General features: G+C 68.8%; 52 protein-coding genes (1 of these 52 cut by a window edge). 15 read left to right on the plus strand and 37 right to left on the minus strand.

Translation table 11 applies throughout. The features are described 5' to 3' along the window. Positions 1-72 precede the first annotated feature (72 nt). The 4 genes from KHC24_RS24105 to mmsB all read left to right on the plus strand — a co-directional run bounded on the left by KHC24_RS24105 (position 73) and on the right by mmsB (position 5071). Positions 73-1002, plus strand: a complete 930-nt coding sequence (locus KHC24_RS24105) for a 2-dehydro-3-deoxygalactonokinase (RefSeq protein WP_213366844.1) — start codon at positions 73-75, stop codon at positions 1000-1002. Positions 1003-1159: 157 nt separating this feature from the next. After that, positions 1160-2224, plus strand: coding sequence for a multiple monosaccharide ABC transporter substrate-binding protein (chvE, locus tag KHC24_RS24110; protein ID WP_213366846.1), 1065 nt, complete (start codon positions 1160-1162; stop codon positions 2222-2224). A gap of 85 nt (positions 2225-2309) precedes the next feature. Beyond that, positions 2310-3887, plus strand: a complete 1578-nt coding sequence (gene mmsA, locus KHC24_RS24115; protein ID WP_213366848.1) for a multiple monosaccharide ABC transporter ATP-binding protein — start codon at positions 2310-2312, stop codon at positions 3885-3887. Next, positions 3884-5071, plus strand: coding sequence for a multiple monosaccharide ABC transporter permease (gene mmsB / locus KHC24_RS24120; protein WP_213366850.1), 1188 nt, complete (start codon positions 3884-3886; stop codon positions 5069-5071). Before mmsA ends, mmsB begins: the two co-directional genes overlap by 4 nt. A gap of 5 nt (positions 5072-5076) precedes the next feature. Here mmsB and KHC24_RS24125 read toward each other — a convergent pair whose 3' ends face one another. The 10 genes from KHC24_RS24125 to KHC24_RS24170 all read right to left on the minus strand — a co-directional run bounded on the left by KHC24_RS24125 (position 5077) and on the right by KHC24_RS24170 (position 15728). Then, on the minus strand, positions 5077-6228 hold the full coding sequence (locus KHC24_RS24125) for an alpha-hydroxy acid oxidase (RefSeq protein WP_213366852.1): 1152 nt from the start codon (positions 6226-6228) through the stop codon (positions 5077-5079). Positions 6229-6316: 88 nt separating this feature from the next. Then, positions 6317-7618 (minus strand): hypothetical protein, encoded by a 1302-nt coding sequence (locus KHC24_RS24130; protein WP_213366854.1) that lies wholly within the window; start codon positions 7616-7618, stop codon positions 6317-6319. Next, the gene (locus KHC24_RS24135) at positions 7615-8637 is read right to left on the minus strand and encodes a zinc-dependent alcohol dehydrogenase (RefSeq protein WP_213366856.1); all 1023 of its coding nucleotides are present in this window, start codon (positions 8635-8637) and stop codon (positions 7615-7617) included. The genes KHC24_RS24130 and KHC24_RS24135 overlap by 4 nt, the downstream gene beginning before the upstream one ends. A gap of 3 nt (positions 8638-8640) precedes the next feature. Further along, a complete protein-coding gene (gene hisD, locus KHC24_RS24140) occupies positions 8641-9966 on the minus strand; it encodes a histidinol dehydrogenase (protein WP_213366858.1) in 1326 nt (441 codons plus the stop codon). Positions 9967-10112: 146 nt separating this feature from the next. Next, positions 10113-10889, minus strand: a complete 777-nt coding sequence (locus tag KHC24_RS24145) for an SDR family NAD(P)-dependent oxidoreductase (protein WP_213366860.1) — start codon at positions 10887-10889, stop codon at positions 10113-10115. Positions 10890-10904: 15 nt separating this feature from the next. Then, positions 10905-11720, minus strand: coding sequence for an ABC transporter ATP-binding protein (locus tag KHC24_RS24150; protein ID WP_213367110.1), 816 nt, complete (start codon positions 11718-11720; stop codon positions 10905-10907). Positions 11721-11772: 52 nt separating this feature from the next. Continuing rightward, entirely contained in the window at positions 11773-12576 is an 804-nt protein-coding gene (locus tag KHC24_RS24155) for an ABC transporter permease (RefSeq protein WP_213366862.1), read from the minus strand. A gap of 72 nt (positions 12577-12648) precedes the next feature. After that, a complete protein-coding gene (locus KHC24_RS24160; RefSeq protein WP_246547630.1) occupies positions 12649-13635 on the minus strand; it encodes an ABC transporter substrate-binding protein in 987 nt (328 codons plus the stop codon). Between the two features lie 448 nt (positions 13636-14083). Next, a complete protein-coding gene (locus KHC24_RS24165; RefSeq protein WP_246547632.1) occupies positions 14084-15055 on the minus strand; it encodes a VOC family protein in 972 nt (323 codons plus the stop codon). A gap of 28 nt (positions 15056-15083) precedes the next feature. Next, positions 15084-15728, minus strand: coding sequence for a DsbA family protein (locus KHC24_RS24170; protein ID WP_213366866.1), 645 nt, complete (start codon positions 15726-15728; stop codon positions 15084-15086). A 262-nt stretch (positions 15729-15990) separates the two neighbouring features. Here KHC24_RS24170 and KHC24_RS24175 point away from each other — a divergent pair, with 262 nt between their 5' ends. From KHC24_RS24175 to KHC24_RS24185, 3 genes are all read left to right on the plus strand, one after another. Continuing rightward, on the plus strand, positions 15991-16383 hold the full coding sequence (locus tag KHC24_RS24175; RefSeq protein ID WP_246547634.1) for a RidA family protein: 393 nt from the start codon (positions 15991-15993) through the stop codon (positions 16381-16383). A gap of 110 nt (positions 16384-16493) precedes the next feature. Then, on the plus strand, positions 16494-17543 hold the full coding sequence (locus KHC24_RS24180) for a YeiH family protein (RefSeq protein ID WP_213366868.1): 1050 nt from the start codon (positions 16494-16496) through the stop codon (positions 17541-17543). 19 nt (positions 17544-17562) lie between these two features. Next, positions 17563-18453 carry a LysR family transcriptional regulator gene (locus tag KHC24_RS24185; RefSeq protein ID WP_213366871.1) on the plus strand — a complete coding sequence of 297 codons (891 nt, stop codon included), beginning with the start codon at positions 17563-17565 and terminating at the stop codon, positions 18451-18453. 27 nt (positions 18454-18480) lie between these two features. On the opposite strand, the gene KHC24_RS24190 is transcribed toward KHC24_RS24185, so the two are convergent. After that, positions 18481-18954: an Lrp/AsnC family transcriptional regulator gene (locus KHC24_RS24190; protein WP_213366873.1), complete on the minus strand. Its 474-nt coding sequence runs from the start codon at positions 18952-18954 to the stop codon at positions 18481-18483. 126 nt (positions 18955-19080) lie between these two features. Here KHC24_RS24190 and KHC24_RS24195 point away from each other — a divergent pair, with 126 nt between their 5' ends. Further along, the gene (locus KHC24_RS24195; RefSeq protein WP_246547636.1) at positions 19081-21516 is read left to right on the plus strand and encodes a transketolase; all 2436 of its coding nucleotides are present in this window, start codon (positions 19081-19083) and stop codon (positions 21514-21516) included. Positions 21517-21522: 6 nt separating this feature from the next. Here the strand turns inward: KHC24_RS24195 and KHC24_RS24200 are convergent, their stop codons facing one another. Continuing rightward, positions 21523-22461 (minus strand): DMT family transporter, encoded by a 939-nt coding sequence (locus KHC24_RS24200; RefSeq protein ID WP_213366875.1) that lies wholly within the window; start codon positions 22459-22461, stop codon positions 21523-21525. A gap of 396 nt (positions 22462-22857) precedes the next feature. On the opposite strand from KHC24_RS24200, the gene KHC24_RS24205 reads away from it, so the two are divergent. The 3 genes from KHC24_RS24205 (at position 22858) to KHC24_RS24215 (ending at position 25751) form a co-directional block, all read left to right on the plus strand. Then, positions 22858-24099: an MFS transporter gene (locus KHC24_RS24205; RefSeq protein ID WP_213366877.1), complete on the plus strand. Its 1242-nt coding sequence runs from the start codon at positions 22858-22860 to the stop codon at positions 24097-24099. A 260-nt stretch (positions 24100-24359) separates the two neighbouring features. Further along, entirely contained in the window at positions 24360-24842 is a 483-nt protein-coding gene (locus KHC24_RS24210; protein WP_213366879.1) for a hypothetical protein, read from the plus strand. Between the two features lie 483 nt (positions 24843-25325). Beyond that, positions 25326-25751: a DoxX family protein gene (locus KHC24_RS24215; RefSeq protein WP_213366881.1), complete on the plus strand. Its 426-nt coding sequence runs from the start codon at positions 25326-25328 to the stop codon at positions 25749-25751. Between the two features lie 82 nt (positions 25752-25833). Here the strand turns inward: KHC24_RS24215 and KHC24_RS24220 are convergent, their stop codons facing one another. The 18 genes from KHC24_RS24220 to KHC24_RS24305 all read right to left on the minus strand — a co-directional run bounded on the left by KHC24_RS24220 (position 25834) and on the right by KHC24_RS24305 (position 42366). After that, a complete protein-coding gene (locus tag KHC24_RS24220) occupies positions 25834-27618 on the minus strand; it encodes a tetratricopeptide repeat protein (protein ID WP_246547638.1) in 1785 nt (594 codons plus the stop codon). Positions 27619-27829: 211 nt separating this feature from the next. Continuing rightward, the gene (locus KHC24_RS24225; RefSeq protein ID WP_213366882.1) at positions 27830-28243 is read right to left on the minus strand and encodes a phage holin family protein; all 414 of its coding nucleotides are present in this window, start codon (positions 28241-28243) and stop codon (positions 27830-27832) included. Next, positions 28243-28590 carry a DUF883 family protein gene (locus KHC24_RS24230; RefSeq protein WP_213366884.1) on the minus strand — a complete coding sequence of 116 codons (348 nt, stop codon included), beginning with the start codon at positions 28588-28590 and terminating at the stop codon, positions 28243-28245. The genes KHC24_RS24225 and KHC24_RS24230 overlap by 1 nt, the downstream gene beginning before the upstream one ends. A 78-nt stretch (positions 28591-28668) precedes the next feature. After that, complete coding sequence (gene trmB, locus KHC24_RS24235; RefSeq protein ID WP_213366886.1) at positions 28669-29385, minus strand: tRNA (guanine(46)-N(7))-methyltransferase TrmB; 717 nt, start codon at positions 29383-29385, stop codon at positions 28669-28671. Between the two features lie 128 nt (positions 29386-29513). Then, positions 29514-30707, minus strand: a complete 1194-nt coding sequence (gene metK, locus KHC24_RS24240) for a methionine adenosyltransferase (protein ID WP_213366888.1) — start codon at positions 30705-30707, stop codon at positions 29514-29516. Positions 30708-30845: 138 nt separating this feature from the next. Continuing rightward, complete coding sequence (locus tag KHC24_RS24245; protein ID WP_213366890.1) at positions 30846-31256, minus strand: helix-turn-helix domain-containing protein; 411 nt, start codon at positions 31254-31256, stop codon at positions 30846-30848. A gap of 104 nt (positions 31257-31360) precedes the next feature. Next, the gene (gene lnt / locus KHC24_RS24250; RefSeq protein WP_213366892.1) at positions 31361-33058 is read right to left on the minus strand and encodes an apolipoprotein N-acyltransferase; all 1698 of its coding nucleotides are present in this window, start codon (positions 33056-33058) and stop codon (positions 31361-31363) included. Further along, entirely contained in the window at positions 33048-34265 is a 1218-nt protein-coding gene (locus KHC24_RS24255) for a hemolysin family protein (RefSeq protein WP_213366894.1), read from the minus strand. Before KHC24_RS24255 ends, lnt begins: the two co-directional genes overlap by 11 nt. A gap of 6 nt (positions 34266-34271) precedes the next feature. After that, positions 34272-34790: an rRNA maturation RNase YbeY gene (ybeY, locus tag KHC24_RS24260; protein ID WP_213366896.1), complete on the minus strand. Its 519-nt coding sequence runs from the start codon at positions 34788-34790 to the stop codon at positions 34272-34274. Beyond that, entirely contained in the window at positions 34787-35932 is a 1146-nt protein-coding gene (locus tag KHC24_RS24265; protein WP_213366898.1) for a PhoH family protein, read from the minus strand. The genes ybeY and KHC24_RS24265 overlap by 4 nt, the downstream gene beginning before the upstream one ends. Positions 35933-35970: 38 nt before the next feature. Continuing rightward, positions 35971-37464 carry a tRNA (N6-isopentenyl adenosine(37)-C2)-methylthiotransferase MiaB gene (miaB, locus tag KHC24_RS24270; RefSeq protein WP_213366900.1) on the minus strand — a complete coding sequence of 498 codons (1494 nt, stop codon included), beginning with the start codon at positions 37462-37464 and terminating at the stop codon, positions 35971-35973. A 229-nt stretch (positions 37465-37693) separates the two neighbouring features. Continuing rightward, on the minus strand, positions 37694-38458 hold the full coding sequence (gene olsA, locus KHC24_RS24275) for a lyso-ornithine lipid O-acyltransferase (RefSeq protein ID WP_213366902.1): 765 nt from the start codon (positions 38456-38458) through the stop codon (positions 37694-37696). 3 nt (positions 38459-38461) lie between these two features. Next, on the minus strand, positions 38462-38893 hold the full coding sequence (locus KHC24_RS24280; RefSeq protein WP_213366904.1) for a Fur family transcriptional regulator: 432 nt from the start codon (positions 38891-38893) through the stop codon (positions 38462-38464). 101 nt (positions 38894-38994) lie between these two features. Next, complete coding sequence (gene rimI / locus KHC24_RS24285) at positions 38995-39492, minus strand: ribosomal protein S18-alanine N-acetyltransferase (protein WP_213366905.1); 498 nt, start codon at positions 39490-39492, stop codon at positions 38995-38997. Between the two features lie 25 nt (positions 39493-39517). Next, entirely contained in the window at positions 39518-40201 is a 684-nt protein-coding gene (tsaB, locus tag KHC24_RS24290; protein ID WP_213366908.1) for a tRNA (adenosine(37)-N6)-threonylcarbamoyltransferase complex dimerization subunit type 1 TsaB, read from the minus strand. 165 nt (positions 40202-40366) lie between these two features. Further along, positions 40367-40921: a NifU family protein gene (locus tag KHC24_RS24295; protein WP_213366910.1), complete on the minus strand. Its 555-nt coding sequence runs from the start codon at positions 40919-40921 to the stop codon at positions 40367-40369. A 69-nt stretch (positions 40922-40990) separates the two neighbouring features. Continuing rightward, complete coding sequence (locus KHC24_RS24300) at positions 40991-41824, minus strand: hypothetical protein (RefSeq protein ID WP_213366912.1); 834 nt, start codon at positions 41822-41824, stop codon at positions 40991-40993. Between the two features lie 44 nt (positions 41825-41868). Further along, entirely contained in the window at positions 41869-42366 is a 498-nt protein-coding gene (locus tag KHC24_RS24305) for a universal stress protein (RefSeq protein WP_213366914.1), read from the minus strand. A gap of 290 nt (positions 42367-42656) precedes the next feature. On the opposite strand from KHC24_RS24305, the gene KHC24_RS24310 reads away from it, so the two are divergent. Together KHC24_RS24310 and KHC24_RS25580 are read left to right on the plus strand one after the other, a co-directional pair. After that, entirely contained in the window at positions 42657-43469 is an 813-nt protein-coding gene (locus KHC24_RS24310) for a CbbQ/NirQ/NorQ/GpvN family protein (protein WP_213366916.1), read from the plus strand. After that, the gene (locus KHC24_RS25580) at positions 43466-45751 is read left to right on the plus strand and encodes a nitric oxide reductase activation protein NorD (RefSeq protein WP_213366918.1); all 2286 of its coding nucleotides are present in this window, start codon (positions 43466-43468) and stop codon (positions 45749-45751) included. The genes KHC24_RS24310 and KHC24_RS25580 overlap by 4 nt, the downstream gene beginning before the upstream one ends. 60 nt (positions 45752-45811) lie before the next feature. Here KHC24_RS25580 and KHC24_RS24320 read toward each other — a convergent pair whose 3' ends face one another. From KHC24_RS24320 to KHC24_RS24330, 3 genes are all read right to left on the minus strand, one after another. Next, entirely contained in the window at positions 45812-46852 is a 1041-nt protein-coding gene (locus KHC24_RS24320) for an aliphatic amidase (protein ID WP_213366920.1), read from the minus strand. Between the two features lie 354 nt (positions 46853-47206). Continuing rightward, positions 47207-47854: an ANTAR domain-containing response regulator gene (locus KHC24_RS24325; RefSeq protein ID WP_213366922.1), complete on the minus strand. Its 648-nt coding sequence runs from the start codon at positions 47852-47854 to the stop codon at positions 47207-47209. 3 nt (positions 47855-47857) lie between these two features. Continuing rightward, a complete protein-coding gene (locus KHC24_RS24330) occupies positions 47858-49024 on the minus strand; it encodes a transporter substrate-binding domain-containing protein (protein WP_213366924.1) in 1167 nt (388 codons plus the stop codon). Between the two features lie 333 nt (positions 49025-49357). Between KHC24_RS24330 and KHC24_RS24335 the strand changes: the two genes are divergently transcribed. Both KHC24_RS24335 and KHC24_RS24340 read left to right on the plus strand, forming a co-directional pair. Further along, complete coding sequence (locus KHC24_RS24335; protein ID WP_213366926.1) at positions 49358-50431, plus strand: catalase family peroxidase; 1074 nt, start codon at positions 49358-49360, stop codon at positions 50429-50431. A gap of 24 nt (positions 50432-50455) precedes the next feature. After that, the gene (locus tag KHC24_RS24340) at positions 50456-51025 is read left to right on the plus strand and encodes a cytochrome b (protein ID WP_213366928.1); all 570 of its coding nucleotides are present in this window, start codon (positions 50456-50458) and stop codon (positions 51023-51025) included. Between the two features lie 545 nt (positions 51026-51570). Here KHC24_RS24340 and KHC24_RS24345 read toward each other — a convergent pair. From KHC24_RS24345 to KHC24_RS24360, 4 genes are all read right to left on the minus strand, one after another. Next, complete coding sequence (locus KHC24_RS24345; protein ID WP_213366930.1) at positions 51571-52164, minus strand: CarD family transcriptional regulator; 594 nt, start codon at positions 52162-52164, stop codon at positions 51571-51573. Between the two features lie 382 nt (positions 52165-52546). Continuing rightward, a complete protein-coding gene (gene fdxA / locus KHC24_RS24350) occupies positions 52547-52882 on the minus strand; it encodes a ferredoxin FdxA (protein WP_213366932.1) in 336 nt (111 codons plus the stop codon). Between the two features lie 402 nt (positions 52883-53284). Beyond that, on the minus strand, positions 53285-53590 hold the full coding sequence (locus KHC24_RS24355) for an RNA-binding S4 domain-containing protein (protein WP_213366934.1): 306 nt from the start codon (positions 53588-53590) through the stop codon (positions 53285-53287). Between the two features lie 11 nt (positions 53591-53601). Next, positions 53602-56421: the 3' portion of a helicase-related protein gene (locus tag KHC24_RS24360; RefSeq protein WP_213366936.1), read on the minus strand. It continues 774 nt past the right edge of the window; the window shows 2820 of its 3594 coding nt (coding positions 775-3594); its start codon lies beyond the right edge, outside the window; its stop codon occupies positions 53602-53604.

Genomic DNA, 56421 nt, shown 5'->3' on the forward strand with positions numbered 1-56421 from the left:
TGGCCAGACCTTCCTCATCGATATCGGCGCGCGCGGGCGGGCCGAGCCGCGCGTGCGGCTGGGAGGGCTGTGATGCACCGTCTCTCGCATGTCGTCGTCGATTGGGGCACGTCGAGCTTCCGCCTGTGGACACTGGACGCCGAGGGCGGCGTGCTCGCCGAGCGCCGCAGTGCCCAGGGGCTCAAGACCTCCGCCGCCGAGGGCTTCGAGGCGGTGCTGGAATCGCACCTCGCCGCGCTCGGCGTGCCGGAGGGCGTGCCGGTGATGATGTGCGGCATGGTCGGCTCGCGCGCCGGCTGGAAGGAGGCGGCCTATCTCGACGCGCCGGTGCGGCTTGACCGCCTCGCCGAACTCGCGACCGAGGTGCCCGCCGCCCGCCGCCCCGTGCGCATCCTGCCCGGCATCGCCCAGCGCGATGTCGAGCATCCCGATGTGATGCGTGGCGAGGAAACCCAGCTGCTGGCGCTGGCCAGCGATGGGTATGACGGCTTGGCCTGCCTGCCCGGTACCCATTCCAAATGGGTGCGGATGGAGGCCGGTGCCGTCGTCGGCTTCGCCACCTTCATGACCGGCGAACTGTTCCAGCTGATCCGCACCGCCTCGGTGGTGGCGCCGGCCGTAGAGGGCGCGGCGGTGGTCGATCCCGGCTCGCCGGCCTTTGCCGGCGGTGTTGCCGATGCGCTGGAGGCGCCGGCGGCGATTGGCAACCGCCTGTTCGAATTGCGCGCCGGCTGGCTGCTGGCCGATGCGCCGGCCGCCGATACGCTGGCGCGGCTGTCGGGCCTGCTGATCGGGCTGGAGATCACCGGCGCCTATGCGCGCATGGGCGCGCTCGACGGCACCGTTCTCGTCGCCTCGGGGCCTATTGCCGAGCTGTATCGCCACGCCTTCGCCATTGCCGGCCTCGCCGGCATCGGCCTGTGCGACGCCGAGACCTGCGTGCGCGACGGGCTGCACGAGGCGGCGCGCCTCGCCTTCGCGGCTGTGGAGACGAGGCGGTGAACGGCGCAATCGGCGTTCCGGCCCGAACGGGAGACAGCTTGCGCGCCTCGCGGTGAGGCGCGGCGGACGTCACGCGCGGCCAGGGACCCTCCGTCTCATGCGCCGCCAAGAACACGGCACGCGAAACGCGGCCATCCAACCCACTGGGAGAGAAATGATGAAACGCCTGCTGCCCACGCTTTCCGCCCTCGCGCTCGGCGCGATGATGTTCGCCGGCCCTGCCTCCGCCCAGGAGAAGGCCACTGTCGGCATCGCCATGCCCACCAAATCCTCCGCCCGCTGGATCGCCGACGGCGACAACATGGTGAAGGTGCTCAAGGAGCGCGGCTACAACACCGATCTGCAATATGCCGAGGACGACATTCCCAACCAGCTCTCGCAGATCGAGAACATGGTGACCAAGGGCGCCAAGGTTCTGGTGATCGCCTCCATCGACGGCACCACCCTGTCCGACGTGCTGAAGCAGGCCGCCGACAAGGGCATCAAGGTCATCGCCTATGACCGGCTGATCCGCGAGACGCCGAATGTCGACTACTACGCCACCTTCGACAATTTTCAGGTCGGGGTGCTGCAGGCGCAGTCGCTGCTGAAGGGGCTCGGCTATCCGGAGAACAAGGGACCGTTCAACATCGAGCTGTTCGGCGGCTCGCCGGACGACAACAACGCCTATTTCTTCTACGATGGCGCCATGTCGGTGCTGAAGCCGCTGATCGACAACGGCACGCTGAAGGTGGCGTCCGGCCAGATGGGCATGGACAAGGTGTCGACCCTGCGCTGGGACGGTGCCACCGCCCAGGCCCGCATGGATAATCTGCTCAGCGCCTATTATTCCGACAAGAAGCTCGACGGCGTGCTCTCGCCCTATGACGGGCTGTCGATCGGCATCCTGTCCTCGGTCAAGGGCGTCGGCTACGGCTCGGGCAACATGAAGATGCCGGTGGTCACTGGGCAGGACGCCGAGGTGCCGTCGGTAAAGTCGATGCTCGCCGGCGAACAGTATTCCTCGATCTTCAAGGACACCCGCGAGCTCGCCAAGGTGACCGCCGACATGGTCGATGCCTCGCTCTCCGGCAAGCAGGTCACGGTGAACGACACCAAGACCTACAATAACGGCGTCAAGGTCGTGCCGTCCTACCTGCTGAAGCCGGTTGTCGTCGACAAGGGCAACTGGGAGCAGGTGCTGGTCGGTTCGGGCTACTACAAGCAGAACCAGATCAACTGAAGCCGGTTCAACCAAACCAGGCCCTGCGCCGGCGGGAGGTTCGATCCCGGCCGGCGCAGGACGCTGCTTCGGAGCAAATGCGCTCATGCATGCCCTTCTGGAAATGCGCGACATCAGCAAGCACTTCACCGGGGTGAGGGCGCTGAGCGGTGTCGATCTCACGGTGGAACCCGGCGAGATTCACGCGCTCGTCGGCGAAAACGGCGCCGGCAAGTCGACCCTGATGAAGGTGCTGAGCGGGGTGCACCCGCATGGCTCCTATGAGGGCGCCATCCTGTTCGATGGCGAGGAGCGGCGCTTTCGCGACATCAACGATTCCGAGGCGCTCGGCATCATCATCATCCATCAGGAGCTTGCCCTGATCCCGCTGATGTCGATCGCCGAGAACATCTTCCTCACCGATCCGCCCTCCCGCTTCGGCGTCATCGACCGCAGCGCCGTGCATCGCCGGGCGAAGGAGCTGCTGGCCAAGGTCGGGCTCGACGAGGCCCCCGATACGCTGGTCACCAATATCGGTGTGGGCAAGCAGCAACTGGTGGAGATCGCCAAGGCGCTGTCGAAGAAGGTGCGCCTGCTCATTCTGGACGAGCCGACGGCCAGCCTGTCGGAGAAGGATAGCGCGGCGCTGCTGGAACTGCTGCTGGAGTTCAAGGCGCAGGGTATCGCCTCCATCCTCATCTCGCACAAGCTCAACGAGGTCTCCAAGGTCGCCGACCGCATCACCGTGCTACGCGACGGCCGCACCGTCGATACCATGGACTGCACCGCCGGCGCAGTGGAGGAGGACCGCATCATCCGCTCAATGGTCGACCGCGACCTCGAGCATCGCTACCCGAAGCGCGACCCGAAAGTGGGCGACACCATCTTCCGGGTGCGCGACTGGTCGGTCTTCCACCCGCTTCATGCCGACCGGCAGATGATCCGCAAAGTCGATTTCGAGGTGAAGCGTGGCGAGATCGTCGGCATTGCCGGGCTGATGGGCGCCGGGCGCACCGAATTCGCCATGAGCATCTTCGGCCGCTCCTATGGCCGCAAGATTTCCGGCCATGCCGAGATCGAGGGCCGCGAGGTCGACCTCTCCACCGTGCGCCGTGCGGTGGATGCCGGGCTCGCCTATGTCACCGAGGACCGCAAGCAGCTCGGCCTGCTGCTGGCCGACGACATCCGCAAGAACATCACCCTGGCGAACCTGTCCGCCGTCGCCTCGTCGAACGTGATCGACGACGTGAAGGAGCTGCGCGTCGCCGCCGATTATCGCGGCCGCATGCGCATCCGCAGCCACAGCGTCTATCAGGAGGCCGGCAAGCTGTCGGGCGGCAACCAGCAGAAGGTGGTGCTGTCGAAATGGCTGTTCACCGACCCGAAGGTGCTGATCCTCGACGAGCCGACCCGCGGCATCGATGTCGGTGCCAAATATGAAATCTATTGCATCATCAACGAGCTGGCCGATGCCGGTAAAGGCGTCATCGTCATTTCCTCGGAGATGCCGGAGCTGATCGGCATCTGCGACCGCATCTGCGTGATGAACGAGGGCGGCTTCGTCGGCGAGTTCCCCGGCGCCGAAGCCACGCAGGAGAAGATCATGCGCGCCATCATGCGCCAAGCCGTCATGCCCCAAGCCGACGTGCGCCAAGTCGATATGCGCAAGGGAGAACGTCCATGAGCGACGCCGCGCTGAAGGAAAAGCCCAGCCATGCCGGGTTCCTGAAGAACAACCTGCGCGAATACGGGATGATGCTCTCGCTGTTCGCCATCATGATCTTCTTCGAGGTGGTGACCAACGGCACGCTGCTGCGGCCGCTGAACCTCACCAATCTCGTGCTGCAAAACAGCTACATCGTCATCATGGCGCTGGGCATGCTGCTGGTGATCGTCACCGGCCACATCGACCTGTCGGTCGGCTCGGTGGCCGGCTTCGTCGGCGCGGTGGCGGCGGTGCTGATCGTCAAGCTGGGCGTGCCCTGGGTGCCTGCCACCCTGCTCTGCCTGGCGCTCGGCGGCGCCATCGGCGCCGCGCAGGGCTATTGGGTGGCGTATTTCAAGATTCCGTCCTTCATCGTCACGCTGGCCGGCATGCTGGTGTTCAAGGGGCTGGCGCTGGCCATCCTCGCCGGCCAGTCGGTCGGCCCGTTTCCGCCGGCGTTCCAGAAGTTGTCGTCCGGCTTCATCCCGGAGCTGTTTGCGGATGCCGGCACGCTCTACCCGACCTCGTTCGCCATCGGCGCGCTGCTGGCGCTGGCGCTGGTGTGGCAGAACTTCCGCAGCCGCGCCCGCCAGGAAAGCCACGGTATCGAGACCGAGCCCTATGGCTTCTTCCTCGCCAAGAACCTGGCGCTCTTCGCGGTGATCGCCTATTTCGCCTATCTCATCGCCTCGCATCGCGGCCTGCCCAATGTTCTGGTGATCATGACGGTGCTGGTGGCGCTCTATGCCTTCATGACCACCCGCACCGTGATCGGCCGGCAGATCTATGCGGTGGGCGGCAATGAGAAAGCGGCCAAGCTGTCCGGCATCAAGACCGAGCGGCTCACCTTCCTCACCTTCGTCAATATGGGCGTGTTGGCGGCACTGGCCGGCCTCATCTTCGCCGCCCGGCTCAACACCGCGACGCCCAAGGCCGGCCTCGGCTTCGAGCTCGACGTCATTGCCGCCTGCTTCATTGGCGGGGCCTCCGCCTATGGCGGCGTCGGCCGCGTCGGCGGCGCGGTGATCGGCGCGCTGATCATGGGGGTGATGAACAACGGCATGTCGATCCTCGGCATCGGCATCGACTACCAGCAGGTGATCAAGGGCCTGGTGCTGCTCGGCGCCGTCTGCCTCGACGTCTACAACCAGAAGCGGGCGTGAGGCGACTATACGGCGCGCGGCATCAGTGCCGCGCGCCCGCGCTGCTTCAATTCGTCGATCGAGGTCAGCCCCATCAGCGCGAGCGTCAGGCTCACCTCCTCGGCGAGATGGGCGAGCACGCGCGCCACCCCGGCCTCGCCGGCGGCGCCGAGCCCGTAGACATAGGCGCGACCCAGCAGCACGCCGGAGGCGCCGAGCGCCAGCGCCTTGACGATATCCGCCCCGCGCCGCACCCCGCCGTCGAACAGCACCTCCAGCGATCCGTCCAGCGCCTCGGCGATAGCCGGCAGCGCGGCGATGGTGGAGGACGCGCCGTCGAGCTGCCGCCCGCCATGGTTGGAGACGATGATGGCATCCGCCCCCGCCGCGCGCGCCGTCAGCGCATCCTCCGGCGCGAGGATGCCCTTAAGCACCAGCCGGCCCTTCCAGCGTCCGCGCAGCCAGTCGACATCCTTCCAGGACAGGCGGGTGTCGATGCGCCGCGACAGGTTGCTCGCCTGCTCCAGCACGCCCCGGCCGAATTCCGGCCGGTGCTTCACCGCGCCGACCTCGGGCGTCCCCGCGCGCAGCATGTCGAGGCACCACACCGGCCGCGTCGCCAGCCGCAGGGCGAGGCCGGGCGTGACCCGCGTCAGCGCCCGGAAACCGTTGCGCACGTCGCGCTCGCGTATGCCGGTGATGGCGGTATCGACCGTCAGATAGAGCGTATCGACGCCTGCCGCCTCGGCCTGGGCGAGGAGTTCGTCGCCGATCGCCCGGTCGCTCATCACATAGAGCTGGAAGTGCAGCGGCCCGGTGGTGGCGGCGCGCAGTTCGGCGAGCGAGGCGATGGAGAAGGTGGACAGGCACAGCGGCACCCCCGCCGCATGCGCCGCCTTTGCGGCGGCAATCTCGCCATGGCCGGCATAGAGGCCGAGAAAACCCACCGGGCCGGGCATGAAGGGCAGCGCATGCCGGGTACCGAGAAAGTCGGTCGCGAGGTCGCGTACGGAGATGTCGTTGAGTACCCGCTGCACCAGCGTCCAGCGCTGGAAGTCGGCACGGTTGGCCCTCAGCGTGTCCTCATTGAAGGAGCCGCCATCGACATAATCGAAGAAGATCTTCGGCAGCCGCCGCCGCGCCGCCGCGCGGGCATCCTCGACATTGACGATGGTCATTGGCTGCACTCCGGCGATCGTTGTTGTGCGTTCCTATAGGCCGCCGGCGCCCGGCCTGTCGCGATGAACCAAGGGCGAAGCCCGCGGTTCAGTCGCCCTCGGGAGTGATCGCATCGAGGAACCGCGTCATCACATCCTCTCCCGCCAATGGCGCAGAGCCCACCATCACCGCCACCGACAACCCGATCAGCGAGGAGACTGGCGTGTGCGAGCGGGTGCCGGCACGCAAATTCATCACCAGCGTCGGGCACAGGAACAGGCCGAGCCTGATCACCTCCCGCCAGTCGGCCGGCAGCAGGCCGCGGCGCTTCAGCTCGGTGAGCAGCGGCTGCCACACCTCCCGCGCCTTCACCTCCAGCAGTCCCTCGCGCACCGGTGAGAGCGTCCAGTCGGTCTCGACGATAAGCATCCCTGGCTCCAGCCGGGCCATGGCGGAAAAAAGCTGCGTGGCGTCCGCCGGGTCGTAGAGCCAGAACGGATGCGCGAAGACATTGTGGAAGGTCGCCTTCACCTCGGCGAGCAGCGCCGGCACCTTCGCGCCGGCAAAGGCGGGGTCGAAGAAGGAGAGATGCGCGCTCCCGCCCTCGCGGCCGAACCAGACATTGGCGTTGTGCGCGTCGCCATGGGCGACCACCCCGCCGGCATCGGCAAGGCGCTCCGGCCGCAGCCGCGCCTGCGCGGCGTCGAACAACGCGCCGAGCGGACGGGCATAGGTGACGCCGTTGATGGTGAAGCGCCGCGCCGCAAGGTCGTCCCACTCCAGCTCGACACCGGGAAAGGCGAAGCGCTTGCCGACATAGAAGTCGGCGAACCGCCCGCCCGGATAATGCTCCGGCAGGCCGGGGCTCCGGTCGATCAGCCGCTCATGGAACAAACGGTGGATCGGCTCGGTCGCCGCCTCTTCGGGGGTGATCGGGTGCAGGCTGGTGAGATAGGTCGCGGTCAGCCGCCGCGACAGCCCGCGTTCTGCTTGCAGGGCCACCGCCCGCTCCGCCGCGTCGTCGGCGAGGTCGAGCGCGCGCAGCACGTCGGAGAAGCGCGGCTCGTCACGGCGGCGATAGACCAGGATCTGCTCGCCCGGCTGCGTCGACACATGTACCGGCTGGTCGACCGGCAGCCCGGCGCGGGCAAGAATGTCGGCGCGATAATACTCGCCGGCCATCGCCTCCTCGCCTTCCTCCTGGTGGAACTTGAAGAAGAAGGCGCCCTCATCCGTCTCGAAGAAGCCGTTCAGCGAATTGAGGCTGTACTGGTCGAGATTGATGCGCACGCTCCGCGCTTCGAGCCCGAACAGGTCGGCCAGCAACGCGGCCAGCGGCGCCTCCGCCGCCTTCGCGTCGCGGGCGGCCAGCGCCCGCAGTTCGGCGGTCCGGCTGGTCGTACGGCTCATGCCGGCACACCGGCCGGGCGGAGGATGGTCTTCAGGCCGGTCGCCTCGCCACGGAGCAGCCGCTGATAGGCGTCCGGCACGGAGTCGAGCTCGATCTGCCGGTCGACCAGCCGTGCGAGCTCGGTCGCGAGCGCGGGCAGCCGCGCCGCCGCCTTGGGCAACTCGTCGGTGAAGGCGTGGCAGCCGATCATCGTCAGTTCGCGCTCGACCAGCTGGTTCGGATCGATATCGAGCCGGCCGTGGAAGATGCCGACCAGCGCCACGCGTCCGCCGCCCTCCAGCGCACCGACGAGATGGGCAAGCGCCGCGGTCGAGCCGGTGGCCTCGATGGCGGCCGTCGGCAGCGCGCCGCCGAGCGCGGTGCGAATTTCACCAGCGTCGAGCGCCACCGCCGTGCCGCCGGTCACCTGCGCCACCAGCGCGGCGCGGGCGGCGTTGCGGTCGGCCACCAGCAACGGTCCCGGGTGATCGCGTGCCAGCACCAGCGCCGCCAGTCCGCCGATCGGCCCGCAGCCGAGCACCAGCACCGGCTCGCCGGGCTGCGGTGCCAGCCGCTTCACCGCGTGCAAAGCGACCGCCAGCGGCTCGGCCATCGCCGCCACTGCCGGGTCCAGATCTGGCGAAACCGCGATCAGCAGCCGTGCCGGCAGCGTCACTTCTTCCGCGAAACCGCCGTCGCAGGCTTCGCCGACGAAGCCGAGCTTCTCGCACAGATGATGCCGTCCCGCGCGGCAGGCGGCGCAGTCGCCGCACCAGAAGCGCGAATCCGCCACCACCGCGTCACCGGCCTTGAAGCCGGAGACATCGGCGCCAACCTCCGCCACCACGCCGCTCAGTTCATGCCCGGCGATGGAGGGCGCGCGGGTTATCCACTGTCCGGTGCGGAAATTATGCAGGTCCGAGCCGCAAATGCCGGCCGCGCTCACCTTCAGCCGCACCCAGCCCGGCGCCGGCGTGCCGGGTGCCGGCACTTCCTCGACACGCAGATCGCCGGCACCATAGAGCCGTACCGCCTTCATGGCTCAGCCCTTCAGCAACTCGTCACGAATCTCGGAGACGGCGTTCTCGTGGCTTGAGAAACCTTCATAGCGCGCCAGCCGGCGGGCATGGCCGGCGAATTCGGGATAGGCCGAGGCCGTCACATAGCCGATGGAGGAGCGCTTGAGGAAATCCGTCACCGAGAGCGGCCCATAGGTGCGCGCCCAGCGGCTGGTCGGCAGCACCGCATTCGGCCCCAGCACGAAATTGGCGATGGTCACCGGCGTGTGCGGCCCCATCAGCACCTCAGCCGCCTCGGTGATGCGGCCGAGATGCGCGAACGGGTCGGTGGAGAGAATCTCCAGATGCTCCGGCGCGTAGGCATTGACGAAATCGATGCTCTCTTCCAGCGAGGAAGTCAGCACGATGCCGCCGCTCTTGCCGATGAGCACGGCTTTCGAAAAGCCGACGCGCTGCTCGGTCATCCGCGCCCAGTGCTGCGGCAGCGCCGCCAGCGCCGCCTCGGCGACCTCGCGCGAATGCGTCACCAGATAGGCCGAGGAATCCGGCCCGTGCTCGGCCTCGATGAGCAAATCGAGCGCCGCCACCGCGCCGTTCACCGTGCCGTCGGCAAAGATGATCGCCTCGGAGGGGCCGGCGGGAAGCCCGGTGTCGATGATGTCGGAGAGCAGCCGCTTGGCCGCCACCAGCCAGGGCGAGCCGGGGCCGACGATCTTGATCGCCTTGCCCACCGTCTGCGTGCCATAGGCGACCGCCGCCACCGCCTGGGCGCCGCCGCATTTGTAGACGGTTTCGACCCCGGCAAGCCTCGCCGCCACCAGCGTCGCGGCATCGACGCCGCCATCGGCCGTCGGCGGCGTGACGATGGCGATATTCGGCACCTTGGCGACGCTGGCCGGCACCGCCGTCATCATCGTCACCGAGGGAAACGCGCCCTTGCCGCGCGGCACATAGAGCGCCACCGAGGCGATCGGCGTCCAGCGGTCGCCGGCGAAGGCGCCGGGGCGCACCTCCTTCAGCCACATCGGCTCGGGCGCCTGCTCCTCGTGGAAGGTGCGGATGTTGGAGATGCCGAAGCGGATCGAAGAGATCACCTCCGGCTCCACCGCCTTGAAGGCGGCGTCGAATTCCGCCTCGGTCACCTTCAGCCGGTCGGGGGTGATCTCGGCCTTGTCAAGCTCGCGGCCGAAGCGGGCCAGCGCCACGTCGCCCTCCAGCCGCACCGCCTCGATGATCGGCCGCACCTTGTCGATGAAGCCGGAGAGATCGGTCTCCGAGCGCTTCAGCAGCGCCGCGCGGGCTTCCGCGTCGAGGGTGGCGAGTTCGTGGAAATTGCAGATGTCCGACATGATCAAACCTTCGACGTCGTGCCCGAGTGGCGCCTCAGCTCGGATGGAATATGTATAGCCATATTCAGCGCCGCGTGAGGCCAAACTTTTCGCGCCGCTGCCCGATTCCTGAGCGATTCCATCGGGGGAGGCTCCGCCGGGCGGTCTCAGATCGAGGCGAGGTAGCCGCCGTCCACCGGCAGGCACTGGCCGGTAACATAGGCCGAGGCCGGCGAGGCGAGGAAGATCGCCGCTCCGGCGAGGTCGCCGAGCTCACCGAAGCGCCCCTGCGGGATCTTGCCGAGCATGTTCGTCTGCCAGTCCTCGTCGGCATAGAACACATCGGTCATGTCGGTGCGGAAATAGCCGGGCGCGATGGCGTTCACCCGGATGCCGAGCGGCGCCCATTCCGCCGCCAACGCCCGCGTCATGCCGAGCAGGCCGGATTTCGACGAGCCATAGGGCACCGCGGTCGGCACTCCCACCTCGGAGGTCAGCGAGCACAGATTGATGATGGCGCCGCCATGTGGCCCGGCGGCCTTCATCGCCTTTGCCGCCGCCTGCGCGCAGAAGAAGGCGCCCTTGAGATTGGTGTCGAGAATGCGATCCCAGAGCTCTTCCTCGACGTCGAGCGAGGGGCAGACCTGCTCGATGCCGGCATTGTTGACGAGGATGTCGAGCCCGCCCAGTGCCGCGGCGGCCTCCGCGACGCCGGTACGGCAGCGCGCGGCATCGGTCACGTCGAGCTCGAGAACCACCGCGCGCCGGCCGATCGCCTCGATTTCGGCGGCGGTCTCGGCGAGCGAGGAGCGCGAGCGGGCGGTGATGGCGACATCAGCGCCGGCGGAGGCGAGCGCGACGGCGAGCATGCGGCCGATGCCGCGGCTGGCGCCGGTCACCAGCGCCTTGCGGCCGGTCAGCTCGAAGAGCGAAAGCCAGGTCATCGTGCTGCCCCGAGCCTAGTGCTCGTCGTCCTTGATCTCGTTCTTCAGCAGTTCGAGGATCTTGCGCTTCACCGCGATGAACTCCGGGTCCATCACCATGTCCAGCGAACGCGGGCGCGGGATGTCGACCACCACCTCTTCCTTGAGGCGGCCGGGACGGGCGGTCATCACATAGATGCGGTCGCCGAGCAGGATCGCCTCGTCGATGTCGTGGGTGACGAACAGCACTGTCTTCTTGTGCTGCTCCCACACCCGCAGCAGCAGCTTCTGCATCGAGTTGCGGGTCTGGCTGTCCAGCGCGCCGAACGGCTCGTCCATCAGGAGGATCTTCGGGTCGTTGGCGAGTGCGCGGGCGATGGCGACGCGCTGCATCATGCCGCCGGAGAGCTGCTTGGGGTAGGCGTCGTGGAAGGCGGCGAGGCCGGTCTCGTTGAGGTAGCGGTTGACGATCTCGTCGCGCTCGGCCTGCGGCAACTTGCGGCGCTTGAGCCCGAACTCGACATTCTCCCGCACGGTGAGCCAGGGGAACAGCGTGTAGCTCTGGAACACCATGCCGCGATCGGGGCCCGGGCCGTCGACCTCCTCATTGCCGAGCAGGATGCGCCCGGAGGTCGGCTCGTTGAGGCCGGCGACGAGGTAGAGCAGGCTCGACTTGCCGCAGCCCGACGGGCCGACGATCACCGCGAACTGGTTGTCGGGCACGTCGATCGAGATATCGTCGATGGCGAGGACGGTCTTGCCCTGCCGCGTGGTGTATTCGAGCCGCACATCCTCGATGCGCAGCCGCGGGGCAACCGGCGTGGCCGAGGCGATGGGGTCGGCGGCTGGCATCCCGCGCAGGGCTGTCACGGCAGTCATGTCCGGCTCCTTCAATTCGCCGAGCCTAGCTGGCCCAGGCCACCAGCCGCATGCGCAGCAGCCGGAACACGAGGTCGGTGAGCAGGCCCAGCAGGCCGATCACCGCGATGGCGAGGAAGATCACGTCGACCTGGAAGCCACGCATCGCCTTCATCGAGATGTAGCCGAGGCCCGAGGAGGCGGCGACCAGTTCCGCCACCACCAGATAGGTCCAGGCCCAGCCCATGGTGACGCGCAGCGTATCGAGCACGCCGGGCATGGCGGCCGGCGCCAGCACGTGCAGCACCGCGTCCCGCCGGGTGGCGCCGAGTGTATACGAGGCGTTGATCAGGTCCTTCTGCACCCCGCGCGACACGTCGGCGATCATCACCAGCTGCTGGAAGAAGGTGCCGAAGAAGATCACCATGATCCGCTGCTCGATGCCGATGCCGATCCACAGGATGAACAGCGGCACGAAGGAGGTCACCGGCAAGTAGCGGATGAAGTTCACCAGCGGCTCGAGGCCCGCCTGCACCACGCGGAAGGTGCCCATCAGCAGGCCGAGCGGTACGGCGATGATCGAGGAGATCACGAAGCCGATCACCACCACCTGCACGCTGGCCCAGATGTGCTGGCCGAGCGTGCCATCCTCGAACAGGCGGAAGAAGGCGGCGATGACGGCGGTCGGCGACGGCAGGAAGATCTCCTGCATGAAGCCACCATAGGTGGCGAGCGACCAGGCGCCGATGACCAGCAGCCACATCAGCGTCGATACCGCGAAGCGCAGGCCGGTCGGAATCTCGGCTTTCGGCGTCAGGCAGAGGTCGACGATGGAACGCTTGCGGGCCATGCGGTGTCACCGGTCTCGGGGCAGGGACGGGACGCGGCGCACCGCGTCCCGCAGGGAATCACAGCGAGCCGTTCACTGGGTGAAGCTGGCGTCGATGACGTCCTTGTATTCGATCGGCTTCTTGATCTTGCCGAGGTCGGTCCAGATCTCGTTGCCGAGCGCGATCACCTCGGTCACCTTGCCGGGCTTGTCCGGGGTGCCGAGATAGTCGATCGTCATCGCCTTGTCGTAGAACTTCACGCCGGACGCGGCGTCGGCGAAGTCCTTCGGCTCCTTCAGGTAGCCGCCCACGCCCTTGGCCATGATCTCATAGGCCTTGTCGGGATTGGTCTTGATGTAGTCGACCGCCTTCTGCAGGCCGGCGACGAAGCCCTTCACGTCGGCCGGCCGGTCCTTCAGCACCGAGCAGGAGATTTCCAGCACGTCGACGATGACGCCCGGCGTGGCGGCGCTGTCGGTCAGCACCTTGCCGACATTCTTGGTCTTGACCAGGGTAAGGTTCGGCTCCCAGGTCACCGCCACCGGCACCTGGCCGGCGATGAAGGCGGCGGCGGCGGCGTCGGCGCTCATGTTGAGCACCTCGACGTCCTTCAGCGGGATGCCTTGCTTCTTCAAGAGGTAGGAGAACCAGAATTGCGAGGTCGAGCCCTCGTTGAGCGCGACGGTCTTGCCCTTCAGGTCGGCGAGAGAGTTGATCTCCTTCAGCGACACCATGCCGTCGCCGCCATGGCTCTCGTCGAACAGCGCCACCGCCTTGAAGCAGAAACTGTCGGAGCGATACTTAAGGATCTCGTCCAGCGTGGTGGCGGTGCCGTCGAGCTTGCCGGCGGCCTGGGCGGCCATGGCGAGCGCGGAATCGTCCACCACCTGGAAGTCGACGTCGACGCCGTTCTCCTTGAAGAAGCCGAGCTCCTTGGCGAGGTAGAGTGGGCCGTAGCCGACCCAGATGGTGTGTCCGATGGAGATCTTGCCGGCGGCGGCGGGCTGTGCCGCGGCCGCCGTCAGAACCGCTCCGGTGAGCGCGCCGGCGAGGCACCGGCGGAAGAGTTTGGTCATCATGCTGCGACTCCCTGCGACGCCGCCGGTCGGCCCGGCGCATCGTCCTACCGTGCCTTCGCCGCGTCGGTTTGCGCGGGCGAAGCGTGGTGATGATGGGGCTGTGCCCCTCTGGAAAGTGTCTATGTTTAGTACCGCGAAATTGCCTTTGTGACAGACAGTTAGCGCCGCACGCCGGTCTTCCGGCACCGATCGGAGACCTGGAAAAACGCTATACAAATTCGAAATGTCAGGCACGCCTGTTTTTTGAGCAGGCGTCGCCCTTTTCTTGGGTTGCGACCTGGGGTGGCGGCAGCCCTTCGGAGCGCTGCGTCCATTCGCTTTTCTGTCGCGCCGCCGGCGGTTGCGGTCGCCTCGCTGGCGCGGCGGATGCACGTATTCAGCGCAGCCGCTTCGATGGGCGGCTGCCGTTTCCCCAAGGGCAGGTTGTCGTGCCGTGCAGTGTCGCGGCTCAGGCCGGCCGCAGCCGCACCGTGGTGCCCCACGGGTCGCGTGCCTCGATGCCGCCGGCGGTCTCGGTTACCGTCCCGAGGCCTGTCAGCCGCGCCCGCTGGCCGGAATAGAGCCGGAAATCGCCGACCTTCATCGCGAACCAGTCGAGGCCGAGTTCTCCCGGCCGGCGCATCGGCGCGCCCAGGCTCTGCCAGCTGTTCACCGCCACATGGTGGTGATAGCCGCCGGAGGACAGGAAGGCGGCGTCCGGACGCTCCGGTCGTGTCGCGTCCAGGCCCAGCGCCGTCTGGTAGAAACCGCGGGCGGCCTCCACCTCGCCGACCCGCAAATGCACATGGCCGATGCGCAGCCCGGCCGGTGCGGCGCGGTAGCTGTCCACCGATCGGTCGGTCAGCGCCACGATGGCGTCGACGTCGAGCGCCTGCGTGCCCATGGTGACGAGGCCGTCCCGCCACCGCCAGCTGGCGCGCGGCCGGTCGGCATAGACCTCGATGCCGTTGCCCTCGGGGTCGGAGAGATAGATCGCCTCGCTGACATTGTGGTCGGCGAGGCCGTCCACCGGCACGTCGATGCGGGCGGCATGCACCAGCCAGCGGGCGAGATCCTCGCGGCTCGGCATCAGATAGGCGACATGGAACAGCCCGGCCGATCCCGGCTCCGGCCCCGGCGCGGCGGGGGCGTGGATGAGGTGCAGCAGCGGCACCCCACCGGCGCCGAGCACCTCGCCATCGGCGGTGCGGGCGAGGATTTCCAGCCCCAGCACCTGCCGGTAATAGGCGCTCACCGTGGCGAGGTCGCGCACCCGGAGAGCGGCGGCGTCGATATGGGCGGGAGTGGTCAGCGCGAAGGGCAGGGCGACGGCGGCCGGTGGCGGCGTGCCGGTCGTCTCGCCTGCCGCCAGTGCCCCTTCCATCCGCAACGCGCCTTCGAGCGCGGCGGCGGCTCCGGCGATGCCCGCGAGTTTCAGCATTCCGCGTCGCGTGATCATGGAGGAGCCCTCATGCGGCCGTCAGTGTCGTCAGCAGGGTCGACAGGTCGTGGAACAGGGCGGCCGCCGGCAGCAGGCGGCGTTGGTCGCCTTCCCCGAGCATGAGCGCCGGCACGCCGGCGACGCCGAAGCCGTGCATCTGCTGCCGGGCCGCGGCGATGCGGGCCTGGGTCGCGGCGAGGAGGTCGTCGTCCGGGCACGCCAGTCGCCCGGCTGCCGCCCGAAAGCCGGCGCCGTCGAGCAGAGCGGCGAGCACCGCCGCATCGGTGATGTCGCGCCCGTCGACATAGCGGGCGTGCTGGATCGCCTTGAGCGCGGCCCGCTCGCCTTCCGGTGCGGTCAGGTGCACGGCGGTGAGCGCCAGCGTCGCCGGGCCGGAATCGAAGCGGCGCTGCCGGTCGGCGAGCACCTTGTCGCGATAGGCGGCGGTGAAGCGCTGTCCGGTCAGCTTTTCGATGCGCTGGTCGTTCGCCCAGGCATAGGCGGCAAAGCCACCGTCCATCGGCCGGGCGCCGGCCCCGGCGAACAGCCCGGTCGGCGCCAGTTCGAGCGAAAAGGCCGGGTCGGCGGCCAGCATGTCGAGCGCGGGCCCGGCGCCGTAGCACCAGCCGCACAGCGGGTCGAACAGATAGGTGATGGTTGTCCTGTCGGTCATGCCGGTCTCCCCGCTGCCTCATGCCATGGAACATCGCGGGGCAGAAAGCCGAAGCGGCGGCGAAAGCGCCGGTTCGGGGGCACAAAGTTTCGTGAGGCCAGGCACTTGGCGGTAACTAACGGCTGTGGGCGTGCGTGACGCACGCCTCGGCCTCCGGGCCGATGAAGGACATGGCGCCGGCCCCGTGCTTGCATGGGCGCAGCTCCCGCCGGGCTGCAGTCTCGGTCGGGTCTCGGTGCCTTTCCTTCTGGAGTTTCCTTGCATGTCCGCTCTGTTCCACATGATCGCCGGCGGCCCGAAGCCGGTCGCGCCGTTCAGCCATGCCGTCGAGTGCGACGGCTTCGTCTTCGTCACCGGCCAGATGCCGGACACCCCGGCGGCACCGGGCGTGCTGCCGGAAGGCGTCGAGGCGCAGACGCGCAACGTCATGGAGAATTTGCGCCTCGTGCTCGCCGGGCTCGGTCTCGGCTTCGAGCATGTGGTTTGCACCCGCGCCTTCCTCACCGAGTTTCATGAGGACTACGCCGTCTTCAACGAGACTTATCGCAGCTATTTCCCACAGGGGCGGCTGCCGGCGCGCACCTGCGTCGGCGTCACCGGGCTGGCCTATGGCGCGCGGGTCGAGATCGACTTCATCGCCCATCGCGACGCCTGATCGTTCGTTTCTATCGAACGGAACGATCTAAACAATGCGTTGGATCGATTGATCCATAGCTGCGATCAACGACCCATGCCGAGCATAGCCGGCTGAGGGGAGATCCGGTCATGGCCGCTCGTTCGCACGCCTCAAAGGCACTTGTGCCTGCCGCGTTGTCGCTTCCTTCGAGGGCGGCAGCGCTCTGGCCCGGCCTCGCGCTCACCTCCGCCATCGCCGCCGCCGCCTTCGGCCTGCGCCAGCTGCCCTATATGGGCGGCCTCAGCCCGATGATCCTCGCCATCGTCATCGGCATGATGATGCGCAACACTTTCGGCACACCGGCGCGGTCCCATGCCGGCGTCGTCTTCGCCATGCGCCGCATCCTGCGCTTTGCCATCGTCCTGCTCGGCCTGCAACTCACCGCCGCGCAGGTGGTGGAGGTCGGCGGCACCGGCCTTGCGGTGATCGCGCTGACATTGGTCGCCACCTTCGTCTTCACCACCTGGCTCGGCCGGCTGATCGGCGTTGAGCGCGGCCTCGCCGAGCTGATCGCCGCCGGCACCTCGATCTGTGGTGCCTCGGCGGTGATCGCCACCAACACCGTCACCCGCGCGCCGGACGAGGATGTCGCCTATGCGGTGGCCTGCGTCACCGTGTTCGGCTCCATCGCCATGCTGGTCTATCCGCTGCTGGTCGGGGTGCTCGCGCTTTCGCCGCATGCCTATGGCCTGTGGGCCGGCGCTTCGATCCACGAGATCGCGCAGGTGGTTGCCGCCGCCTATCAGGACGGCGCCGCCGCCGGCGAGTTCGGCACCATCGCCAAGCTGTCGCGGGTGATGCTGCTGGCGCCGGTGGTGCTTGCCCTCGGGCTTATCGCCGCCCGCCGCACCAGCTGGGAGGGCGGGGAGGCCAGCGGCGCTCGCCCGCCGATGCCGTGGTTCGTGCTCGGCTTCCTGGCGCTGGTGGCCTTCAACAGCGCCGTCGCCCTACCGGCTGACCTGAAATCGAGCATGGTGACGCTCACCGCCTTCCTGCTCTCCATGGCGCTGGCGGCGATGGGGCTGGAGACCAGCTTCGTCAAACTGAAGGCCAAGGGCGTCCGTCCCCTGGCGCTGGGCTTCGCCGCCTTTGCCTTCATCGCCGGTTTCAGTCTTATGCTGGTGAAACTCACCGCATGAGCATCGGCGACGGCCCGGAATGACCCTTGAACAGCTGCGCATCTTCGTCGCCGTCGCCGCGCGCCAGCATGTCACCAAGGGGGCGGCGGACCTCAATCTCACCCAGTCGGCCACCAGCGCCGCCATCGCGGCGCTGGAAGCGCGCTACGCGACGCGACTGTTCGATCGTATCGGCCGCCGCATCGAGCTCACCGAGGCGGGAAGGCTGTTCCTGGTCGAGGCGAAGGCGGTGCTGGCGCAGGCGGCCGCCGCCGAGAAGGTGCTGGTCGATCTCGCCGGCCTCGCCCATGGCTCGCTGGCGCTGGTCGCCAGCCAGACCATCGCCGGCTACTGGCTGCCGCGGCAGGTGCAGCGTTTCCGCGCCCGCCATCCCGGCATTTCGGTCGCCATCGCCGTCGGCAACACCGATTTCGTCGCCGGGCAGGTACGGCTCGGCGAGGCCGACCTCGGCTTTGCCGAGGGCGAGGTCGATGAGCCGGCGCTGGCGGTGCTGCCGGTGGCGCGGGACGAGATGGTGCTGGTGACCCCGGTCACCCATTCCTGGGCCTGGCGCCCGCCGGCCGCACCGGAGCAACTGCTCGCCGGCCCATGGGTGCTGCGCGAGCCGGGATCGGGCACCCGCGCGGTGCTGGAGGCCCATCTCGCCAGCCTAGGCCTGTCGGCGGAGCGGCTGAACGTGGCGCTGGAATATCCCTCCAATGAGGCGGTGCGGGCGGCGGTGGAGGCCGGCAGCGGCGTCACCGTGCTTTCGCGCCGGGTGGCGGCGAGCGCCATCCGCGCCGGCACGCTTGCCGAGATCGCCTTCCCGCTGCCGACGCGCCGCTTTCTGGCCTTGCGCCACAAGGAGCGCTACCGCACGCGGGCGGCGCAGGCCTTCCTCGATCTGGTCGCCGAGACCGACGGCGACTAGAACCTCCGCGACTGGAACCTCCGCGGCTCACGCGCCGACCGGCAGCCCCTGCGCATGCTTCACCTGCCCGAGGGCGAAGCTCGATTCGATCGAGGCGACACCCTCGAGCCGGGTCAGCGTCCGCTTGAGGAAGGCTTCATAGGCTGGCAGGTCCTTGACCACGATGCGCAGCAGATAGTCGCGCTGCCCGGTCATCAGGTAGCACTCGACGATCTCCGGCCACCGCATGATCGCCTTGGCGAAGCGGTCGAGCTCCTCCTCGCGCTGGCGCTCCAGCTTGATCGAGGCGAAGACGCTGATCGGCAGCCCGACCTTGTCCTGGTCGAGCACCGCGACATAGCGCTGGATCACCCCGGCCGCCTCCAGCTGCCGCACCCGGCGGGCGCAGGGCGAGGGCGAAAGCCCGACCAATGCGCTGAGTTGCTCCATGGTGGCATGGGCGTCCGCCTGTAGCGCGGCGAGGAGCTTGCGGTCGATGGCATCGAGGACGATTTCGGTCATGTTCGGCCACGTTAAGCGCCAAAATTGGTTCTTCCAGCCAATATGACGCGCTTTCATGCTTGAGAATAGCTGCAACCGTGCCTTGGGCGGGCGTAATCTTCTCCATCTGCATGCCGGAGAGAGAACATGGCCGCGCAACGGATGGAAGGCCGGGATCATCCCCAGAGACCGGCGGAAGACGAACTGGCGGAACTTGAGAAAAAGCTGCTGTGGCTGGCGACGTGGACCATCCATAACGCCAACCATGTCCGCCCGAATATCGACGGGCTGAAGGTGGGCGGCCATCAGGCCTCCTCCGCCTCGCTCGCCACCGTGATGGCGGCGCTTTACCTCAAGGCGCTGCGTCCCGAGGACCGGGTGGCGGTGAAGCCGCATGCCAGCCCGGTGTTCCATTCCATCCAGTATCTGTTCGGCAACCAGAGCCGGGAGAAGCTGGAGAATTTCCGCGGCTATAAGGGCGCGCAGTCCTATCCCTCGCGCACCAAGGATGTCGACGACGTCGATTTCTCCACCGGCTCGGTCGGCCTCGGCGTCGCCCAGACGCTGTTCGCCTCGCTGGTGCAGGATTTCTTGCGGGCGAAAGACCTCGGCCATGGCCCGGAAGGCAGCCGCCCGGAAGGCAAGATGGTCGCGCTGGTCGGCGATGCCGAAATGGACGAAGGCAACATCTTCGAGGCGCTGCTCGAAGGCTGGAAGCATGGCCTGCGCAATTGCTGGTGGATCGTCGACTATAACCGCCAGAGCCTCGACGCCGTGGTGCGCGAGGGCCTGTGGGAACGCGTCGAATCGATCTTCCGCAATTTCGGCTGGGATGTGGTGATCCTGAAATATGGCCGGCTGCTGGAGGCCGCCTTCGCCGAGCCGGGCGGCGAGGCCTTGCGCCGCTTCATCGATACCTGCCCCAACCAGCTCTATTCCGCCCTCACCTTCCAGGGCGGCAAGGCCTGGCGCAAGCGCCTCAACGACGACATCGGCGACCAGGGGCCGGTGACGGCGTTGATCGAGCGCCGCTCCGACGAGGAGCTGGCGCGGCTGATGAGCAATCTCGGCGGCCATGATCTGCCCTCGCTTACCGAGGCGTTCGAGGCGGCGCGCAAGCATGACCGCCCGGTCTGCTTCATCGCCTACACCGTCAAGGGCTATGGCCTGCCGCTCGCCGGCCACAAGGACAACCACGCCGGGCTGATGACCCCGGCGCAGATGGAAGACCTGCGCAGGCGCCACGCCATCCGCCCGGGCCATGAATGGGAGCCGTTCGAGGGGCTCGCCCTGCCGGCCGAGCGGCTCCAGGCCTTTCTCGATGCCGCGCCGTTCAATGCCAGGGGAACCCGCCGCCATGAGGCGCCGGCGCTCGCCCTCCCGGCCAGGCTCGACGTCGCGCTTCAGCCGGCGATGTCGACCCAGCAGGGCTTCGGCCTTCTCATGCACGAGATCGCCAAGCGCGACGACGATTTCGCCGCCCGCGTCGTCACCACCTCGCCGGATGTCACCGTCTCCACCAATCTCGGTGCCTTCGTGAACCGGCGCGGCCTGTTCGCCCGCGAATCCCTGGCCGACACCTTCAAGCGCGAGCGCATCCCCTCGACCTTCAACTGGGAGTTCTCGCCCAAGGGCCAGCACATGGAGCTCGGCATCGCTGAGATGAACCTGTTCCTCATGCTCTCGGCGCTCGGCCTGTCGCATTCGCTGTTTGGCGAGCGGCTGCTGCCGGTCGGCACGCTCTACGACCCGTTCATCGAGCGCGGCCTCGATGCGCTGAACTATGCCTGCTACCAGGATGCCCGCTTCCTCATCGCCGCCACGCCCTCCGGCGTGACGCTGGCGCCGGAGGGCGGTGCCCACCAGTCGATCGCCACGCCGTTGATCGGCATGGCGCAGGACGGGCTGGCCAGTTTCGAGCCGGCCTTCGTCGACGAGCTGGCGGTGATCATGCGCTTCGCCTTCGACTACATGCAGCGCTCCGGCCCGGCCGAGCACGATGCTAACGGCCTGTCCGATGCGCATGGGGGCGCCGCCTATCTGCGCCTGTCGACGCGCTCCATCGAGCAGCCGCGCCGCGCCATGGACGCCGCGCTCGCCGCCGACATCGTCGCCGGCGGCTACTGGCTGCGCCGGCCGGGGCCGAACGCGCAGGTGGTGGTGGCCTATACCGGCGCGCTGGCGCCGGAGGCCATCGAGGCGGTCGGCCTGATCGCCGAGGACCGCCGCGATGTCGGCCTGCTCGCCGTTACCTCCGCCGACCGGCTGCATGCCGGCTGGACCGGCGCCCAGCGCCTGCGCGAGCGGGGCGAGGTGGGGGAGGCGCATGTCGAGCGGCTGCTGGCCGAGGTGCCCGGCCAAAGCGCCCTCGTCACCGTCATCGACGGCCATCCGGCGACGCTGGGCTGGCTCGGAGCGGTGCAGGGTCATCGGGTGCGGGCGCTCGGGGTGGAGCGCTTCGGCCAGACCGGCACGCTGGCCGATCTCTACCGCCATTACGGCATCGACGCGCAGGGTATCGCCCGCGCCGCGCAATCGATGACCCCCGGCCGACCGATCCGCCATTTGCGCGCGGTGGGATGACGCGGTTCAGCGTCGCCCGCTGAGCACGATGGCGATGCTGGCGAGCACGATGCCGAGGCCGAGCAGCGAAACCGGCGCGATCTCCTCGCCCAGCAACACCCAGCCGAGCAGGACGCCGATGATCGGGTTCACATAGGCGAAGGTCGAGGCGATCACCGGGCTGAAGGCGCCGATGACGCGGATATAGGACGTCAGCCCGATCACCGAGGCGAAGACGATCAGGAAGCCGAAGGCCAGCCATTGCCGAGTGCTCGGCATGTCCGGCAGCGGCGCGTGCTCGCCGGCCGCTACGACGGTGAGCACCAGCGCGGCGGTGAGCAGTTGCAGCGTCGCCGCCCATTCCGGCCGCATCCGCTTCATCAGCGGCCGCTGCACGATGGTGCCGAGCGACCAGCTGAGCCCGGCGCCGACGAGGAAAAGAACGGTGAGGCCGGCATAGCCCGGCTCGATGATCGCCGTGCCGGTGCCGATCAGCGTCGGCGCCACCACCAGGAACAGCCCGGCGAGGCCGAGCACCAGTCCCAGCACCACCCGCCGGGCCGGCAGGGCGCGGGCGATGAGAAGTTCGAGCAGGCAGCTCCACAGCGGGATCGCGCCCATCGCCATGACGATGAAGCTCGACGTGGCATGGCGCGAGGCGAGGGTGGCCAGCCCGTTGCCGCCGACCCACATCAGCAGCCCGGTGGCGGCGCATAGCGCGATATCGCGCCGGGTCAGGTGCGGCACCCGCCGGGTGCGGGCCAGTGCCACCGCGCCGATCAGCAGCGCCGCCCCCCACATGCGCGTTGATTGCAATTGCGGCACGGTGATCGCCGCCGGGCCGGAGATGCAGATCTTCACCGCCAGATAGGCTCCGCCCCAGACGACATAGATGATGAGGAGATGGGCATAGGCGGAGAATGGAATGGCGGGAGTGCCGGAACGGTCGGCGGCAGTGGGGGCCATGATTCGGAAGCAGCCTGTGGGGTGTGGCTTTGGGGCGATGCGAGGAGAAGATCGCGGTGCCGCGGTCATCGGCGGGGTGCGCCGGCACCGCTGCGAGGGTGACGCCGGCCGGACGGATTCCGGCCGGCGCCAGCCATCCCACACCTCGGCGGTCCCGGCAATGAAGCCCTTTGGTTGACGTAGCGTCCCTGCCGATGCGGCACCCATCGCGCGGCCGGGCACCCGCTGGCAGCCGTCGGCCCTGCCCGGATGAGCGGCGGTTCGGTACATGGCAACGGCCATGCGAAGCGGCCGGATCCATCTATTAAGCTGATGACCGACCGGAAAATTATTCGTTTCTATCGCCCGCGACAGGGCTGTAGTTTGCCGCCTTCAGCTCATCGCCGGGATGATCGCATGTCCGCCGCCTCCCCCTCCTCCGCTTCCGGCATGGCGCGGCGCGCCCCGCTCATCATCGTGCTGTGCGGCTGCCTCATCGCCATGCTCACCTTCGGGCCGCGGGCGTCCTCCGGTATCTTCCTGCTGCCGATGACCGCCGAATATGGCTGGGGACGCGATACGTTCGGCCTCGCCATCGCCATCCAGAACCTGCTCTGGGGCCTCGGCACCCCGTTTGCCGGCGCCATTGCCGATCGCTACGGCGTCGCCCGCGTGCTGTGCGCCGGCGCTGTGCTCTATGCCGCCGGCCTCGCCCTGATGGCGTATGCCTCGACGCCCGGCCTGCTGCATCTCTCGGCCGGCGTCATCGTCGGCTTCGGCCTGTCGGGCTGCTCCTTCAACATCGTGCTCGCCGCCTTCGGCAAGATGCTGCCGGACCGCTGGCGGCCCATGGCCTTCGGCGCCGGTACCGCCGCCGGATCCTTCGGCCAGTTCCTGTTCCCGCCGCTGGCCGCCGGGCTGATCGGCAGCGTCGGCTGGCAGGAGACGCTGATCGTGTTCGGCGGTGCCATGCTGATGGTGATGCCGCTCGCGGTGGCGCTGATGAGCCCGCCGCGCGTGGCGGTGGCCAGCGCCGAGCCGAAGCAGACCATCGGCGCCGCGCTCGGCCAGGCCTTCCGGCATCCGAGCTACGTGTTCCTGGTGCTTGGCTTCTTCACCTGCGGCTTCCAGCTCGCCTTCGTCACCACGCATCTGCCGGCCTATCTCACCGATCGCGGCCTCTCCATCACCATTGGCGGCTGGACGCTGGCGGTGATCGGCCTTGCCAACATGGTCGGCTCGCTCTCCTCGGGCTGGCTGTCGTCGCGCTTCTCGCGCCGGCTGTTGCTGGCCTGGATCTATTTCGCCCGCGGCGTCGTCATCATCGTCTTCATCCTGCTGCCGGCGAGCCCGATCACCTCCATCGGCTTCGGCATCGGCATCGGCCTCTTGTGGCTCTCCACCGTGCCGCCGACTTCCGGCCTGGTCATGCTGATGTTCGGCACCCGCTATCTCGCCATGCTCTACGGCTTTGCCTTTTTCAGCCATCAGGTCGGCGGCTTCCTCGGCGTGTGGCTGGGCGGCCTGCTCTATGAGCGGCTCGGCTCCTACGATCTGGTGTGGTGGCTGTCGGTGGCGCTGTCCTTCGCCTCGGCGGTGATCAACCTGCCGATCGTCGAGCGTCCGGTGGCCGAGCGCCGGCATCCCGCCGCCGCCTGACAGCGGGGACCACGGAGCCGGGCATCCTCGGAGCCGGCCCATGGCAGCCGGCGCCAGCCGGCCGCGTTGGCGAGCTGTTAACCATCGCGCACGCATATTGCGGCGGCGGCGTAGCAATCCTGCAACAGGTGTGACGCGACGTGAGCCCTTGCGGTGCCGGGTTCCGGCCCGGCTCTTGCGGGATCTGGCATTTGCGACGCATCGTGACGTGGCGGTTCTCCAGGGGCTTGGGGGCACTCCATCTGATAGGAAGGTTCCGGATGCGGATCACCAACGTTCTGCTGTCTGCTGCTGCGCTCACCGCCTGCGCCGTCGGAATGTCGTCGGGCGCATCGGCCGATCCGCTGACGCCGCAGGCTGCCGAGCGCTTCGTGCTGGGGCGCACCTTTTCCTATAGCTGCTACGAAGGCACGGTCGGCTCCGGCCGGGTGCTGAAGGACGGTTCGGTGGCGGGCACCATCCAGGTGCGCGGCAAGGGCAATGCCCGCTATGTCACCCTGCCGGCGGGCACGGTGCAGACCTCGTCCGAGAAGATCTGCGCCAAGCTGAAGGGCGTCGCCTATCAGCCCTGCTTCGAGCTGGAGAAGACCGCGGCGGATGCGTTCCGCGGCAATCTCGCCGGCTTCAACCAGATGTGGTGCGAGTTCAAGCGCGGCGGCAGCGGCCGCACCCGGCTGGTGGAGCGGTCGCGAAACACGCCGGCAGCGGGCACCAAGACCGCGCAGATCGAAAGCGTCCACTGACAACACCTCGCCGAGCGAGCACCGGACCGGACCGCGCGGCTTCGGGCTGATGCCGGCGTCCCGTCGCCGGTTCCTTGCGGCACGCTGCCGCCTCGGCGTCAGGTCCAATCATTTCGCCGGTTTTCAACCGTCGCGCCTTTGCCCACCGCCACGCCCCCGGGCAGGGGCGGCCGGCGCGAATGATCGTGCGCGTGGCGCGGCGAAAAGACGATAGCGCCGAAAGACAGCCGCCGCGCCCAGCCCCTCACGCCAGGGTGCCGCCGACACCACTGCGATTGAGGCGTCTTGGGTCGAGGTGTCTTTGGGACGAGGGATGTCAGCCCTCATCAGCCGGAGAGGCCCATCGTCAGAATTGCAGAATCGCAATATATCTTGAGTTTTTACGGCTATCGCGTGCCGTGATGCGATGAGCTAGCTGTGGTGCACGACATCTGCAATCGGAATTCTTCCGGCACCCTCGTCACCACACACGGATATCACGTCATGCTCGACACCCGCTCCGCCCCTTATGGCATCTTCGTCCTGCGCGTCGCCCTCGGTCTCATGTGGATCTCGCACGCGCTGCTGAAGTATGTCGTGTTCACCGTCCCCGGCTTCGCCGGCTATCTCGAGAGCCTGGGCATGCCCGGCGTCCTCGCCGGCCCGGTGATCCTCGCCGAACTGGTCGGCGGCATTCTCATCGTCGCCGGCCTCTATGCCCGCCACGTCGCCCTGCTGATGATCCCGGTGATGGCCGGCGCCATGAGCGCGCATCTCGGCAATGGCTGGCTGTTCTCCGCCGCCGGCGGTGGCTGGGAATATCCCGCCTTCCTGATCGCGACGTCCTTCGCCCTGTGGCTGCTCGGCGACGGCGCCTATGCGCTGCGCTCGCGCCCGCTATTCTTCGTCGGCCGTCTCGCCAACGCCTGATCGGATAAGCCCCAACATGCAAGTGCCGGCCAGATGGTCCACCTGGCCGGCACGTTGCTTAAGTCATGGAAGCCTCGGACACTCAGCCGCCGCCGCCCGGCTTCGTCGCCTCGGCCGGCACTGCCGGCTTGGCGGCCGAGGTGTTGTTCTGCGCCGCCTCGGTGGTCTGTGCCTCGTCGAGGCCGACCGCGATCTTGCGCTCGATCTTGGCGAGGTCGGCCGGTTCCGGGTTGAGGTCGCGGGCATGGTTCCACTTGAACCGCGCCTCCAGATGCCGCCCGACCTTCCAATAGGCGTCGCCGAGATGGTCGTTGATCACCGCCTCGTTCGGCTTCAGCTCGACGGCCCGCTCGAGCTCGCGCACCGCATCGTCATATTTGCCGATGCGGTAATAGGCCCAGCCCAGGCTGTCGATGAAATAGCCGTCATCCGGCCGGAGCGTCACCGCCTTGCGGATCATCTCCATGCCCTCGTCGAGATTGACGCCCTGGTCGATCCAGGAGTAGCCGAGATAGTTCAGCACATGCGGCTGGTCGGGGCGCAGCTCCAGCGCCTTCTTCAGGTCGGCTTCCGACTTCGCCCACTGCTTGGTGCGCTCGTAGCCGATGCCGCGGAAATAGAACAGCATCCAGTTCTGGCCGGTCGGCGTGCCGATCCGGTCGATCGCCTTGCTATAGATATCGATCGATTTGTCGAATTGCTCATTGGCGCGCAGCACGTCGCCGAACGCCATCATGGCGCGCAGGTCCTTCGGGTTGCGGGCGAGCGCCTCTTCCAGCGTCTTCTCCGCCTCGTCCTTCTTGCCGGCGGCGTTGAGATTGATGCCGAGCTGGATGTCGGCGTTCAGCTTGAGCGGCGAATCCGCCGGCACGGCGCGGAACAGCGCAATCGCCTCGTCATGCTTGTTGAGGCTTTCGAACAGGTCGGCGAGCGTCACCTCGATCAGCGGATGCGAGGGATCGAGCCAGCGGCCGAGCTGCAGATAGACCATGGCGAGGTCTTCGCCGCCCTGGCGGCCGAGCGCGGCGCCGAGGCCGTACATCACCTCGGCGGCGCCGGCCTGCGGCGTGTCGATCAGCGGCGGCAGCGTCTTGCCGGCGTCGAGCAGCGCCATCGAGCGTTCGACCAGCGGGTCGTCCGGCGCCACCTTGTCATAGGCCTCGTAGGTATCGATCGCGAGCTTCTTGTTGCCGCTGCGCGAGGCCCAGCGGGCATAGGCATCGACCACCCGCAGCGAGCGCAGATCGACCTTCAGCGCCTGTTCCAGCCGCTGGCCGGCTTCCTTGCGGATGCCGGCGGCGTCGAGGATCAACCCCGCATGCAGCGACTTGAAGCCGAGATACCATTCCGGCCCCTGCAATTCGTCGATGGCGGCGACCGCCTGGCGGGCATTGCCCGAGCCGAACTGCGCCCAGGCGCTGAGCAGCGTCGAGTTGAGCTCGGCAATGGCGCCGTCGCCGGCCCGGCGCAGATTGGAGCGCGCGGTGACATATTGCTTGGCCTTGATCGCCTTCACGCCCAGCACAAGCCGGGCCAGCGAGTGCTCCGGGTCGATGCGCACGATGCGCTGGGCCAGTTCCACCGCCTCGTCGATCGAGCCGTCGGCGAGCAGGGTCAGGAAGGCCCGCTCCAATATCTCGCCATTGCGCGGGAACACCCGCACCAGTGCGCGATAATAGGCGGCGGCGGCACCGGTATCGCGCTCGGCGAGCGCGAGGCGGGCGGCGAGATAGTTGCCGGCGGGGGAGGAGCGGGCGATCAGCGCCGCCGGAGGCGCATCGGCCTTGACCGCGCTCGCCCCGCCAAGGGCCGTAAGCAGGGCGAGTACGGCCACACCCGGCCGCAGCGACGAGCGTCGAAACGTCAAATCCAGAACCTCCAGCGGCGAAGCTTGGTCAGCCGCGACCGATCCGGCCGCCGACAGCCCAGGTTGCCACTCAAATGGTTACCCAAGTGGTTACCAGGTGGCTGCCTAAGCGGCTCCCCAAATGCCTGCGGGCAGATTGTTCCTTTTTACCCGCTCCTGCAAGAACGGGCGGGTACCGGAACAGCCTGCGTCGCGCACGAAGCCGAGAGTTTCAGATACGTCGGCCAAGAATAAGGCCGGTAATCGCCGCAATCGCGGCAATCCCCACCACCGTCTGGGCGGCGAGCGGCGGCGCCGGCGGTACTGCCGGCCCTTCCGGCGGGCGAATCGGTGCCGCCCGCAGGCCGGCGAACGGCGAGGCCGCCCGCCGCGAAGGTGACTTCAGCCGCGCATAGGCGGCGATCAGCAGGAAAATGCCGACGACGAAGGACAAAGCGGCGATCAGCAGCGCCGCCACCACCGGATCATAGGCTTCGGCCAGCGCGATGAAGAGCGCCACCATCAGGGCGACCAGCGCGCCGCCAAACAGCAGCGCCCCCAGCAAGAGCAGCAGCACGGTTGTCGCGGCGCGGCGCAGCGCAAGGTTGACCTCGGCGCCGACGAAACCGGCCAGCAGCTTCAGCATCACCGGCTCCGCGAGATCAGGCCGAACACGAAGCCGATGCCGAGCGCCGCGACCACTGCGGCGAAGGGATTGCGCTCGATGGCGCCGCTGGCGTCGCGGCAGAGGGCGGAAGCGCAGGCTTTGGCGTCCTCCACGGCGGCGGCGCCTTCGTCGAGCAGGCCGGCGGCGGTGGCTTCCGCCTGCGCCTTGCCGCTGCGCACCTTCTCCTTCACGGTTTCGGCGGCGGCGGCGCCTTCCTGCTTGGCCAGCGTCGCCAGCGATTCGGCGAGCTTGGCGACGTCTTCCCGCAGGGCGGCGAGATCGGCGGTGAGCTTGGAGAAGTCTTCCTGCGGATTCGGATCGGCCATGCTGGTCTCCTGTGCCATACCCCGGTGGGTGCGGGCGATAACGCTTTGGGGGCGTCGCGGTTCCAGCTTATGTGGTAATCAGATGCGCTGGAACTCGTAATAGCCCGGTATTCGTCCCTCGCGCCGCGCCTTGGCCTCATAGCGGGTGCCCGGCCACCCGGCCCAGGGCTGGCGCCAGTCGTCGGCGACCCGCGCCGTCCAGTGGAAGCGGGCGTCGGCGAGCAGGTGGCGCAGCGTCCAGGCGGCATAGTCCTCGACATCGGTGGCAAAGCGGAAATGCCCGCCCGGCATCAGAAGGCGGGCGAAGCGGTCGATATTGTCCGGGCGCACGAAGCGGCGCTTCCAGTGCCGGCGCTTCGGCCAGGGATCGGGATAGAGCAGGTCGATGCGGGCGAGCGAGCCGGCCGGCAGCCGGTCGAGCAGCGGCACCACGTCATCGCCGTAGAGCCGGACATTGGTAAGCCCGGCCTCGACGATGCCGGCCGTCGCCTTGGCGACGCCGTTCACGAAGGCCTCGGCGCCGATATAGCCGATGCCGGGATGCCTTGCGGCCTCGGCCAGCAGGTGTTCGCCGCCGCCGAAGCCGATCTCCAGCCGCACCTCGGCGACCGGCAGCGCGAACAGCGCCGGCAAGGCCTGGTCACTGAGCGTCGCCAGGTCGATCTGCAGGCGCGGCAGATCCTCCTGCAGATGCTGGTTCTGGAGGGCGCGCAGCGGCTTGCCCTTGCGCCGGCCGTAGAAGCCGGTGGCGGGCGCCGCGGCATCGCGGGCGTGCGCGTTGTCCGCGCTGGTCATGAGGCGTCACCGAAAGCAGGGCGGGGCGGACCCGCAGATCCGCCCCGCATTAAGATCAGCCGTGGAAAGGCGCAAGCCGGATCGATGGCCCGGCTGGGTTCTCTCCGGTCGTGGACGCTGGGCTCGGCTCAGCCTACCGCGGCGCGGATCGCCGCGGCGAGGTCGGTGCGCTCCCAGGAGAAGCCGCCATCCTCGTCCGGCGCGCGGCCGAAATGGCCATAGGCGGCGGTACGGGCATAGATCGGCTTGTTGAGCTCGAGATGCTCGCGGATGCCGCGCGGACGCAGGTTCATCACCTCGCGCAGCACCTTCTCCAGCTTGGCCTCGTCGACTTGGCCGGTGCCGTGCAGGTCGACATAGACGGCGAGCGGGTCGGAGACGCCGATCGCATAGGCAAGCTGGATGGTGCAGCGCTGGGCAAGCTCCGCCGCCACCACGTTCTTGGCGAGGTAGCGCGCGGCATAGGCGGCCGAGCGGTCGACCTTGGTCGGGTCCTTGCCGGAGAAGGCACCGCCGCCATGCGGAGCCGCGCCGCCATAGGTGTCGACGATGATCTTGCGGCCGGTCAGGCCGCAATCGCCGTCCGGGCCGCCGATGACGAACTTGCCGGTCGGGTTGACGTGCCAGACGGTCGTCGGGGTGATCCAGTTTTCCGGCAGCGCCTGGCGGATATAGGGTTCGACGATGTTGCGCACGTCGTGCGACGACAGCTCGGCATCGAGATGCTGCGTCGACAGCACGATTTGCGTCACTTCGACCGGCTTGCCGCCCTCATAGCGCACGCTCACCTGGCTCTTGGCGTCGGGGCCGAGCACCGAGCTCTCGCCGGAATGGCGGGCATTGGCCAGCACCTTCAGGATGCGGTGGGCGTAGTAGATCGGCGCCGGCATCAGTTCCGGGGTCTCGCGGCAGGCATAGCCGAACATGATGCCCTGGTCGCCGGCGCCCTCGTCCTTGTTGCCGGCCGAATCGACGCCCTGGGCGATATCGACCGACTGCGCGTGCAGCAGCACCTCGATATCGGCGTCTTCCCAGTGGAAGCCGTCCTGCTCGTAGCCGATGTCCTTGATGGCGAGGCGGGCGATATGGGTAATGAAATCGCGGGTGATGGCGGCCGGGCCGCGGGTCTCGCCGGCGATCACCACGCGGTTGGTGGTGGCGAGGGTCTCGCAGGCGACGCGCAGGTGCCCCGGGTCCCAGCCGAGCTTCGGGCCTTCACGGAAAAAGGCGTCCACCACTTCGTCGGAAATGCGGTCGCAGACCTTGTCGGGATGGCCTTCGGAAACGGATTCGCTGGTAAAAACATAGTCTTGTCGAGACACGCCTCGGCTCCTCATCTCACCACCGGCGCGGCGAAGACGTCCGGCTGCCCCTTTCTGGCAACAGCGACCAGACAGGTCAAGTTTGGCGGCCGGATTTGTTCGGAAAAACGAACGGAGCGGTATGTGCCGCCGGCCGGATCAGGCGCCGTCGTTCTGGTCGGCGAGAGTCTCGACGAGATCGACGATTCGCCGGCGCACCTTGGGATCGGAGATGCGGGTGAAGGCGCGGGTGAGCGCCAGGCCTTCAGAGGTGGCGAGGAAGTCCGCCACATAGGCGGGCGAGGCCTCCTCGGCGAGCCCGGACACCGTGACGCCGGTAGTCGGCGCACCTTCGAAGAAGAACGCGACCGGCACGCCCAGCACGCTGGAAATGTTCTGCAACCGGCTGGCGCCGATGCGGTTGGTGCCTTTTTCGTATTTCTGAATCTGCTGAAAAGTAATACCCAAGCTTTCTCCCAATTTTTCCTGGCTCATATTGATCATCATCCGGCGCATGCGCACCCGGCTGCCAACATGCTTGTCGATTGGGTTGGGAGACTTCTTGGTCATCGGCTTCCCCGATTCGGACAAAAAAATACCTTCCCTCCCTTTTCAGAAAGGAAAAGCGCATCGATCAGGGCAGGCAGTCTAGGCAAACTACGCGCACACGTCGATCAATCCCTGCGTGTATATCCTCGTTGCGATGCAAAGGCGAGTAGCAGGAACAAGACGAGGAGGAAATTGGATACAGAACTGCCAATATTAGCATAAATGGTCGACGCAAGTGCTTGCGGCAATGCGCCATCAAGCACGCCGCGCGCACCCAGCGGTAGCATGGCAACCACGCGGCCGAGCGGATCGACAATGGCGGAGATGCCGTTATTGGTGGCGCGAACCAGAGGCAGCCCCTGCTCGATCGCCCGCATGCGAGCTTGCTCGAAATGCTGGAACGGTCCAGGGGTCTCGCCAAACCAGGCATCGTTACTGACGTTGAGTAACAAACCCTGACGGGGCTGATCATAAGATTTGCTTGCCGATACAATTTCGGCGGGGAATATTGCTTCGTAACATATTAACGGCAAAACCGGGGGTAGTCCCGGAATTTCCATCGGTTTACGGGTGTCGGCGGCAGAAAAACCGCCGCGCACACGCGTAAGTTGCTGCAGTCCCAGCGCTTCCAGCGTTTCCTGGAACGGTAGGTATTCGCCGAACGGAACGAGATGCACCTTGTCGGCGGTGGCGAGGGTCCGGCCCTGCGAATCCAGGGCGAGCAGGCTGTTATAGACCGCCGGCCGCCGGCCGTTCGGCCGCTCCTCCAGCCGCCCGCCGCCGGTGATCAGCGTCGTGCCCTCCGGCAGCATGGCGCGCAGCCGCGCCAGTGCCTCCGGTTCGCGCTCGATGAAGAACGGGAAGGCGGATTCCGGCCAGAACAGGTGGGTGATGCCCTCAAGGCCGCCGGCGCTCTCGCTGGTGGCGACATAGAGGTCCATCACGCTGCGCCGGGCATCGTAGCGGAATTTCTGGTCCTGCGGCAGGTCGGGCTGCATGATGCGCAGCTTCACCCCCGGCACCGTGCCGACCTCGACATGGGCGAGCCGCCAGGCGCCGCCGATCCACAATGCCGCCAGCACCAGGGCGGCGGCGAGCGGCGGGCCGAGGCGCGCGCGCCAGCGGCGCGAAGCGTCGAGCAGCGCCGCCGGCGTCGACAGGCAGGCGAGGGTGATCAGGCACAGCCCGGCGATGCCGAATACCGCGCTCGCCTGGGCGAAGTTGAGGTCGCTGCCCAGCGCATAGCCGAAATTGTTCCACGGAAAGCCGGTGAGCAGGGTGCCGCGCAGCCCTTCGGCCAGCGTCATCACCGCGGCGAAGCCGAGGAAGCGCGCCGATCCGCGCGGCCAGATCAGCATGCAGGCGCTGGCGCCGAGGCCGGTATAGAGTGCCAGATAGGCCGGCAGCCCCAACACGGCGAACGGCATCAGCCAGGCGAAATCGTCCGCCTGCACCAGGAAGGCGGCGCCGATCCACCACAGGCCGGCGACGAAATAACCCATGCCGAAGCACCAGCCGAGCCCGAAGGCGGGGCGCAGCGCCGCCCAGGCCGGCGCCTGCCGCGCCCGCACGCCGTCTCTGACGCCGTCGAGCAGCAGCACCAGCACTGGCAGGGTCAGCCCCAGCAGCGGCCAGATGTTGAAGGGTTGCAGGGCCAGTGCCGAGACGGCACCGGCGGCGAGCGCGATGAGCGCCCGCCGGCCGTAAGGGCCCTCCCGCAGCAGGGCGGCGAGACGGCTCCACCGGTCGGTTGCCGGCGGGCCGGCGACGGAGCGGTCGCCGGCCGGGCCCGCCGCGCCGGCGGGCAGCGGATCACGCCGCATCGGGTCCGCGGAGCGCGGCGCGCGGATCGGCGCTTGACTGCTGGGCCGGCGGCGGCAGGCTGGCGGTGGACGCCCGCCCGGCCGGTTCGGCCTCGCGCGGCCCATGCCCGTTGCCGCGGGCAGGCGAGATGCGCAGACGCTTGACCCGGCGCGGATCGGCGTCGAGCACCTCGATCTCGAAGGCACCGGGGCCGGCGACGATCTCGCCGCGCACCGGCACCCGCCCGGCCAGCGTCACCAGGAGGCCGCCGAGCGTATCGACCTCTTCGGCCTCCTCACCATTGGCGAAGGCCGGGTCAACCATCTCGGCGACCTCGTCGAGGCCGGCGCGGGCATCGGCGATGAAGCTGCCATCCGGCTGGCGGGCGATCATCGGCGCCTCGTCGTCGTCATGCTCGTCTTCGATGTCGCCGACGATCTCCTCGACCAGGTCTTCCATCGAGACGATACCGTCGGTGCCGCCATATTCGTCGATGACGAGTGCGAGATGGATGCGGCTCGCCTGCATGCTGGCGAGCAGTTCGATCGAGGGCATGGAAGGCGGCACAAACAGCAGCCGGCGGATCAGCCGCGCGGCGCTCAGCGAGGCGGAGAGGTCGATCGCCTTGAGGTTGAAGGCCGGTGCCGGCTTGGCATCGCTGCCGAACTTGGCGTCGCTGCCGCCGGATCGTGCGTCTCCCGGTTCGGCCTTCGGGTCGCGCGCCCTGCCGAGCGCGGTCGGCGGGCGCGAGGTCATCGCCCGCTGGGTGAGGTGGGTGACGAGGTCGCGGATATGCACCATCCCCACCGGGTCGTCGAGCGTGTCGTCATAGACCACGAGGCGGGAATGGCCGGCATCGGCGAAAACGGCGAGCAACTCGCCGAGCGGGATGTCCTTCTGTACTGCGATGATGTCGGCGCGCGGCACCATCAGGTCGCCCACCCGCCGCTCGCGCAGTTCCAGGATGCTTTTCAGCATCGCGCGCTCGGTCGCCGACAGATCGGCGGTGAAATCGGCATTGGAGGCCAGCGCCTCGGCCAGATCGCTGCGCAGCGAGCCGGTGGTTCGCCAGCCGCCGATCAGGTGGCGGAGCCGGTCGAGAAGTCCCCCCCGCCCCTCGCCGGCGCGCGGCTCGGTGGGGAGCGGGGTTGGACTTATGCTGGTCCCTGTACTTGGCCCTTCGCTGGCGTCTGCGGGGGGCGGCGTCTTGGAAACGGGATCGGACATGGCCTTCTAGTGGGTTTGATGAACAGGTTCGGTCTCGGCATAGGGATCGGCGATGCCGAGGCCGGACAATATCCGCCGCTCCATCGCCTCCATCTCCTCCGCTTCGTCCGGTGTCTCGTGGTCGAAGCCGAGCAGATGAAGCATGCCGTGAACGGCGAGATGCGTCAGGTGGTCGTCGAAGCTCTTCTCCTCGGCGGCCGCCTCGCGGGCGACGGTCTCATAGGCGATGGCAATATCGCCCAGATGGGGCTCGCCTGCCTCCCGCGCCACCTGCGGCGTCGGGAATGATAGCACGTTTGTCGCCTTGTCCTTCGAGCGCCAGTCGAGGTTGAGCGTGCGGATGCCGGCGTCGTCGGTGAGCATCACCGCGACCTCGCCCTGCTCGATGCCGAGATCGTACTCCTCCATCGCCCCCGCATGGGCGGCGCGGATCGCCCGCGACACCAGGCCGGCGGCCTCGGCATGCGCCGGCCAGGGGCCGGCGGCGACGAGGACATCGACCGCGATGGTAGAGCCGTCGCTCATCGCGGCGGCTCCTCGACGGTTGCCGGCTGCTGTGCCGGCGCTGGCGCTTCCGGCGGGGCGGCGGGGCGGCGGGCGGCGGCGGCCTTGCCGTCATAGGCGGCGACGATGCGGCCCACCAGTTCGTGGCGCACCACGTCGGCGGCATTGAAGCGGCACACCTCGACGCCCTCGACATTCTCCAAGAGCCCCACCGCCTCGGCAAGGCCGGAGGTCTGGCCCGGCGGCAGGTCGATCTGGCTCGGATCGCCGGTGACGATCATGTGCGAGTTCTCGCCCAGGCGGGTGAGGAACATCTTCATCTGCATCGAGGTGGTGTTCTGCGCCTCGTCGAGGATGACGCAGGCATTGGCCAGCGTGCGCCCGCGCATGAAGGCCAGCGGCGCGATCTCGATCTCGCCAGAGGTCAGTGCCCGCTCGACATAGTTGCGGTCCATCAGATCGTGCAGCGCGTCGTAGATCGGCCGCAGATAGGGGTCGACCTTCTCCTTCATGTCGCCGGGGAGGAAGCCGAGCCGCTCGCCGGCTTCCACCGCCGGGCGCGAGAGGATCAGCTTGTCGACAATCCGCCGCTCCAGCAGGTGCACGGCATAGGCGACGGCGAGCCAGGTCTTGCCGGTGCCGGCCGGGCCGACGCCGAACACCAGCGTCTGCCGCTTCAGCGCGCGGATATAGGCGTCCTGCGCCAGCGTGCGGGCGCGCACCGGGCGGCGGCGCAGCTGGATCTCGTCGAAGCTCTGCTTCTTGGTCGCCGGGTCGAAGTCGAACAGGAAGCCCTGCGAGGCCGCCTCGCGCAGCACGCCCTCGACATCGCCGGGGGCGATCTCGCCGCCCTTCTTCAGCCGGGCATAGAGCGTCTCCAGCACGTGCCGCGCCTGGTCGCAGGCCTCGCGCGGGCCTTCGAGCGTGACATGGTTGCCGCGTTGCTCGGCGACAATGTCGAGCCGCCGCTCGACGGTGGCGAGGTTCTGGCCGTAATTGCCGAACAACAGGCTGGCCAGCCGGTTGTCGTCGAAGGCGAGCACGATCTGGCTCGACGTGTCGGTGTCGGGGGTCAGCCAGCGGGCCGTCGAAGCTGTCGAGGCCGTCTGTGCCGCGGTTCCGCTGCCGCTCCCGCTGCCGCGCGCGCCCGTCCGGGTCGCCACCAGCGTCCGATCCGTATCCGATCCCCCACGACGCACCATCACGCCTCCAGTTTTTCGCCCTGCCCCACTAAGCTCGTGCCGGACGGCACGCCCTCGGGCCAGAATTCGCCCGCGACGATGTCGCCGGAAAGACTCTTGGTGCTGACGTCGCGCACGACCACGCTGGCGAGCGTACCGATCGCCTCGCGCGGGGCGAGCACCACCACGGACTGGAGATAGGGCGAGCGCCCGATGAGCTGGCCGGGCAGCTTGCCGGGCTTTTCCAGCAGGATATCGAAGCGCCGGCCGCGGCAGGCGGCGTCGAACGCCGCCTTCTGCTTGTCCAGCAGCGCCTGCAACGCATAGATGCGCTCGTTCATCGCCGCCTCGGGCACCTGCGCGCCCATCCCCGCCGCCGGCGTGCCGGGGCGCGGCGAGTATTTGAACGAGAACGCGCCGGCAAAGCCGACCTTGTCCACCAGATCCATGGTGTCGGCGAAATCGGCGTCGGTCTCGCCGGGGAAGCCGACGATGAAGTCGGAGGAGAAGGCGATGTCCGGCCGCGCCGCCCGCACCTTGGCGACCAGCTCGAAATAGGCCTCGCGCCCGTGCTTGCGGTTCATCGCCGCGAGGATGCGGTCGGAGCCGGACTGCACCGGCAGGTGCAGATAGGGCATCAGCGCGGGCATGTCGCGATGGGCGGCGATCAGCTCGTCATCCATGTCGCGCGGATGGCTGGTGGTGTAGCGGATGCGGGCGATGCCCGGCACCTCGCCGACGCGGGCCATCAGCTCGGCGAGGTTGGCGCTGCGGCCGTGATCGTCGAGGCCGTGATAGGCGTTGACGTTCTGGCCGATCAGCGTCACCTCGCGCACCCCGCCCTCGGCGAGGCGCTTCACCTCGTCGAGGATGCGCCCGAGCGGGCGGGACACTTCGGCACCGCGCGTATAGGGCACCACGCAGAAGGTGCAGAACTTGTCGCAGCCTTCCTGCACGGTGACGAAGGCGGTCGGGCCGCGCTTGGCGATCGCCTGCTTGCTCGGCGGGGCGAGGAAGTCGAACTTGTCCTCGACCGGGAACTCGGTCTCCACCACGCCGCGGGCATCCTGGCCCTGCTTTTCCTGGGCGCGGGCCACCAGTTCCGGCAGCTTGTGGTAGCTCTGCGGCCCGACCACCAGGTCGACGACGCGGGCGCGCTTGATGATCTCGGCGCCTTCGGCCTGCGCGACGCAGCCGGCCACCGCCACCATAGGCTTGCGGCCGGCTTCTTCCTGCGCCTTGCGCAGCCGTCCAAGCTCGGAATAGACCTTTTCCGCCGCCTTCTCGCGAATGTGGCAGGTGTTGAGGATGATGAGGTCGGCATCATCAGGCTTGTCGGTCTCGACATAGCCTTCCTTCGCCATGGTGTCCGTCATGCGCTGGGCGTCATAGACGTTCATCTGGCAGCCGAAGGAGCGGACGTAAATCTTGCGCGCGTTACCCGGCTCGCGCGTCTCGCGCGACGCTTCCAGTTGACGCGTTTCCAGTTGACGCGCTTCGTGCGTTTCACTCATGGCGTATCGATCGACCCGCCCTGTTCGGCCGTCCCGGCCACAGGGTCGCTGAAGGTTGAGGGCACGGCGCGCACATCATGCGCCCGTGACGAGGCGCCTCCGCTTACCGCCGCTCGTTCCCAGGTCGAGATCGTGTACGTCTCCTCGGTCGACACCTGATCTTTGTTTAGCGGGATTCCCGGCAAAAGGAAATGAGCCGCCGCGCCGATTTCCCCCGCCGCCCGCGCTGTCACGCCGGCCGGGGATTCAGCGCTTCCGCCATCATGGCGCGCACCGCGGCTTCGGCGTGGCTGGTTGCCGTCTTGCGGTCGGTCCCGGCGATCGGGGCGCCGAAGCGCAGCTCCACCTCGATGCCGCCGCGCCGCAGCACCTCCATCAGATGCGGGGCGAGGTCCATGTCGCCGTACCACGCGACCAATGGCCGCCGCGCCCGGCCGAGCGGCACCCCGCCCTGTGCCACATAGGCGATGGCCAGCGGCTGCAGGGTGGCGGGCCGGCCTTCGGCACTCGGCCGGGCGGCGCCGACCAAAGCGGAGCGAAACGGCAGCACCCGGTTGCCGTCGCTCGAGGTGCCCTCGGCGAACAGCACCACGGGATCGCCGCCGTCGAGCCGGTCGGCGATCTCGGCGCTGACCCGCCCGGTGGCGGCGCGCGCCTGCCGGTCGACGAAGATGGTGCGCTGCAGCCGGGCGAGCAGCCCGATGCCCGGCCAGCCGGCGACCTCGCTCTTGGCGATGAAGCCCAGCGGGAACTGCGCGCCCAGCACGGCGATATCGAGCCAGGAGACATGGTTGGAGAGGATCATCAGCGGCCGATCGGCCGCCGGCGCGCCGATCACCCGTACCTTGACGCCGAGCATCGCCAGCACGAAGCGGTGATACAGCACCGGAATCCACCGCCGGGCGTCGAGTGTGAACCGCACCGCCACCCACTGGCAAGGAATGCCGATCAGCGTCGCGATCAGCACCGGCACCAGCACGAGGACGGGGCGCACGGTCTATTTCTTCGGCGTGGAATCGAGCGGCACGCCATAGAGCTCCAGCCGGTGGCCGACGAGGCGGAAGCCGAGCTTGCGGGCGATCTCTTCCTGGAGGTGCTCGATCTCTTCCGAGCGGAACTCCACCACCGTGCCGTTGCGCAGGTCGATCAGGTGGTCGTGGTGTTCGTCCGGCACCGGCTCGTAGCGCGAGCGGCCGTCGCGGAAGTCGTGGCGCTCGATGATGCCGGCGTCCTCGAACAGCTTCACCGTGCGGTAGACGGTGGAGATCGAGATCCGGTCGTCTACCGCCACGGCGCGGCGATGCAGTTCCTCGACGTCGGGATGGTCCTGCGCATCGGCGATGACGCGCGCGATCACCCGGCGCTGGTCCGTCATGCGCAGGCCCAGCGTGACGCAGGCCTCCTCGATGGCGGTCGGCTTGTCGGTCATTCGCGCCTCGTCTCCTTTGCCCTGCTTATGGCGCAACCCGTCGGTTGAGGGCAACCGTTTCCTCCGGCGCTATCCCCCGTCGGAATGCGCGCGCCGCGGCTTCACGCGAGGTCGCGCCGCATGGCGATCGCCGCCACCGGCTTCCCCGCCGCGTCGCGATAATAGCCGGGCCGGCGGCCGATCTCCCGGAAGCCGGTTTTCTCGTAAAGCGTCACCGCCGGCCGGTTGCCCTCCTCGACCTCGAGGAACAGCGTTGCGATGCCCTCGGCGGCGAGGCGGGCCATCGCCTTCTGCACCAGAGCGCGGCCGATGCCGCCGCCGCGATGGCTGCGCGCCACCGCGATCGAGAGGATCTCCATTTCCGGCGCCACGCCGTGCAGCAGGATGAAGCCGGTCACCCGGCCGCCCGGTCCCTCGGTCGCCACCAGCGCCCGGCTCAGCCGGTCGGCGAGCAGGCGCTCGAATTCCGCCGCCTCCCAGCCGAAGCGGAAGCTTGCCGCATGCAGCGCCGCCAGCGCCTCGGCATCGGCGGCGGCGGCGGGGCGGAAGGCTGGCGGTGCGCGCCAGGCCCGGGTGATGTCGGTGATCTTCCAGCTCATCGCCCGGCCCGTCGTCCTCGCGTGGTCAGCGGCGGGCGATGCGGGCCGCCGTCTGCGGCTTGGCGTCGGCGTCGCGCAGATAGAGCGGCCGCGGCTCGGATTTCGCCGGGTCGGCCACCGAGGCGAGTCGGGCCAGCCAGACCGGGTCGGGGGTGTTGGTGGCGACGATCTCGAGCGGCGCCGGCGCGGTGGCCGGCCAGGCGCTGGCGAGCAGCGGCCCGCCGGAGCCGACCAGCCGCGCCGGGCCGTTGGCCACCGCGCGCACCGCGTCCTTCAGGGCGAGCTGGCGGGCCGACACCATCACCCGGCCGCCGGGGCCGATCATCTGGATGTAGAGATTGTCGTGCCGGGCATCGATGGCGGCGACCACCGGCACGCCGTCATCCTCGGCCAGCAGCGGGGCGGCGAGCGTCGCCAATGTCGAGATGCCGATCACCGGCCGTCCGGTGGCGAGGCCGAAGCCGCGCGCCGCCGATAGCCCCACCCGCAATCCGGTGAAGCTGCCCGGCCCCACGGTGACGGCGAACAGGCCAATATCGCTGAATTCGCGGCCGGATTCGACCATGACCCGGTCGACCATCGGCACCAGCGCCTCGGCATGGCCGCGCGCCATCGCCTGCGAGGCACGCGCCAGCGTCCGGTCGCTTGCGATGTCGTGTAGGGCGACGGAGCAGGCCTCCAGCGCGGTATCGAGGGCGAGAATCAGCATGGCGCCATTATCCTTCGCCTCACCATGCACATGGGCGGCGGGCGAGGCAAAGCCCCGCCGGGTCGCCTCTCCACAAGCGGCCTACCGGCGTCGCATCGCGCCGGACACCTAAAGACGGCGGCGCCGTATGGCGCCGGATACCCCGGAGGCGGTAGCGCGGGCCGGTCAGACCGGCCGCACTTCGACGACATCCGGCACGAAATGCCTGAGCAGGTTCTCGATGCCGTTCTTCAGCGTCGCGGTGGAGGACGGGCAGCCGGAGCAGGAGCCCTTCATGGCGAGGAACACCACGCCGTCCTTGTAGCCGCGGAAGGTGATGTCGCCGCCGTCATTGGCCACCGCCGGGCGCACGCGGGTGTCGATCAGCTCGCGGATGGTATCGACGAGCCCGGCATCCTTCGCCTCGTAGAAGGCGTCGTCCTCGGTATGTTCGTGCTCCTCCGGCAGCACCGGCTGGCCGGAGACGAAATGCTCCATGATGGCGCCGAGGATCGCCGGCTTCAGATGCGCCCATTCGGCGCGATCCTTGGTGACGGTCACGAAGTCGGAGCCGAAGAACACGCCGGTGACGCCGGGAATGTCGAACAGCTTGGCCGCCAGCGGCGAGCGGCCGGCTTCGTCGGGATTGCGCGCCTCGAAGGTGCCGGCGCCGAGCACGCTGCGCCCGGGCAGGAACTTCAGCGTGGCGGGATTCGGGGTCGGCTCGGTCTGGATGAACATGGGATGCTCCTGGCCTACCGGGGTTCAAGGCCCCGGCGACGTGGGTCTGGTATGGTTATAAATAGGCGCTCATCGCCGCCAAAGGAAGCCTTGGCGCAGACGGTCCCACCGGCTCGGCACCAGCTCCGGCGCCGCCAGCATGCGCCCGAGCGGCGAGGAGGGCGGCACGGCCGAGAGATCGAGCCGGCGCAGCATCTCGTTATAGAGGTGGAGGCACTGCGTGCGCGGCGTCACCAGGTCCTCGACGGTCAATTCCGGGTCGAGCAGCCGGTGCACCTGCGTGTAATGCAGCGGATAGAACGCCTCCGTCGGCAGCGCCTTGCCGTCGACGCCGCAATCCTTCGCCAGCCAGGTGATGGCGCGCGGCCCGAGTACGCCCCAGGGCATGTCCTGGACGCTGGTGGGGCGGCCCTGCCGGGCGTTCTCCCGGAGCTCGGCCTGCAATTCCTCCGGCAGCCAGGGCGGGATCGGCGTCGGGTCGTCGGCCACCGCGTTGAGGGCGCGCAGCAGCGCGGAGTCCTTCGGCAGGCGCAGCACCGCGCCGTTGATATGGACGTCGTCCTCCCAGCCCAGCAGATACGCCGCCCGCTCCACCGGCTTGAGGCAATAGACGTCGCAATCGACATAGAGGCAGTCGTAGCGCTGCAGCAGCCGGTAGCGGAACACGTTGGCGAACAGGGCGTAGCTGCCGGTCTCGCGATGGCGGATGATCCGCTCCGGCGGCACCAGGCGGGTGGCATCGGCGAAGGCGACACCCGGCGGCAGGTCGTGTGGGCGCTGGTAGCTGTGCAGGGTGACCGGATGGCCGGCCCGCACGAAGGAGGCGAGGCAGGCCCGCGCCATCGGCCCGAGCGCCGGGCCGATCCAGAAGGCGTGCACGGGCATGAGGAAACCGAACGGCATGAGGCGCTCCTTGATCGGGCGGGCTGGGCACGGATCGGGCGGCGTCAGGCCAGGGCGTCGATCTCGGTGTCGGACAAGCCGCCGGGCACGATGGTGACCGGGATCGGCAGGCCATTGAGCAATCCGCCGGCGAGCGCGGCGATCAGCGGCCCCGGTCCCTCGCTGCCGGTGCCGGCCGCGAGCACCAGTATCGCGATGTCCTCGTCGGCTTCGATGACCTTGAGGATTTCGCCGGCGACGTCGCCTTCGCGCACCGCCTGCTCCGGCTCGATGCCGGACAGGTTGCGGGTGCGGGCGGCGAAGTGGTCGAGCCGTGCCTGCGCCTTGTCGGTCGCCTCGGCGCGCATCAGTTCGGCGACGCCGAGCCACTGGCTCTGCACGTCGGCGAGTTCCAGCACCGCCAGCATCACCACCCCGCCCTGGGTGCGGGCGGCGCGGCGGGCGGCGTAGTAGACCGCCCGGTCGCATTCCGGCGTGTCGTCGATGATCACGAGGAACTTCCGGCGATGGCCGGGCTCATGGCTCTGGCGCCTGCGCGGCATGAATGGTCACTCCCCCCATGCCGGGGCGCAGCGCGTCCCGACGGCTCCTTCTACCACGGGGGAAGGCGAAGCGAAGCCGGCGCTTTCCCGGCCACCTGCCGGCGGCCATGCCGCTTGCGCAAGCGGAGCTGCTGCGGAATGATGAGCACCGGAAAACCGCCGCCGCACAGAGCCGTGCGCGGCAAGGGCATGGAAGCCCGGTCCCGAGCTCGCCGCTCGGGCCGGGCTTTTTTGTGCCTGTCGCCCGCCCTCCGTCGCCCTCGTCTCACGCCGCTTGCAGGAGCCACCCCATGGATGCCGATCCGCCGGACCTCGATTGCTTCCGCCTCGTCGACGAGCCCTATTACACCCCGGTCGGCAACGAGATCGCGCTGTTCGAGGCGGCGTATCGCGCCCAGGTGCCGCTGATGCTCAAGGGCCCGACCGGCTGCGGCAAGACCCGCTTCGTCGAGCACATGGCCTGGCGGCTGCAACGCCCGCTGATCACCATCGCCTGCCACGAGGACATGACGGCGGCCGATCTCGTCGGCCGCTATCTGCTCGATGCGCAGGGTACGGTGTGGCGCGACGGGCCGCTCACCCAGGCGGTGCGCGGCGGCGCCATCTGCTATCTCGACGAGATCGTCGAGGCGCGGCAGGACACCACGGTGGTCATCCACCCGCTCACCGACGAGCGCCGGGTGCTGCCGCTCGACAAGCGCAACGAGGTGGTCGCCGCCCCTTCCGGCTTCTTCCTCGTCATCTCCTACAACCCCGGCTACCAGAGCGCGGTGAAGGATTTGAAGGAATCGACCAAGCAGCGCTTCGCCGCCATAGACTTCACCTATGCCGCGGCGGCGCGGGAGGCCGACATCGTCGCCCGCGAGGCCGGCATCGATGCCGGCCTCGCCGAGAAGCTGGTGCGCATCGCCGCGGCCTCGCGCAATCTCGGCCACCGGGCGCTGGAGGAGGGCGCCTCCACCCGCACGCTGATCCGCGCCGGCAAGCTGATCGCGCGCGGCATCGGCGCGGCCGAGGCCTGCGACATGGCCATCGTCGCCCCGCTCACCGACGATGCCGACACCCGCGGCGCGCTGCGCTCGGTCGTGGCGGCCTGCCTGTGACGGCGGCGCTGCGTCGCGATCCCGACCCCGACGCTTCGGCGGCGCTGGAACGCCTGCTGAGCCGCCGGCCGGCGCTGCATGCCGGCTTCCTCGCGGCGCAGGCGCAGGCCCGGCGCCATCTCGGCGCGGCCGGGCTGCCGCATTGGGCGGCGCTGGTGGGCGCGCTCTATCACGCCAATGCCGGCCCGGCGGTGCTGGAGGCGCTGTGGGGCATCGAGCGGCGCATCCTGCCCGGCGCCGGCCTCGACACCGAGGCGACGCTCTGGCAGGCCACCCGCACGCTGTGCCGCCACGCCGGCAGCCGCACCACCCTTGCCATTCTCGGGCCTCTCGCCGCCCGCCTCTCCTATGGCGGCGACGGGCGCGAGTTGGCGGCCCGCCTCGCGGCGCTGGCCGGCCTCGCCGAGCGGGCGCCGGACGCGCTGGCACCGCTCGCCGCGGTGCTGGCGCAGGTGATGCAGGAACTGCCGCCGGAGCCGATGGCGCAATGGCTCGCCGATGGCCTCGCGCTGCATGCCACGGATCGCCGCCGCCGTGCGGCGTATTTCGGGCTGGAGGACCCGCTGGCGCGGCGCCGCCTCGCCGACCTCGCCGGTGCCGTGCGCTTCGCCCCGCATGAGGAGCGGCTGAAGCTGGTGACGCAGGCGCTGTTCGGCCTCGCGCCGGAGGTGCGGGTCATCGCCGATCCGGCCCTGATCCGCCCTCGCCTCGCCGGCGGCCTGCTGCTGATGCCGCAGGGTTTTCCCGATCTGCGCGCGGAGGATGCCGCCGCCTTCTTCGAGGCGGCGGTGACGCATGCCGCCTGCCATGGGGCCTTTACCCGCGCGCGCTTCACTGTTGGGCGGATGAAGCCGGTGCAGATCGCTCTCGTTTCGTTGCTGGAGGATGCCCGCGTCGAGCGGCTGGCGGCGCGCGCCTATCCCGGCCTCGGCCGGCTGTGGCGCCGCTTCCACACGGCGGAGGCGGCGAGCGCCCGCACCGTCGCCTCCCTCTTCGCCCGCCTTGCCCGCGCCCTCGCCGACCCGGATTTTCGCGATGAGGATGGCTGGATCGCCAAGGCGCGCGCGCTGTTCGAGCGCGCCTTCACCGAGGATGCCGGGCGGCAGGGCTTCGTGCCGGAGATCGCCCGCATCCTCGGCCACGACCTCGGCCAGCTGCGCATCCCCTTCGACACGAAGGCCTATCGCGTCGAGCCGGCCTATCGCGACGACGGGCTCGGCCTGTTCGACTGGGACGAGACCGATCCCGATAATGACGACGTGCTGGAGCTCGTCGTCGAAGCCGCCCGCCTGCGGCAGGAGGAGGCCGACGCCGCCCCGCCGGATTCGGCCCCCGCGCCCGCCGGCGGCGCCCGCATGAAGGGCGCCGTCCCCCAGGAGGAGAGCACCATTGCCGGCCTCTACCCGGAATGGGACCACCGCCTGCGCACCGAGCTTGCCGACCATGTGACGGTGCGGCTGCATGCGCCGGCTGCCGTTGGCGCCTCCGCGCTTAAGGCGCGGCTCGACGCGGCGGGCTCGATCGCCGCCCGCCTCGACGCGCTGATGCGCCGGGCCCGCCTCGACCGGCCGACCCGGCTGCGCCGCCGCCTCGACGGCGAGGAGATCGATCTGGAGGCGGCGCAGGAGGCGATGCTGGCCCGTCGCCTCGGCGAGCTGCCCGATCCGCGCATCCACGCGCTGAAGCGCCGGCAGGGCCGCGACGTGGCGCTGATGCTGCTGCTCGACGTCTCGCAATCCACCGCCGATCCGGTCGGCCGCGACGGCGAGAGCGTGCTGTCGACCGCCGCTCTGGCCGTGGGCCTGCTCGGCGCGGCGCTGGACGGCGTCGGCGATCCCTTCGCCGCGCTCGCCTTCGCCTCCAACGGCCGCGAGGACGTCCGCATCACCGAGCTGAAGCGCTTCGCCGAGCGCTGGGAGGCCGCCCTGCCGCGCCTTGCCGGCCTGCGTCCGGCCTATTCCACCCGCCTCGGCGCCGCCATCCGCCACGGCGCCGCCGGGCTCGCCGCGCAGGCGACGCATCGCCGGGTGCTGGTCGTCGTCACCGATGGCGAGCCCTCCGACATCGATGTCGAGGACGAGGCCTATCTCGCCGAGGATGCCCGCCGGGCGGTGGCAGACGCGCGCGGGCAGGGGCTCGACGTGTTCTGCGTCGCCCTCGGCGCCGTCGCCGACCGGGCCGCGGCCGCCATTTTCGGCCGCCGCAACAGCTTCCCGATCACGCGGGTGGAGGAACTGCCGGCACGGCTGGCGGCGCTGTATTTCCAGCTCACCGTGCGCTGAGGCAAAAGCCGACGGAGGGTTGACCTCCGCCGGCGAGGCTGGCTGCGGAAGCGCGCCGGCTCAGCGATGCCCGGCGGCGAGCTTGGTCGGGATGCCCTCGATCGGGCAATCCTCCACCCCCGGCGCGGCGCGGGTGATCGCCTCCACCCTGTCGCGGGTGCCCTCCGGATCGTCGGCCCACTGCCTGTAGAACTGGAACGGCAGCGCGCAGCTGCCGCGCGGGTCGTCGCCGGAATTGATCATGCCGGTGTAGCCGCGGTGCAGCAGCTTGTAGAGGTGGTTCTGCGCCTGGCCCTTGCTGCGCGCCTCGCGGATCAGCGGCACGGAGAGCTGGGCGAACTGGATGCCCATCTCCTCGGTGCCGCATTCGCCCAGCGTGCGCCCGTCGAAGCCCACCACCGCCGAATGGCCGAAATAGGTGTAGACGCCGTCGAAGCCGGCGGCGTTGGCCACCGCGACATAGACATTATTGGCCCAGGCCATCGCCTTGGCCATCAGGATCTGCTGCTCCTTGGCCGGATACATGTAGCCCTGGCAGCGCACGATCAACTCGGCGCCCTTCATGGCGCAATCGCGCCAGATCTCGGGATAATTGCCGTCGTCGCAGATGATCAGGCTGATCTTCAGCCCCTTGGGGCCTTCCGAGACATAGGTGCAGTCGCCGGGATACCAGCCCTCGATCGGCACCCAGGGCATGATCTTGCGGTATTTCTGCACGATCTCGCCCTTGTCGTTCATCAGGATCAGCGTGTTGTAGGGCGCCTTGTTCGGGTGCTCCTCATGCTGCTCGCCGGTGAGCGAGAACACCCCCCACACGCCGGCGGTGCGGCAGGCCTCGGCGAAGATCTCGGTCTCCTCGCCGGGCACGGTGGCGGCGGTCGCGTACATCTCCTTGGGATCGTACATGATGCCGTGGGTGGAGTATTCCGGGAAGATCACCAGGTCCATGCCGGGCAGGCCCTGCTTCATGCCGATCAGCATCTCGGCGATCTTGCGGGCATTGGCCAGCACCTCGGCCTTGGTGTGCAGGCGCGGCATCTTGTAGTTGACCACCGCGACGCCGACCGAATCCCGGCTTGAGGTGATGTCTCCGTGTTGCATGGCGTTCCTCCGTGGAAGGCGGCCCGTGTGGGGCCGCGGTCGGGTTGGGGGCAAAGGCGGGTACACCGCGGCGCAGGCGAGCGGCCGCAACCGGCGCGAGCGCGGCGCGTCAATGCGGCGGCGGGCGCCGCGGAAGCAGGATGGCAACGGGTCGACAGCCCTGTCGGACCCGGAAAAACAAAAAAGCCCGGCAACCCCTCGCGGGGCGGACCGGGCTACCTAGCCAAAGCGGGAGGACAGCACTGTCCGTTCCCACTTGCCGACAAAAGCGGCATGCTCGAAATCGAGCCCAACAAGCTAAACATCCTTCCCCGGCAAATGCAAGGCTGCTCCTCAAAGACGGATTCTACAGAGTTACTTCCGCAAGGGCTGCGGCGCCGGCATCGGCTCCTTCGCCTTCAATAGTTCGCCGGCGTTCAGCAGCTCGTTGGCATTGATGATCGAGGTGGCGATCTCGTCCATGGAGATGCGCTTGCCCATCGCCTGCTGGCGGATGGTCTCATAGGCAGCCTCCTCGCCGATGCCGTGGAGCGCCATCAATATCGCCTTGGCCTTCTGGATGCGCTGCATCGAGGAGAGCCGGCGCTCCAGCTTGGCGAGGCGCTTGGCGCCGTCGAGCCGCTCCTGCCACAGCCCGCGCGCCAGCAGGAGGTTGGTGAGCACGCCGAACGGGCGGATCGGCCGGTCCATCGCCGCCAGCACGCCGATGTCGAACAGGATCTCCAGCGTCGAGGGGTTCTCATAGTCGACGATGGCGATGATCGCCGGCGGGATGCCGTCGATGTTCTTGCACAGCTTGAGGATGTCGGCGCGGTATTCGTGGTCGACGGAGAGGAACACCACCGCCACATTGGCCGGGATGTCGCGCGGGATCGGCCAGGTCGCCTCGGCGTGGCAGCCGATGCGGCGCAGATGCTCGGTCAGCATGCGCCCGTCGGCATCGGCCGGGTGGACGACGAGGACCGGAAGCCCCTTCAGGCTCTTGAGCGGCGGCATGGCCATGGCTCAGCCGATCCCCGCCGGCTGCGCCCCGAGCGACCAGTCGTCGAGGGTCGAGGAGGCGAAATAGGGATCCGGGGTGATGCGCCGGCGCGGGTCCCACACCACCTCGAAGCGGGCACGGGCATCGAGCTTCGCCACTTTCGGCCACAGGAAGCAATGGTTGTTGGCCGGGTCGATGGCGACCAGCCCCTGCGGCGCCTCGAACTGCACCTGGCCGAGCGCCTCCACCACCGCGTCGCGGGCGGTCGAGCGCGCCTGCGCCACCGCGCGTGCCGCGAGATGCACCTGGAAATAGGCGGCTTCCGCCGCGGCGGTGACCGGCACCTCCAGCCCGACATGCTGGCGCCAGGCGGCGAGGAAGGCGCGGTTGCGCGGGGTGTCGAGGCTCTGGAAATACGGCGCGGCGGTCAGGTGCCCCTGCGCCGCCTCCGCCGGCATCTCCGCCACCTCCGCCTCGCTGGTGGTCAGGCTGGCGATCGGCCGGCGCCCGGCGTCGAAGCCGGCGCGGCGATAGCCCTCATAGAACTGCGCCGTGCCCGAGCCGACGATGGTGGAGAACACCGCATCCGGCTCCAGCCGGGCGATCTTGCGCAGCACGCGCTCGAAATCCTCCGGCTTCGGGTCGAGCGGCACATAGATCTCGTCGAGAATGCGCCCGCCGGCCGCGGTGACGAGATCGGAGAAGATGCGGTTGGATTCGTAGGGGTAGATGTAGTTGGAGCCGACCAGCAGCATGCGCGGGCCATAGTGCTGCATCAGGTAGCGCACCAGCGGCTGCGAGTTCTGGTTCGGCACCGCGCCGGTGTAGATGCAGTTCGGCGAATAGTCGAAGCCCTCATAGAGGGTGGGGTAGAACAGCAGCGCCCCGCGCGCTTCCACCACCGGCAATACCGCCTTGCGGGTGCTCGACATGTAGCAGCCGAACAGCAGGCGCACGCCCTCTTCCTCGACCAGCCGCGTCGCCTCGCGGCGGAACACCTTGGGATCGGCCTCGCAATTCCCGCCAATGCCGACCAGTTCGCGCCCGGCGACGCCGCCGGCGGCATTGATCTCGGCGATGGCGAGCCGGGTGGCGCTCAGCTGGGTGCGCTCCACCGCCGAGGTCACGCCGGTGTGCGAGAACAGGATGCCGATCGGCAGCGGGCTGTGGTCCCAGTCGTCATGCGACATTGCCGGCCATCCTCACAAAAAAAGCCCCCGCCGCGGGTGTCGCGGACGAGAGCTCCAACGCTCGTGCCAGTCCCCGCATCCGCACTGATGCAAGGCCGACGCCAGAAGGCTAGCGCGGTGCCCCGGCCCTCGCAACCCCTTGGTGGCGCGGCGGAGGCGGTCCCGCTGCCCGATTTCCTGCGCGCCCGTTCCTCACGCCGCCGGCGTGCGATCCGGCAAGCGAAGGAGCGAATGGACAAGTCGGGAGCGGCAGGGCAGCCTAGAATGGCTCTACCTTGGGCCGTCTCGCCTGCGCCGGGCCTTCCGGGTGGGCCGAACATCGGAAGCTATCTCATGGCTCAGTCGCCTCGACCGACCTCCCGTGCGGCGATCGGCTCGCTTGTCCTCATTGCCGGTGTCGTCGCCGTCGGCGCCGGGGCATTCGCCTATACCGGCGGCTTCCTGTCGCCGGAGCGTCTCACGCCGCCGAAGCTGGTCGCCGCGCTGGCGCCGCCGGGCGGGCCGGCGCTCGGCCACCGGCGCAACCATGCCAAGGGCATCTGCTTCACCGGCGTGTTCCGGTCGAACGGCCAGGGCGCGGCGCTGTCCCGCGCGCCGATGCTCGCGGTCGGCGACTATCCGGTGGTCGGCCGCTTCAATCTCGGTACGCCGGACCCGAGCGCGCCGGACGCCACCGTACGGGTGCGCGGTCTCGGGCTGCAGATCACGGCGGGCGGGCAGGTGTGGCGGGCGGCGATGATCGATCCGCCCTTCTTCCCGGTCGCGACGCCCGACGCGTTCTATGCGCTGCTCGAAGCCGGCCACAGCAAGCAGCCGGACGCGATGAAGAATTTCGTCGCCGCCCATCCGGAATTGCCCGCCTTCGGTGCCTGGGCCGGCAGCGCGCCCTATATGGCGAGCTATGCCGAGGACCAGTTCAACAGCCTCAACGCCTTCATCTTCACCGATGCTGCCGGGGCCGCCCATGCGGTGCGGTGGTCGTATAAGCCTGAAGCGCAGCCTCAGCCGCTGAGTAAGGACGATTTCGCCAAGCTCGGCCCGGATCATCTGGAAACCGAGATCGCCGAGCGGGTGGCGGGCGCGCCGCAGCGCTGGACGCTGGTGCTCACCGTTGCCGAGCCGGGCGACCCCACCGCCGATCCCAGCAAGGCCTGGCCGGAGGGGCGACGCACGGTGGAGGCCGGCACGCTGGTGGTCGAGAAGGTCGAGGACGAGCGCGACGGCCCTTGCCGCGACATCAATTTCGACCCGACTTTGCTGCCGGACGGCATAAGCGTCTCCGACGATCCGTTCCCGGCCGCCCGCTCCGCCGCCTATGCGCGCTCCTACAATCTGCGCACCGCCGAGTGGAAGGACTATCCCTACCAGGCGCCGGCCGGTGCCGCCCCGCAAGCCAAGCAGCCCTGACAAGCAGTCATGAACGGTGATCCGATGAGCTCCGATTCCGCGCATTTCACCGTCCTCCAGCGCGCGCTGCACTGGCTGATGGCGATCGGCATCCTCGCCATGCTGTTCATCGGCGTCGGCATGGTGTCCACCGTGGCGCCGAAATACCTGCCGCTGGTGGAGACCCACAAGACGCTCGGCATCGCCATATTGGTGCTGGCGCTGTTCCGGCTGGCGGTGCGCTTCATCTATGGTTCGCCGCCGCTGCCGGCCTCGATGCCGGCGCCGATGAAGCTCGCCGCGCATCTCTCGCATTACGGCCTCTATGCGCTGATGATCGGCATGCCGCTGATCGGCTGGGCGATGCTGTCGGCCGGCGCCTACCCGGTGGTGCTCTATGGCGGCATCCGCCTGCCGGCGATCCTGCCGCAGAGTGATCAGCTGCACGCGCTGCTGTGGCAGGCGCATGTGTATCTCGCCTTCGCCTTCTTCGCGCTGATCCTGATGCATCTGGCGGCGGGGCTGTTCCACGCGCTCATCCGCCGCGACGGCGTGTTCGAGAGCATGTCGCCGCTTCCCGCCGGTACGCGCCCGGAGACCACGCCGGCCGAATGACCGGGCGCCTGCGGTTGCGGCGGTGGGCGGATAGCGGGCCGGTCAGCCGGTCAGTGAGGCGCCGCTCCGGTGCGAAGGAATCATGCCGGACCGGGTGGGCGTCGTGCCTCAGTACGTCCCGCCGCCCTGCCTAAGGGCTGAGCCGTCCGAGGATTGCCGGCGGTTTCGTGCTTCTACGATTCGGCGCCGCACCAAGGCGGTGGGGATGATCCCCCTCGGGGCGCCGCCGTACCGGGAGGCGCCGGGTCATGGCGCTGCCATTGAACCACGCCCGGCATCGCCGCGGCGGGTCGGCGTAATCCCGTGCCGGCAAGGCTCCGCGGGTTTGTCGGTCCACCGCGGGGGCCGGCACCGAGGTCGCGCAACGCGAAAAGCCGCCAAGCCGATCCGGCCGCCGGCGAAGCCCGGCACGACATCGCTGCGGCCCGCGCCTCGAAAGCCACACTCGCCTGGCTCACCCGCCGCCCATTCCCGCCATCGCCACGGCACAAAAGAAAAGCCCGGCGCGAGGCCGGGCTTCCCGTGTCGTCAAAAAGCGCCAGCGCTCAGGCGGCGGCTTCCTCGGTGTCGGCGTCGTCAGCCTCCTCGACCTCGGCCTCCTCGCCCTTGCCGAGCCGGCGCGGACCCTTCTGGAGGTTGGCTTCGATCGACTTGATCGCCTCGGTCTCGGTCAGGTTCTCCACCGCCGCCAGCTCGCGGGCCATGCGGTCGAGCGCCGCCTCGTAGAGCTGGCGCTCGCTGTAGGACTGCTCGGGCTGCGCGTCGGAGCGATAGAGATCGCGGACCACTTCGGAAATGGCGACGATATCGCCGGAATTGATCTTGGCTTCATATTCCTGGGCGCGGCGGCTCCACATGGTGCGCTTCACCCGGGCGCGGCCCTTAAGCGTCTCCAGGGCCTTCTTCATCACCGCCGGCTCGGAAAGCTTGCGCATGCCCACCGACGCGATCTTCGGCACCGGGACACGGAGCGTCATCTTGTCTTTTTCGAAATGGATGACGAAAAGTTCGAGCTTGAAGCCCGCCACTTCCTGCTCTTCGATCGACGTGATGCGCCCGACGCCATGCGACGGATAGACGATATGCTCGCCCGTCTTGAACCCCTGACGGACGTTGGTGGACGGCTTCTTCGTCGACATGCTGAGCCTGCTCCTGGGTCTCTGTTCTTCGGCACCCGACCACCTCGGCCGGCTTGCCGTCCCGGATCGCTCCGGGCATAAGACACACCCGGCACCGGTGGATACCGATGCCGTACCATCAGCCGAAAACGGAAAATCGGGTATCTCCGGCACGCGCGCGAAGGCGTGTCAGACCGAACCCTTCATCAATTCCGGGGAGGGCGCTCCAAATCCGGAGCGTTGCGCCATGGCAAACCCAATCGACTGCTCGAAAGAGGTTATAGCACAATTTCGCACAGAATCAAAACACTGCCGCAACGCAGCGCGCGTGCGACCTCGATGTCGCGCGCGGGGTACAGGCGTCCGGCGGTCTGTCGGGGCGTGCGCGACGCACGCCGCTCCGTCAGTCCTGCTTAGCGGGTTCCGGCGAGAGATACTGTAGCTTGTCGGCTACACCATCCCATTCCTTCGCCTCCGGCAGCGGGTCGCGGCGCTCGGTGATGTTGGGCCACACCTTGGCGTATTCCGCGTTCAGCGTCAGCCACTTCTCCAGCCCCGGCTCGGTGTCGGGCTTGATCGCCTCGGCCGGGCATTCCGGCTCGCACACGCCGCAGTCGATGCATTCGTCGGGGTGGATGACCAGGAAGTTCTCGCCCTCGTAGAAACAGTCGACGGGGCACACCGAGACGCAGTCGGTGTACTTGCACTTGATGCAATTGTCCGTCACGACGTAGGGCATTTATCCTATCTCCGTGCGGGACGCGTGATTTACCCGCGGCCCTTACCTAGCGCATGTTCCGCAAAAACCGAAATGCCTTTTGCGAGGAGAACATGCTCCCGATCATCGAACCGAGAGCGTTTCGGCGGGATATCGCATCCGGCCGAGGAGCGCTCTAGCGCACCGCCTGCCGCCGCGCAACCGGACATCGGCGGCGAAGCCCGCCGCATATCTGCCGGCCGCGACGACCAGACCTGCACGAGTAGCAGACCTGCGTAAATGGCAGGGCTGGACGTCGGCCGGTTTGAACGACGCACGGCCGTTCGCGAATTCCGCCCCGCCTGCGGCTCGAAACAGCCGTGAGCCTCGAAACAACCCCGAGCCTCGAAGGGCCAGAAACGTCGAAATGGCCCGAGCGAGAAGCTAACCGGCGCTCCGCTCGGCATCGTCGCCCGCCTGCGACGGCGTGCTGATGTCCAGATAGGTGGCCCGCGCGGCCTGCGCATCCCCCCGGCGCTCGGAAAATCCGATCACCTTGAGCAACCGCACCCGGCCGGCGAGCGCGACGGTCAGCACGTCGCCGAGCCGGACCGCCTGCGCCGGCGCGCCGACCCGCGTGCCGTTCAGCCGCACATGGCCGGCGCGAACCAGCTCGGCCGCGGCGCTGCGGGTGCGCACGCAGCGCGCGTGCCACAGCCAGACGTCGAGACGATGTCGCTCGCCGGCCAAGCAGGCGCCTCCTACTTCCCGTCCTTCTCGGCTTCCATCTTCGCCTTCAGCGCCAGCAGCTTGGCGAAGGGCGAATCCGGGTCGACCGGCTTGTCGCGGCGCGGCGGCTCGTTGCGCGGCGCGCGATGATCCGGGCGCTGATCGTGGCGCGGCCCGTCGCGGAACTCGTTGCGCCGCTCGCCGCCCCGGCGGTCGCCACGTTCCTCCCGCGTGCCGCCGGTGCGCTCGCCGCGCTCCGGGCGGGGGCCGCGATCCGGCCGCTCGCCGCGCTCGGGACGCGGACGGCGGTCGTCGCGACGGTTGTCGTCGCGCCGGCCATTCTCGCGCGCGGCCTCGCCCTCGGGGCGCGGCTGCGAATCGCGGGGCTGTCCCTCGCGCGGCTGTCCCTCGCGGGATTGGCCGTCACGCGGCTGCCCGCGCTCGAAGCGGCGGCCGCCCTCGGCGCCCTCGCCCTGGCGCGGTGCGCCACGCTGGCCGCCGCGCGGGCTGCCACGGTGATGCGGCTGGCCCGGCGGACGGCCGGGCCGCCACACCTCGATCATCGCCGGCTCCGCCGGAGCGGCGTCGGCAACCACGGCGTCGGCAACCACGGCCTCGGCAGCGACGGCTTCGGCAACGACGGTGTCAGTGGAGATGACCTCGGCGTCGGCGACAGCTGCCTCGGCGGTGGCGTCTCCAGCGGCAGCGTCCTCGACGGCAACGTCTACGACGGTTCCGTCTCCGGAGGCGGCCACAACGTCGCCCGCGCTCTCGCCCGCCGGCGCTTCCGCCACGGCTTCCAGCGCCGGTTCCACCGTCTGGTCGAACACCGGGTCGGTGAACACTTCGCCGCTGACAGCGGTGACATCGGCTGCCGGCGTTTCGGTCGTCGCCTCGGCGGCGATCTCCGCCCGCTCGGCGGCGGACTGCGCGGCGGCTTCCGGCTCCAGCGCCGGCTCGACCGTTTGGTCGAAGGCGACGTCGGTGCCGACCGGAACCTCGGTGCTCGCCGCGCTCTCGATCGTCGCGGTTTCGCTCGTCGCGGCCTCGGCCGTCGTGGCCTCGATGGCGACGACCTCCGAAGAAGGCGTCGCCGCGATCGGCTCCGCGGCCGCCGGCTCCACCGGCGCCGGGCGGCGCTCCATGCGGTAGCCGAGCGAGCGCAGGATCGAGGCGAAGTCCTCGCCGGCGCAGCCCGCCAGCGAGGTCATGGCCACTGTGGCGGTGAAGCCGTTGCCGTCGAAGGCGCCGGCCGGCTTCTCGCCGGAGGCGCCGGGGCGCCAGGCCAGCGCCGGACGGATCAGGTCGGCGAGGCGCTCGAGAATGTCGACGCGCACCGCCCGCTCGCCGGCGACGCGGAAGCCGACGGCGCGGTAGAGGCCCTTCTGGATCTCCGGGTCCACCGTGATCGAGGTGCGCCCGGAGGCGGCCAGATGCGGCAGCTCGTCGAGCCCCTTCTGCTGCAGGCCGCCATGCTTCAGCGCCCAGAACTGGGCGGCGAGCGCGCGCGGCGCCGGCTTCAGCAGTGCCGGCAGGTAGATGTGGTGCGCCCCGAAGCGCACCCCATGGCCGCGCAGCACCGCCCGCTGCTCCTGCGGCAGCGTCTTCATTTCTTCGGCAACCTTCTGCCGTTCCAGCACGCCGAGCGATTCGACCAGCTGGAAGGCGATGCCGCGGGCGATGCCGGTGACGTCCTCGGCGCGGCCGAGCGCCAGCAGCGGCCCGAGCAGCTTCTCGGTATGCGCCTTCAGCCACAGCTCGATGCGGGCCTGCACCGCGTCGCGGGCGGCGCCGGTCAGATGCTCGTCGGCGATGATCTTGAGGCGTGGGGCCAGCACCTCCTCGCCGGGGATCAGCTTGGCGATGGGGTCGCCGATCCAGCGCAGCGTGCCGTCGGCAGAGAGCACGAAGGCATCGTCGCCGGCCTCCGAGAGCCGCGTGGCACGCGCCTCGATCTCGCCGGCCAGCGCTTTCTGGGCGGTGGTGCGCAAGGCTTTCGCCTCCGGACCGCCGGCGGAGGCGTCCGCCGCGAATTGGAATCCGAGCAGATGGCCGATCACATGGCCTTCCACGACGACGTCGCCGGTCTTGGTGATTTCTGTATCGAGCATTGCGTTTTCCCGCAGGCGCCGCATCAGGACGCTCGTCCGTCGGTCGACGAAACGGTTTGCCAGCCTTTCGTGAAGCGCGTCGGAGAGTCGGTCCTCCACACGCCGTGTTATCCCCTGCCAGTGCTCCGGGTCGTCGAGCCAGTCGGGACGGTTGGCCGCGAAGGTCCAGGTGCGGATCTGCGCGATGCGTCCCGACAGCGTGTCTATGTCACCTTCCGTCCGGTCCGCCAAGGCCACTTGTTTGGCGAACCAGTCCGTCGAGAGCTTTCCTTCGCGCATCAGGTAGTCATAGACGGTGCCGACCAGCTCGCGATGCGCGCCCGGCGACACCTTGCGGTAGTCCGGCAGCCCGCAGGCTTCCCATAGCCGCTCCACCCCCGCGCGGGTGGTGGCGAAGCGCCGTACCTCCTCGTCGCGGGCCATCGCCTCCAGCACCTCGACATCGTCGGCGGTGGGCGCGCGGGTCAGCCCTTCCTCGCGCGGCGGCTCGGCGAGCGAGCGTTGCAGGCTCTGGATCGAGGCGAAATCCAAGGCGGTGTTGCGCCATTGCAGCACGCGATGGGCATCGAAGGCGTGGCTCTCCAGCCGCTCGACCAGTTCGGCATCGAAGGGCGAGCAGCGCCCGGTGGTGCCGAAGGTGCCGTCGCGCTGCGCCCGCCCGGCGCGGCCGGCGATCTGGGCGAGCTCGCCGGGATTGAGCCGGCGGAACTGCCAGCCGTCGAATTTCACGTCGCCGGCGAA

The organism is Ancylobacter defluvii, assembly GCF_018390605.1.
GTDB classification, from domain to species: Bacteria; Pseudomonadota; Alphaproteobacteria; order Rhizobiales; family Xanthobacteraceae; genus Ancylobacter; species Ancylobacter defluvii.

Bases quoted from the DNA above. Each gene is read 5' to 3' on its own strand.
- KHC24_RS24105 (WP_213366844.1), top strand. From the start codon at position 73: ATGCACCGTCTCTCGCATGTCGTCGTCGATTGGGGCACGTCGAGCTTC.
- chvE (WP_213366846.1), top strand. From the start codon at position 1,160: ATGAAACGCCTGCTGCCCACGCTTTCCGCCCTCGCGCTCGGCGCGATG.
- mmsA (WP_213366848.1), top strand. From the start codon at position 2,310: ATGCATGCCCTTCTGGAAATGCGCGACATCAGCAAGCACTTCACCGGG.
- mmsB (WP_213366850.1), top strand. From the start codon at position 3,884: ATGAGCGACGCCGCGCTGAAGGAAAAGCCCAGCCATGCCGGGTTCCTG.
- KHC24_RS24125 (WP_213366852.1), bottom strand. From the start codon at position 6,228: ATGACCATCGTCAATGTCGAGGATGCCCGCGCGGCGGCGCGGCGGCGG.
- KHC24_RS24130 (WP_213366854.1), bottom strand. From the start codon at position 7,618: ATGAGCCGTACGACCAGCCGGACCGCCGAACTGCGGGCGCTGGCCGCC.
- KHC24_RS24135 (WP_213366856.1), bottom strand. From the start codon at position 8,637: ATGAAGGCGGTACGGCTCTATGGTGCCGGCGATCTGCGTGTCGAGGAA.
- hisD (WP_213366858.1), bottom strand. From the start codon at position 9,966: ATGTCGGACATCTGCAATTTCCACGAACTCGCCACCCTCGACGCGGAA.
- KHC24_RS24145 (WP_213366860.1), bottom strand. From the start codon at position 10,889: ATGACCTGGCTTTCGCTCTTCGAGCTGACCGGCCGCAAGGCGCTGGTG.
- KHC24_RS24150 (WP_213367110.1), bottom strand. From the start codon at position 11,720: ATGCCAGCCGCCGACCCCATCGCCTCGGCCACGCCGGTTGCCCCGCGG.
- KHC24_RS24155 (WP_213366862.1), bottom strand. From the start codon at position 12,576: ATGGCCCGCAAGCGTTCCATCGTCGACCTCTGCCTGACGCCGAAAGCC.
- KHC24_RS24160 (WP_246547630.1), bottom strand. From the start codon at position 13,635: ATGATGACCAAACTCTTCCGCCGGTGCCTCGCCGGCGCGCTCACCGGA.
- KHC24_RS24165 (WP_246547632.1), bottom strand. From the start codon at position 15,055: ATGCTGAAACTCGCGGGCATCGCCGGAGCCGCCGCCGCGCTCGAAGGC.
- KHC24_RS24170 (WP_213366866.1), bottom strand. From the start codon at position 15,728: ATGACCGACAGGACAACCATCACCTATCTGTTCGACCCGCTGTGCGGC.
- KHC24_RS24175 (WP_246547634.1), top strand. From the start codon at position 15,991: ATGTCCGCTCTGTTCCACATGATCGCCGGCGGCCCGAAGCCGGTCGCG.
- KHC24_RS24180 (WP_213366868.1), top strand. From the start codon at position 16,494: ATGGCCGCTCGTTCGCACGCCTCAAAGGCACTTGTGCCTGCCGCGTTG.
- KHC24_RS24185 (WP_213366871.1), top strand. From the start codon at position 17,563: ATGACCCTTGAACAGCTGCGCATCTTCGTCGCCGTCGCCGCGCGCCAG.
- KHC24_RS24190 (WP_213366873.1), bottom strand. From the start codon at position 18,954: ATGACCGAAATCGTCCTCGATGCCATCGACCGCAAGCTCCTCGCCGCG.
- KHC24_RS24195 (WP_246547636.1), top strand. From the start codon at position 19,081: ATGGCCGCGCAACGGATGGAAGGCCGGGATCATCCCCAGAGACCGGCG.
- KHC24_RS24200 (WP_213366875.1), bottom strand. From the start codon at position 22,461: ATGGCCCCCACTGCCGCCGACCGTTCCGGCACTCCCGCCATTCCATTC.
- KHC24_RS24205 (WP_213366877.1), top strand. From the start codon at position 22,858: ATGTCCGCCGCCTCCCCCTCCTCCGCTTCCGGCATGGCGCGGCGCGCC.
- KHC24_RS24210 (WP_213366879.1), top strand. From the start codon at position 24,360: ATGCGGATCACCAACGTTCTGCTGTCTGCTGCTGCGCTCACCGCCTGC.
- KHC24_RS24215 (WP_213366881.1), top strand. From the start codon at position 25,326: ATGCTCGACACCCGCTCCGCCCCTTATGGCATCTTCGTCCTGCGCGTC.
- KHC24_RS24225 (WP_213366882.1), bottom strand. From the start codon at position 28,243: ATGCTGAAGCTGCTGGCCGGTTTCGTCGGCGCCGAGGTCAACCTTGCG.
- KHC24_RS24230 (WP_213366884.1), bottom strand. From the start codon at position 28,590: ATGGCCGATCCGAATCCGCAGGAAGACTTCTCCAAGCTCACCGCCGAT.
- trmB (WP_213366886.1), bottom strand. From the start codon at position 29,385: ATGACCAGCGCGGACAACGCGCACGCCCGCGATGCCGCGGCGCCCGCC.
- KHC24_RS24245 (WP_213366890.1), bottom strand. From the start codon at position 31,256: ATGACCAAGAAGTCTCCCAACCCAATCGACAAGCATGTTGGCAGCCGG.
- lnt (WP_213366892.1), bottom strand. From the start codon at position 33,058: ATGCGGCGTGATCCGCTGCCCGCCGGCGCGGCGGGCCCGGCCGGCGAC.
- KHC24_RS24255 (WP_213366894.1), bottom strand. From the start codon at position 34,265: ATGTCCGATCCCGTTTCCAAGACGCCGCCCCCCGCAGACGCCAGCGAA.
- ybeY (WP_213366896.1), bottom strand. From the start codon at position 34,790: ATGAGCGACGGCTCTACCATCGCGGTCGATGTCCTCGTCGCCGCCGGC.
- miaB (WP_213366900.1), bottom strand. From the start codon at position 37,464: ATGAGTGAAACGCACGAAGCGCGTCAACTGGAAACGCGTCAACTGGAA.
- KHC24_RS24280 (WP_213366904.1), bottom strand. From the start codon at position 38,893: ATGACCGACAAGCCGACCGCCATCGAGGAGGCCTGCGTCACGCTGGGC.
- rimI (WP_213366905.1), bottom strand. From the start codon at position 39,492: ATGAGCTGGAAGATCACCGACATCACCCGGGCCTGGCGCGCACCGCCA.
- tsaB (WP_213366908.1), bottom strand. From the start codon at position 40,201: ATGCTGATTCTCGCCCTCGATACCGCGCTGGAGGCCTGCTCCGTCGCC.
- KHC24_RS24295 (WP_213366910.1), bottom strand. From the start codon at position 40,921: ATGTTCATCCAGACCGAGCCGACCCCGAATCCCGCCACGCTGAAGTTC.
- KHC24_RS24300 (WP_213366912.1), bottom strand. From the start codon at position 41,824: ATGCCGTTCGGTTTCCTCATGCCCGTGCACGCCTTCTGGATCGGCCCG.
- KHC24_RS24305 (WP_213366914.1), bottom strand. From the start codon at position 42,366: ATGCCGCGCAGGCGCCAGAGCCATGAGCCCGGCCATCGCCGGAAGTTC.
- KHC24_RS24310 (WP_213366916.1), top strand. From the start codon at position 42,657: ATGGATGCCGATCCGCCGGACCTCGATTGCTTCCGCCTCGTCGACGAG.
- KHC24_RS24320 (WP_213366920.1), bottom strand. From the start codon at position 46,852: ATGCAACACGGAGACATCACCTCAAGCCGGGATTCGGTCGGCGTCGCG.
- KHC24_RS24325 (WP_213366922.1), bottom strand. From the start codon at position 47,854: ATGGCCATGCCGCCGCTCAAGAGCCTGAAGGGGCTTCCGGTCCTCGTC.
- KHC24_RS24330 (WP_213366924.1), bottom strand. From the start codon at position 49,024: ATGTCGCATGACGACTGGGACCACAGCCCGCTGCCGATCGGCATCCTG.
- KHC24_RS24335 (WP_213366926.1), top strand. From the start codon at position 49,358: ATGGCTCAGTCGCCTCGACCGACCTCCCGTGCGGCGATCGGCTCGCTT.
- KHC24_RS24340 (WP_213366928.1), top strand. From the start codon at position 50,456: ATGAGCTCCGATTCCGCGCATTTCACCGTCCTCCAGCGCGCGCTGCAC.
- KHC24_RS24345 (WP_213366930.1), bottom strand. From the start codon at position 52,164: ATGTCGACGAAGAAGCCGTCCACCAACGTCCGTCAGGGGTTCAAGACG.
- fdxA (WP_213366932.1), bottom strand. From the start codon at position 52,882: ATGCCCTACGTCGTGACGGACAATTGCATCAAGTGCAAGTACACCGAC.